Source organism: Lysobacter tyrosinilyticus, assembly GCF_054779815.1.
Genome location: NZ_BAAGXN010000003.1, coordinates 634,387 through 690,806, shown reverse-complemented (window position 1 = coordinate 690,806; position 56,420 = coordinate 634,387). Strand labels below are relative to the sequence as shown.

Genomic DNA, 56,420 nt, shown 5'->3' with positions numbered 1-56,420 from the left:
GAAGCTGTTCCTCACCGGACACGCCGTCGCCAGTTTCGAAGGCCTGGAGCAGTTCGGGCTGCTCGATGCGCTGTTCCCCGAATCCGCCATCGCGCTGCGCTCCAACCGCAGCGGCGCGTTGCGCCGGATGCTGATCGCCGGTCTGCGCGGCACCGATGCGCGCGTGGCGAACGACGAGCCAGTGTCGCCCGCGTTCCTGTTCGCGCTGCTGTTGTGGCCGGCTTACTGCCGTGCGCTGGCGCAGTTGCAGCACGGTGGCATGCACGCGGCGGAAGCCGAGCGTCGCGCCGCGGACCGCGTCACCGTGCACCAGCTCAACACGATTGCCTTGCCGCGCCGGTTCTCGCTGCCGATGCAGGAAATCTGGCTGCTGCAGTCGCGGTTCTCGCTGCGTCAGCGCAAGCGCGTGTTCCGCCTGCTGGCGCATCCGCGTTTCCGTGCCGCGTTCGACTTCCTCAATCTGCGTTTGGCGGCGTCGAACGAGCATGCCGACGATGTGACGTTCTGGCGCGAGGCGCAACAGCAGCCAGGCGACGCACTCGCTGCACAGCTGGACGCGCATCCGCCCGAAGGTGAGGCCGGTCCGCCGCCACGCCGCCGCCGCCGCCGCCGTCGCGGTGGATCCACCGCTTCCGCCGAGTGAATACCAAGACCATCGCCCTGGTCGGCCTGGGCGGCAACCTTGGTGATGCCGCCGCGACGCTGCGCGACGCGTTCAAGGAACTGGACGCGCTGCCGCGCACGCGGCTGCTCCGTGCTTCGAAGCTGTATCGCAGCCGCGCCTGGGGACGGACCGACCAGCCCGATTTCATCAATGCGGTGGCGATGCTCGAAACCGGGCTCGATGCGCGCGAGCTCCTCGACGCGATGCTCGAGATCGAGCACCACGCCGGGCGCGAGCGTCATGCCGACGAACGCTGGGGCCCGCGCACACTCGACCTGGATCTGCTGCTGTTCGGCGACGCCGTGATCGTGGAGCCCGGTCTGCACGTACCGCATCCACACCTGCACGAACGCAGTTTTGCGCTGGTGCCACTGGTGGAAATCGCGCCGGACGCCATGATTCCCGGCATCGGGTCCGCGCGCGCCGCGCTGGCCGCGATGGAACCTTCCGACATTGAAGCGTTAGGCTAGGCAGGCCCTACATGTATACGTCCAAGTCGCAGGAAAAGACCGTTCAGGACAAGCCCTGGACCGTGCCGATGCTGGCCGACGCCAAGCGCGACGGTCGCAAGCTGGTGATGCTTACCGCCTACGACGCGAGCTTCGCGCGCACGCTCGACGGCGCGGGCACCGACCTGATCCTCGTCGGCGATTCGCTGGGCATGGTGGTGCAGGGGCACAACAGCACGCTGCCGGTGACGGTCGCTGACACCGTCTATCACGTCGCCTGTGTCGCGCGCGGCCTGTCGAAGGCGCTGCTGATCGCCGACCTGCCGTTCCAGTCCGATGCCACACCCGAGCGCGCGCTCGACGCCGCCACGAAGCTACTTCAGGCCGGCGCCGCGATGGTCAAGCTCGAAGGCGCGGGCCATAAGCTCGACGTCATTCGTTTCCTGGTCGAACGCGAGATTCCGGTGTGTGCACACCTGGGGCTCACGCCGCAGTCCGTGCTGCGCCTGGGTGGTTACCGTGTTCAGGGGCGCGACGATGCCACCGCCGAGAAGCTGCGCGCCGATGCGCGTGCGGTCGCCGAGGCGGGCGCGGCACTCCTGGTTCTCGAATGCGTGCCGACAGGTCTTGCCCAAGCGATCTCTTCGGAGCTGGCGATCCCCACGATCGGCATCGGCGCCGGCCCGCATTGCGACGGTCAGGTGCTGGTGCTCCATGACCTGCTGGGCGTGAACAGCGGCCATCGCCGGCCGAAGTTCGTGAAGGATTTTCTGGCCGAGGCCGGCACGATCGCCGCGGCTGTCGAGGCTTACGCTACTGCCGTGCGCGAGGGTCGGTTTCCCGACGCCGCGCACTCCTACGACTGATCTCAACCATGATCGACGTCATCGCCGAGCTCGCGTCCCTGCGCGCGCGCGTCACCGAGTGGAAGCGGGCTGGGCTCCGGGTCGCCTTCGTGCCGACGATGGGTAACCTGCATGCCGGGCACTTCTCGCTGGTCGAAATTGCCCGTCGCCATGCGGATCGGGTGGTCGCCAGCGTTTTCGTCAATCCGACCCAGTTCGGCCCGAACGAGGACTTCAACCGCTATCCCCGCACACCCGAGGCCGATGCGGCGGGGCTGGAGGCCGCCGGTTGCGATGCACTGTGGCTGCCGTCGGTGGAAGCGATGTACCCCTATGGCGTCGAGGCGACGGTACGGGTCGGCGTGCCGGGTGTCACCGAAACGCTGGAAGGTGCGCATCGTCCGGGCCACTTCGATGGGGTCGCCACCGTGGTCGCGCGGCTGTTCAACCAGGTGCAGCCGGACGTGGCGGTGTTCGGGCGCAAGGACTATCAGCAGCTGGCAGTGATCCGTTACATGGTCCGGGACCTGGCGTTCCCGATTGAGATCATTGCTGCCGAGACCTGCCGGGAGGCCGACGGTCTGGCAATGAGCTCGCGCAACCAGTACCTCTCGGCAGAAGAGCGGCCGGTGGCGACTGAAATCAGCCGTACCCTGCAGGGCATGCGCGAAGCCATCCGTTCCGGCACGCCGCGCGAGCAGGTCGAAGCCGCCGCGGTCGAGCGTCTTGGGCAGGCGGGGTTCGCGGTCGACTACGCGGTTGTGCGCGGTCCCGACCTCGACGTCCCGGTGGACGCAAACGGCCCGCGCGTGGCACTGATCGCCGCCCGGCTGGGGCGGACGCGCTTGATCGATAACCTCGAATTCGAGGCATAGGGGCGGGGGTTACCGAGCCCCTGTGCGCTGAGGCGTGCGGGATCGGTCGCACCAGGCCGGTAAATCGCCGGTAACAGGACGTCACGTTCCATGTTGCACCGCGCCATGCGCTGGTAAACTCGTGCTTTCTCGCCGCCAAGCCCGGCGGCCGGAGACCCGAAAAATGCAACTGAACGTCCTCAAGGCCAAGATCCACCGCGCCAGCGTTACCCACGCCGAGTTGCACTACGAAGGCTCGTGCGCGATCGACGGCCGACTGCTCGACATCTCGGGTATCCGCGAGTACGAGCAGATCCACATCTACAACGTCAACAACGGCGCCCGCTTCGTCACCTACGCCATCCGCGGCGAAGAAGGCAGTGGCGTGATCTCGGTGAACGGCGCCGCCGCGCACTGCGCGCAGCCCGGCGACCTGGTCATCATCTGCGCCTATGGCGTCTGCGATGAGGCCGAAGCGGCCAAGTACAAGCCGACCTGCGTCTACGTCGATCGGCAGAACCAGCTGACCCACACCAACCACTCCATGCCGCAGCAGGCAGCGGCGGCCTAACCAGGAACCACATGCAGGCGAAGCATCGGTTTGAGCAGTTGGAAGCCCAGGCCGATCGCCTGGTAGCAGTGAACCTGGTATCGATGCTGCGGGCCGATCCGGCCCGCGCAACCGACTTCGCCCTGCGGGTCGGCCCGCTGTACGCAAACTTCTCGCGTCAGGGCTACGACCGGGCGGCACTGGATGTCCTGTTCGATCAGCTGGCGGCGGTGGACGCTCCCGGCCGCGTGCGCGCGTTGTTCGAAGGCGAGCAGGTCAACCCGACCGAGGCCCGGCCGGCACTGCATACCGCGCTACGCGGGAACCTGACGCAAGCCCGTGTTGCCGGCGACGCCCACGCCGAAGCCCGCGTCGCACGAGCGCGCATGCGCGAGGTGATCGAGCGGCTTGCGGCGGCAGGGGTCACCGACATCGTCAGTGTTGGCATCGGCGGCTCCGACCTGGGCCCGCGGCTAGCCGTGGACGCGCTTTCCAACTCCGCCGAAGGGCGCTTCCGCGTCCATTTCCTCTCCAACGTCGACGGCGCCGCCATGCAGCGCATGCTGGCAGGGCTGGATCCGGCGCGCACCGCCGCGTTGCTGATCTCCAAGAGCTTCGGTACGCAGGAGACCCTGCTCAACGGCGCGATGCTGCGGCAGTGGCTGGGCGACGACTCGCGCCTGTATGCCATCAGTGCCAATGTCGAACGTGCCGCGTCGGCGTTCAACATTCCTGCCGAACGCATCCTGCCGATGTGGAATTGGGTTGGCGGTCGCTACTCGTTGTGGTCGGCGGTGGGTCTGCCGATCGCACTGGCGATCGGCGACGAAGGGTTCGATCAATTGCTGGCAGGTGCGGAGGAGATGGATGCCCACGTTCTCAACGCCGGCCCGCGTCAGAACCTGGCAGCCTGGCACGCGCTGACCGCGATCTGGAACATCGATGCCCGCGGGCTCGCCACCCAGCTGGTGATGCCCTACGACGAACGCCTGAAGTTGTTGCCTGACTACCTGCAGCAGCTCGTGATGGAAAGCCTGGGCAAGTCGGTCAAGCTCGATGGTTCTCCGGTCGATGCGCAGACGGTGCCGGTGTGGTGGGGTGGAGTCGGCACGGACTCGCAGCACAGCTTCTTCCAGGCGTTGCACCAGGGCACGCAGATCGTGCCGATAGATTTCATTGGTGTGGCACGTGGTGACGATCCGTATTCGGACAACCACGCCGCGCTGCTATCGAATCTGCTGGGTCAGGCCGAGGCGCTTGCGAACGGCCAGGCCAGTAGCGATCCGCATCGCGTCTACGCCGGCAATCGACCGAGCACGATGATCCTGCTCGATTCGCTGACGCCGCGCTCGCTTGGTGCGCTGTTGGCGCTGTACGAACACAGCGTCTACCTGCAAGCGGTGATGTGGGACATCAATCCCTTCGATCAGTTCGGTGTCGAGCTGGGCAAGCAGGTCGCCAATCGCCTGCTGCCGGCGGTGCGCGGTGAGGTCGCTGCGGATGATGCGGTGACCCGCACGTTGCTGGCCGAATTGTTGAAATAGTTTTCTGTAGAGCGGAGCTTGCTCCGCTGCTTTTCGAGCTGCCACGGCGACGGCCGGTGCGTTCTTCCAGGCAAGCGCAAGACAGCGGAGCCAGCTCCGCTCTACAAAGCGTGGTGCCGTGCCAGCGCCCATTCCACGTGTTCGCGCACGACAGGACTGTCGATGTCGCGGCGTGAGTTCAATGCCGCGATGACTTCCGGAGTCGACGGCGCATTGCCCAGCGCGATGGCGATGTTGCGCAGCCAACGTTCGAAGCCGCTGCGTCGGATCGCGGTGCCTTCGGTGCGCTGGAGGAATTCTTCCTCGTCCCACGCGAATAGCTCGGCGAGCGAGGCCTCGTCGAGGTTGTTGCGCGCGCGGAAGTCGGGTTCGTCGGTTCGCTTGGCGAACTTGTTCCACGGGCACACCAGCTGGCAATCATCGCAGCCGAAGATGCGGTTGCCGATCAGTGGGCGCAGTTCCTCGTCGATCGAACCTTCGTGCTCGATGGTGAGGTAGGCGATGCAGCGCCGCGCATCCAGTCGATGTGGGGCGACGATTGCGCGGGTAGGGCAGATGTCGATGCAGCGCACGCAGGTCCCGCAGTGCGCGGTAGCGGGGACGTCCACCGGTAGCGGCAGATCGACGTAGATTTCACCGAGGAAGAACCACGAGCCGCCATCCTTGTCGATCAGGCACGTGTGCTTGCCGATCCAGCCCAGGCCCGCGTTGCGCGCCAACGCGCGTTCCAGCACAGGCGCCGAATCGACGAACACGCGATGGCCGAACGGGCCCACCTCTTCCGCGATGCGATCGGCGAGCTTCTGCAGGCGTTGGCGCATCAGCTTGTGATAGTCGCGGCCCAAGGCGTAGCGCGCGACGTAGGCGCGTTCGCCGTCGCCCAATGTTTCCCAGGCTTCCTGGTCGTCGCGGCGCCCATAGTCGAGACCGACCGAGATCACGCGCAGCGTGCCCGGGACCAGATCGTCCGGGCGCGAGCGCTTGTCGCCGTGCCGGGCCATCCATTCCATGGAGCCGTACAGGCCCTGCGCGAGCCAGTCGCGCAGATAGGCCTCGTCGTCGCCAAGCTCGATGCCGGCGATGCCGCAGCGCTGGAATCCGAACTCGCGTGCCAGCTCACGCACGCGCAGAGCCAGCGCGGCGTAGTCCGGTGCGCTGGCATGTTCGGCGTGGGGGGCGGTGGAGCTCATGGGTGCAAGTATAAAATCGTGCGATGAACGGCATTTCGCCCCTGTTGGATGCGGCAGCCCTGCGCGGCATCGAGACGCGCGCGGCGGCGGCTCTGGGCGATGCCTACGAACTAATGCGGCGTGCCGGGCAGGTGGCCTGGCGGGAGTTGCTGGAGCACTGGCCGCAGGCGCAGCGCATTCTGGTGGTCTGCGGTCCCGGTAACAATGGCGGCGACGGCTATGTGCTGGCATTGCATGCACAACTGGCCGGCCGGCGGGTCGAAGTGGTGCGCTTGCCGGATCACCTGCCGCGCAGCGATCTCGCCGCACGCGCCTGCCGCGATTTCGAAGCTGCGCACGGAAGCGTGCAGGCCTACTCGGGCCAGCTTCCCGAAGCGGATATCGTGGTCGACGCGCTGTTCGGTATCGGCCTCTCGCGGGCGCCGGATGCCAATGCTGGCGCGCTGATCGCAGTCATCAATGCCCAGACCGCACCGGTGTTCGCATTGGATGTTCCCAGTGGCGTGGACGGCGATAGCGGCAGCGTTCCCGGCGTCGCGGTGATCGCCACGCGCACGCTGGAATTCATCGCGCGCAAGCAGGGACTTCGCACGGGGGCGGCGCAGGATCACGTCGGAATGTTGGCTCTGGCCAGCCTCGAGTTGCCTCCCGCATTGCTCGGCGACGCCGTCACTGCGGAACTGCTGAGTCCGCCGGCTTTGTCGATTTGGCTGCTTCCGCGCCGGCGCGATTCGCATAAGGGCAGCAACGGTCGAGTGCTGTGCGTAGGTGGCGACTTCGGCGGCGGCGGGGCGATCCTGTTGTGCACCGAAGCCGCATTGCGTTGTGGCGCCGGCCTGGTCGACGTGGCGACGCGTGCGGCGCACGTATCCGCATTGCTCGCGCGCACGCCCGAAGCCCTCGCGCACGCGCAGGAAAGCAACGCCGGCTTCGATCCTCTGCTCACGAGAGCCGATGTGATTGCCGTTGGCCCCGGCATGGGGCAGGGCGAATGGGGCGCCGCGCTGCACGAGGCAGCGCTGGCGAGCGGGAAGCCTCTGGTAATCGATGCGGATGCGCTCAATCTGGTCTCGGGCGTGAGGGCAGCGCTGCCGCGGGACGCGGTCATCACACCGCATCCAGGCGAAGCGGCGCGCCTACTCGATTGCACCACCGCGGATATCCAGCGCGATCGCTTCGCGGCGGCGCGCGAATTGAGTACGCGCTATCGGTGCGCCGTGGTCCTCAAAGGCGCCGGCAGCATCGTCGCGTCGCCAGATCACGTGCCGCGTGTGATCGGAGCGGGCAATCCAGGCATGGCGGTAGGCGGAATGGGCGATGTACTGACCGGCACGATCGCGGCACTGCGGGCGCAGGGCTTGTCCGCCTTCGATTCGGCCTGCGCGGGCGCGTTGCTGCATGCTGCCGCGGGCGACGCTGCTGCGGATAATGGCCAGCGCGGCCTGCTGCCTTCCGACCTGATGCCGTGGCTGCGCCGACTCGCGAATCCGGGAATGACGAAGTGATGCCGATGCTGCTTGAGAATGCCGACGCTACTGATGCGCTGGGAGCTGCATTCGCGCGGACGCGCCCGGCGCGCGGTGTGCTGTACCTGCACGGCGATCTTGGTGCAGGCAAGTCGACGCTCGCACGTGCGTTGCTGCGCGCGCTGGGTGTGACCGGTGCAATCCGCAGCCCAACCTACACGCTGGTCGAGCGCTACCCGCTGGCCTCCGGCGGTGAAGCCTGGCATCTGGATCTTTACCGGATCGGCGACGGTGCGGAACTGGAATACCTAGGCCTGGACAGCGACGAAGCCGTGCTCTGGCTGGTCGAGTGGCCCGAGCGCGGCGGCAGTCAACTTCCCGCCGCGGATGTCCGGATCGATCTCGAAGTGGCTGGTCATGGACGACAGGCAAGCGTGACGGCGCTCACGGAAGTCGGCCGGTCCTGGTTGGCGCGGTTGGCGAGTGCAAATGCCGTGGAACTTGCGGCCGACTCCTGAACAATTGCGAAGGAAGGTTCGCCAGGTGCCGGATTCATAAGGGAAAAATGCTTGACAGTCGGCGCCGGCCGGTGCTTGACTAGCGCCCATGCGTGTATCGGGGGCTACCGTTCAAAAGATGCTGCTGGGCATGGCGCTGCTGTCGGCGCTGGCCTGGAACCTCGCGCACGCCAGTGAAATCAATGGCTTGCGATTGAGCACCGGCGCTACGGGGACCCGCGCGGAGATCGCGCTGGACAAGTCCGCGGAATACAAGCTCATTCGTCTCTCGACTCCCGAGCGCCTGGTCGTGGACATGCCGGGATCCCGCATCCGTCAGGGCGTCGTCATGCCGACCGGAACGGGCGTAGTCAAATCGGTGCGTACCGGTCAGCCCGAGCCGGGGAAGGCACGGGTCGTTTTCGACCTCAATCAGCCGATTGCCGTACTCAAGCCGCGTATCGAACAAAGCGCCGACGGCGCACGCCTGGTACTGGAGTGGCCAGGCGATGGCGATGCCGGATCGATGGCGGTTGCCCCGCAAACCACGCCGGTGCAGTCGGTGATGCCGGCCGAAACCGCATCGCGTCCGACTGGCGCGCCTTCAGCACAGCCCACGGCCGGCGACGTCGCCGCCGCCAATGCCGCCACCTCACGCCTGATCTCGGAGCTGGCGTCGCGCGGCGACGTCAAGACGTTCGACAACACGAAGCCGGGCGCAACCGGGGCGAAGCCGCCGGCCGCCAACGCCACGACAGCCGCCGGGAATGCGATAGCGACAACGACCGGCCCGGCCCCTAATCCGGCCACGAACAACGCCGTTCGAGGCGCGGCAGCCGTGCCGACGCCGACGAATGCCGCAACGGCTGGCACCGAAGCCACGACTCCCGATCCGTTGCCGCAAGCCGATACCGTCAAGACCATGCGCGACCTCGCGCGCAGCCGTGGCATGCGTCCGCTGATGATCGCGATCGACGCCGGCCACGGTGGCCAGGACCCTGGCGCCCATGGCCCCACTGGCAAGCGCGAAAAAGACGTCACCCTCGCCATCGCCCGGGAGCTGGCGCGCCAGATCAATGCGACCCCGGGCCTCAAGGCGTACCTCACCCGCGACACCGACGTATTCATTCCGCTCAACAACCGCGCGCAACTGGCGCGTCGGGCCGGCGCGGACATGTTCGTGTCGATCCACGCCGATGCCGCGGAAAACCGCGGCGCGAGCGGATCTTCGGTCTACGTGCTCTCGCTGCGAGGCGCGTCGTCGCAGCGTGCGCGCTGGCTGGCAGACAAGGAAAACGCCTCGGACCTCGTCGGCGGCGTGCGTCTGGAAAAGACCAGCGGAACGCTCGCCTCGGTCCTGATCGACCTCACCCAGAGCGGGCAGATGAAGGCGTCCGAGGACGCTGCCACGCACGTGCTCGACGGGCTGAGTCGCATCGGCCGCAACCACAAGCCGCACATCGAGCGGGCCAACTTCGCCGTGCTGCGTACGTCGGACATGCCGGCGATGCTGGTCGAAACCGCCTTCATCTCGAATCCGGAAGAAGAACGCCGCCTCTCCGATCCCGCCTACCAGCGGCAGTTGGCGCGGGCGGTGTTGGACGGCGTGAACACCTATTTCCTGCGCCAACCGCCGCCGGGAACGCTGTACGCCGCCCAATCATCGGCTGCGGAAATGCCGATCGCCGGCGGCGCAGGCGGCGGCAGCAAGTAATCCGGCAGCCAGCGGGCGCGCCAAAGGCGCTCGCGCCGCATATCATCCTTGGCCAGTACTTTCGACGGCGCGCCTGCCGTTCTTGCCGTGCCGATACGACAGCTACCCGACACCCTCATCAATCAGATCGCCGCTGGCGAAGTCGTCGAACGACCGGCCTCCGTCGTCAAGGAGCTGGTCGAAAACGCCTTGGACGCTGGCGCACGGCGCATCGACATCGACCTGGAAGAAGGCGGCGTCCGCCTGATCCGCATCCGCGACGATGGCGGCGGCATTCCCGCCGACGACCTGCCGCTGGCGGTATCGCGCCATGCCACGAGCAAGATTGCTTCGCTCGATGACCTGGAAGGCGTCGCGACACTGGGCTTTCGCGGTGAGGCACTGCCGTCGATCGCATCGGTAAGTCGCTTCGCATTGATCTCGCGCCACAACGCGTCCTCGCACGGTGCCGCGCTGGAGATCGACGGTGGCCGTCTCGGCGAGGTAACGCCGAAGCCGCACCCACAGGGCACCACGGTCGAAGTTCGCGATCTGTTTTTCAACGTGCCCGCACGCCGCAAGTTCCTCAAGGCCGAGCGCACCGAGCTGGGCCACATCGAGGAGTGGTTGCGACAACTGGCGCTGGCGCGACCCGACGTGGAGTTGCGTGTCTCGCACAACGGCAAGCCGTCGCGTCGCTGGAAAGGCGAGGGCGACCTCCTTTCGGAAGTGCGCCTACACGAGGCACTGGGCGAAGAATTCGCCAACCACGTGCTGCGCATCGACCACAGTGCGGCTGGTCTGCGCCTGCACGGCTGGATCGCACAACCGGTGTACAACCGCGCCAGTGCCGACCAGCAGTACCTGTACGTCAACGGTCGCGCGGTGCGCGATCGCAGCGTGGCGCATGCGGTGAAGCAGGCGTACGCGGATGTGTTGTTCCATGGCCGCCAGCCGGCGTATGTGCTGTTCCTCGAGCTCGATCCGCGTCGCGTCGACGTCAACGTGCATCCGGCCAAGCACGAGGTGCGATTCCGCGATGCGCGGCTGATCCACGACTTCGTCTATCGCACGCTCAACGATGCGCTGGCGGAAACGCGTGCGGGCGGTGCGGTTTCAATGGGTATGCCGACCGCGCAGCCGGAGTTGGCAGGCGCGCCCAGCGCTTATCGCTGGAACGCCGCCGCGCCGCAGTCGCCATTGGGGCTCCAACAGGTCGCAGAGGTTCGCGCCGGTTATGCCGCGTTGTATGGCGGCAGCGCCCCGCAGTCGATGCCATCTTCCGTCACTGCTGCGGCACCATTGCCGACCAGCGACGATGCGACGCTGCCACCGCTGGGTTACGCCATCGCGCAACTGCATGGCATCTACATCCTTGCCGAGAACGCGGATGGCCTGATCGTGGTCGACATGCACGCGGCGCATGAGCGTATCGGCTACGAGAAGCTCAAGTGCGCACACGATGGCGAAGGCTTGCGCACACAACCATTGCTGGTGCCGATGACCGTGGCGGTGTCCGAACGCGAAGCCGATGTCGCCGAGCGTGAAGCGGACACCCTGGCTGCGCTTGGTTTCGAACTCACTCGCAGCGGCCCGCAGTCACTGGTGCTGCGTTCGGTGCCGGCGTTGCTGGCCCACGGCGATGTCGAGGCGTTGCTGCGGGACGTGCTGGCCGACCTGCGCGAACACGGCGATACATCCTCTTTGGGAGCGGGGCGCGTCACCGCCGCCCGCGACGAATTGCTGGCCACCATGGCCTGCCATGGTGCGGTGCGGGCGAACCGACGTCTCACTTTGCCCGAGATGAATGCGCTGTTGCGGGAAATGGAAGTGACCGAGCGCTCCGGGCAGTGCAATCATGGCCGCCCGACCTGGGCGCGTTTTTCCCTGGCGGATATCGACCGCTGGTTCTTGCGAGGACGTTGAACGATGCCACTGATGAGCAAGCGAGCTGTCGCAGCACTGTCCATGGTGATGGTGTTGGGGCTCACCGCTACCGCCTGCAAGAACGAAGAGGCTGAACGCAAGGCCGCCGAAGCCAAGGTGCAGGCCTTCGCGAGTACCCAGCAGGTATGGCGCGACGAGCGCCGTGCGAAGCTGACCCAGCCGGACGGCTGGACCAGCCTCGTCGGCTTGCACTGGATCGAACCGGGCGAGCACTACTTCGGCAGCGATGCCGATAACGGGATCCGCCTCGCCGTGGGTCCGGCCCATGTCGGCATGCTTTCGCGCAAGGATGACCACGTTCGCTTCGTTCCCGAGAAGGGCGCCGTGCTGACGCTCAACGGCGAGCCGCTCAAGAGCGCCGTCACGCTGCTCAGCGATGCCGACCCCCAAGGCCCGAGCGTGATCGGCTTCGACGAAGGCAAAGGTTTGATCACCGTGATCAAGCGTGCCGACCGCTATGCATTGCGCGTCAAGCATGCCGACGCGCCGACGCGCACCGGCTTCAAGGGCATCGAATACTGGCCCGGCGGCAACGACTGGATCATCAAGGCCAAGTTCGTGCCGAATGCGGCCGGCAAGGCGATCCCGATCGCTAACATCATCGGTACCACCGAAAACGTCCCGAATCCCGGCGCGGTGGAATTCCAGCGCGCCGGCAAGACGATCCGGATCGAGGCACTGGACGAAGGCGACGGCGGCTTGGCGTTGATCTTCGCCGACCGCACGAGCGGTCACGGCAGTTATCCGGCGGGTCGCTTCCTCGACGTTGCGAAGCCCGACGCGGCCGGCAATGTCGTGATCGACTTCAACAAGAGTTACAACCCGCCATGCGCCTTCACGGCCTTCGCGACCTGTCCGCTGCCGCCGCCGGAAAACCGCATCGATCTGGAAGTCGTCGCGGGCGAAAAGGCCTATCACTTCAAGGAACCAAAGCAATCATGAGTTCCAAGCTGCTCCGTCGCGGTAAGGCGACCGCACTCTCACTGCTTGCCTGCGCTCTGGTGGCGCCGGCGGTTTACGCCTGGGCACCGGATGCGCCGCGCGCCGCTGCTGCTCCTGTCGCTGTACCGGCGAAGGCGCCGCCGAAGCCGCTGCTGTGGAAGGTGTCCGACAAGGACAATTCCCTGTACCTGCTCGGTTCGTTCCATCTGCTCAAGTCCGACGACTATCCGTTGTCGAGCGACATCGATCAGGTGTTCAACGATGCGCAGAAGGTCGTGTTCGAAGTACCGCCGGCCGAGCTCACCGATCCCGCGCTGGGATTGAAGATGCAGCAGATGGCCGGCTTCTCCGACGGGCGCACGCTGAGCCAGGTGCTCCCGACAGATGTTCGCGATCGCATGAGCCAGGTGCTGGGCGCCGAACATCTGGCGCAGATGGACGCCATGGAGCCGTGGTTCATCAATCTCGGTCTGCTCATCGGTATCTCGCAGCAGCTCGGCTACCAGCCGGATCAGGGGCTGGACCTGCACCTCGCTCGCCAGGCGGAAGCGGCGAAGAAGCCGGTGTCCGGTCTGGAGACGGCTAATCAGCAGTTGGAGGTCCTGGACGGTTCGCCGATGGAGGAACAGATCGCCGGCTTGCGCGACTTCTTCAGCAAGCCCGGTGAAGTGCCGAAGCTGCTGCAGGAAACCCATGCGGCCTGGCGCAACGGCGACGTCGAGCGTCTGAATGCATTGGTGATCGACCAGGTCCGCAAGGAAACGCCGGTGACCTATCGCATCGTCAACATCCAGCGCAACGACGCCTGGGTGCCCCAGCTGCAGCAGATGCTGGACGGTTCGAAGCAGGGCAACGTGCTCGTCGTCGTCGGTGCGATGCACCTGTTGGGCGAGGACGGCGTGGTCGAGAAACTGCGCGCCAAGGGCTATCAGGTGGAGCGGATCTGCTCGGCCTGCGGAAAGCAGAAATAACCGGAAACAAAAAAGGGCGCACTCCGGTGCGCCCTTCTTGTATCGATGGTCAGGCTGCAACCAGCTCGATGCAGTCGACCGGGCAAGCCGGCACGCACAGTTCGCAACCGGTGCACAAGGGTTCGATCACCGTGTGCATATGCTTGGATCCGCCGATGATTGCATCGACCGGACAGGCCTGGATGCACTTCGTGCAGCCGATGCAATCGGCTTCGACAATCAACGCGACCTGCAGCGGCTTGTGTTCGCCGCGCGAACGGTCGAATGGCTTCGGTGCAACGCCCAACACCTTCGCCAATGCACGCGCGCCGGCATCGCCGCCGGGCGGGCAATGGTCGACACCGGCTTCGCCGCACGCCATGGCTTCCGCATAAGGGCGGCAACCCGCATAGCCGCACTGGCCGCATTGGGTCTGCGGCAGGATGCGGTCGAGGCGTTCGATCAAGTCAGACATGGCTTTGCATTATCCCTTCTCCCGTTGGGAGAAGGTGGCGCGTAGCGCCGGATGAGGGTACGGCGGAGTGAGGATCCAGGCTCGTCGCTGAAAAACCCAAGCCGATTGTTTTGTAGGGCGTCCAAGGAGTAGGACTTCGCCGAACCCTCACCCCAACCCCTCTCCCGGTGGGAGAGGGGCTTTGGGCATCAGCGAACCGGCATGCCCGGCTGCACGCCGCTGTCCGCGTCGAGCAGGTGCAGCGAGCCACCATCGAACCCGGCCGACAGGATCATGCCTTCGCTGATGCCGAAGCGCATCTTGCGCGGCGCGAGGTTGGCGATGAACACGACGCTGCGGCCCACCAGTTTTTGCGGCTCGCCGTAGGAACCGCGGATGCCGGAGAAGATCTGGCGCTTGCCCAGCTCGCCTGCATCCAGCTCGAAGCGCAGCAGCTTGTCCGAGCCGTCGACGAATTCGCAAGCCAGCACCTTGCCTACGCGCAGGTCGAGCTTGGCGAAGTCGTCGATGCCCACAGTGGCAATCGTGGCAACGGTTGCCGGCTCACTCGCCGCCGGCTTGGCAGCCGGCGCAGGCGTGGCCGTGGCGGCGGGCGCGGCCGATGCGGTGGACTGCAGGTTTTCCTTGGAAGCTTCAATCATGGTTTCGATCTGTTTCGGATCAATGCGGGTGAACAGGGGCGTATAGCCGGCAATGCGGTGCGAAAGCAGCGGCGCCTGCAGGGCGTTCCAGTTCGCCACCGGCGCATTGAGGAACGCTTCCGCCTGCTCCGCAACGCGCGGCAGCACCGGTTTGAGTGCAGTGGCGAGCGCGCGGAAGAGATTGAGGCCCTGCGTGCACACGGCGTGCAGTTCGGCTTCGGCGCCTTCCTGCTTGGCCAGCACCCACGGCTTGTGCTCGTCGATGTACTTGTTGGCGTCGTCGGCCAGTGCCATCGCCAGCCGCAGCGCGGTGGCGGCTTCATTGCGGTTGTAGGCTTCGGCGATTGGGGCCAGTTGTTCGGCGAAGCGCTCGTACATCGCCGCATCGGGCAGCTGCGCGGCGAGCATGCCGTCGAAGCGTTTGTCGATGAAGCCGGCGCAGCGGCTGGCGAGGTTCACGAACTTGCCGACCAGGTCCGAGTTCACGCGAGCGGTGAAGTCGGTGAAGTTGAGGTCGACGTCGTCCACGCCGCCGGAGGTCTTGGTCGCGAAGTAGTAGCGCAACGCTTCCGGATCCAGGCCGTTGTCGAGATACGTGCGGGCCATGATGAACGTGCCGCGCGACTTCGACATCTTCTCGCCGTTGACCATCAGGTAGCCGTTGACGTGCAGCTTGGTCGGCGCGCGGAAACCCGCGCCGTGCAGCACCGCCGGCCAGAACAGGCCATGGAAGTTGACGATGTCCTTGCCGATGAAGTGGTGCATCTCGGTCGACGTGCCCGGCGTCAGATAACGATCGAAGTCGATGCCTTCGCGCTCGCTCAGGGCCTTGAAGCTGGCGAGATAGCCGATCGGCGCGTCCAGCCACACGTACAGGTACTTGCCCGGATGTCCCGGAATTTCGAAACCGAAGTAGGGCGCGTCGCGTGAGATGTCCCACGCGCGCAGGCCGCCTTCCGCGTCCAGCCATTCCAGCAGCTTGGCCTTCACGCCCGGCATGGCGACGTCGCCCGCCAGCCACTCGCGCAGGAAGTTGCTGAAGTCGCCGACTTCGAAGAAGAAGTGTTCGGACTCGCGGATCTCCGGCGTCGCACCGCTGAGCACCGAGCGCGGCTCCTTCAGCTCGCTGGGCGAGTAGGTCGCGCCGCAGTTCTCACAGTTGTCGCCGTACTGGTCCGGCGTGCCGCAGTTGGGGCAGATGCCCTTCACGTAACGGTCCGGCAGGAACATGCCCTTGATCGGGTCGTACAGCTGCGCGACCGCGCGGCGCTTGATGTGACCGTTGGCTTCGAGCTTCAGGTAGAAGCTTTCGGTCAGGCGCCGGTTGTGTTCGGAGTTGGTCGAGTCGTAATGGTCGACGCGCACGTCGAAGGCCTGCAGGTCGCGCTCGTGCGAATCCTTCATGCCGGCGATGAAGTTTTCCGGCGTTACCCCGGCTTTTTCGGCCGCCAGCATGATCGGCGTGCCATGGGTATCGTCGGCGCTGACGAAGCGGACCGTGTCGCCCGACATGCGCCGCGCGCGCACCCAGATGTCGGCTTGGATATAGCCGACCAGGTGACCCAGGTGCAGCGCACCGTTGGCGTAGGGCAGGGCAAAGGTGACGAGCAGGTCGCGGGACATGGTTACGACGTGGACAAAGGGGGCGCGATTATCGCACGTGCAGCAAAAAGCCCCGGACATGCCGGGGCTTGTTTTGGCGGCTCGAGACCTCGGTTATTGCCGGATCCAGACCTGCTGCCGGCAGATGAAGGCGATACAGCCCGACATTCCCAGCTTCCGGGAGTTCTCCAGCAGCTCGATCTTCGATTTGTAGGTCCTGCCGTTTTCCGGATCCAGGACGGTGCCGCCTGCCCATTTGTCGGGACCAGCGGGTTTGAGGCCCCACAGGATGACCATGCCCTTGATGGGTTTGTTGCGATTGCTGCCACGGCATTTGTCGCACAGCGGATCAGCGCCGTGGCGAGTGTCCAGAATCTCCACCACCTTGCCGGCGTAGTGGCCATCCACGGTGCGATAGATCTCGACGACCGACTTCGCCTTGCCCGTATCGTCATCGATGGTTTGCCAGCGCCCCGTGGGCACCGACTGTGCGAAGGCGACCGCTGGCAAGAGCAGGGCACAAATCAACAGGAGACGGCGAAGCATGGCGACCTTCTCGATAGACGGATTGCGATGAAGAAACGGCCCGCGATGCGGGCCGTTTTCTACCACCCCGAAGGATTATTCGCGGGTCCAGGTCTGGTGCTTGCAGATGAAGCTGACGCAGCCATACACCTCGAGCTTCCTGCCGCCTTCCACGAGCTTGGCCTTGGACTTGTAGGTCTTGCCGTTGGAAAGCTTCAGCACGGTGCCACCGGAGAATTCATCACCATCGGGCTTCAGGCCCCAGAAGATGACCATGTCCTTGATCGGCTTGTTCTTGGCGGCGCCCGAGCAGGCGGTGCACAGGGCGTTGGGCGTGAACAGGGTATCGACGACCTTCGCTGCGATGGTGCCGCCCTTGGCTTCGTAGACGTCGACGATCAGACGCGGCTTGCCGGTGTCCTCGTCATAGGTCTTCCAGCGGCCGACGGGTGAAGACGCCGACTGTGCGCCCGCCATCGTGGCAGCCGCCAGCAGCGGCAGGGCAAGCAGCGAGAACAACAACTTGGATGTATTGCGCATCGATCAGTCCCCCTCCGGACTAGGTTGATTCTTCCGCACCAGCAGCGCGGCACGCGGCCTTTATACCGCATCCGGAAGCGTACGGATGCCCGGCCGCAACGTCGTTCAGCAGGCAAAAAGAAGCCCGGCTTGCGCCGGGCTTCGACATCCACGGGCAGACGGCTTACAGGCCGCTGCCGCCACAACCCTTGAGCAGATAGTCTTCGATAAGCTGCAGTTGGTCACCCATGATCTTGCGACTCCACGCAGGGCCGTGCGCGTAATCCTCGATCCGGTGGTACTCGACGTGCTGTGTCGAAGCCTTCGCTTTCGAAGCGAACCATTCAGACTGCTCGATCGGAACGGTCTGATCGCGATCGCCGTGGTAGATCATGATCGGGATCTGGATCTTGTCCGCCTGATCCAGCGGATTCAGACCGTCCACGGTGGGGGCCTGCGCCTGGCGGAAGAACGGGTTGGTGTAGAACCTCGACCAGATCCGGTGGATGTCGGACACGCCCGCACCCGCGATCGCGCACTTGTAGAGTCCATTCGGCCGCACCGACGCGGCGAAGGCCGCATAGCCACCGTACGAGAAGCCGAACATCGCGACGCGGCCAGGTTGCGCGATCTTCTGCTCGATCAGCCACTTCACGCCATCGTCCTTGTCGTCCTGCATCTTCTGACCCCATTCCGCGTCGCCAGCCATCCAGAGCTTGCGTCCCCAGCCCTGGGAGCCGCGGTACTGCGGACGTAGCACGGCGAAGCAGCGAGAAGCCATCAAAGGGGTCCACATGGAAGCATCGAACTCCATGGAGTCGCGTGCCCAGGGGCCGCCATGCGGATGTACCACGGTCGCCCAGGGCCCTGCACCGCACAGTTCGGTATTCGGAGTGGTCAGGAAGGCGGGGATATCCAGGCCATCGCGCGCCTTGTAGTAAACCAGCTTGGTGGTCCCCAACGATTGCTGGTCGATCTCGGGATAGGTTTTTGCAAGCAGCGACAGCTTGCCATCCTTGAGCAGGAAATACTCCGGCGGGTGCGAAGCGCCGTCGACCGAAACCACGAACGATTTCATGTCCGGCGTGTAGTCCACGATGGTGTAGCCCAGCTCGGAATCGTACGCCGTGGTTGCGCTTGCGCCGGTTGCCGGATCGATGAACTTCGTCGGCATGGAGCTGACACCCAGTGCGCCGCGCAGGGCCTTGTCCAGCGCCTGGAACTGTGGCGCCGTCCACTGCACATCCTGTTCGCGCGGTCCCGCGTAGACGAGGCCGAGTACTTGCCCCGGACGTGCGCCGGGCGAGGCTTTGTAGCGATTGATCAGGACGTTGCTTGCATCGAAGAAGCGGTGCTCGAACAACACCTCCTTCTTCTTGCGTGCGGTCACGTCGTACTCGTAGATCGCCGCCTTGTCCTTGCCCTCGTTGGAAACGACGAATGCGATATTCGGATCTTCCGAGAAGCCGATTACCTGCACGCCATCACGTTGTTTGACGTGCGAGCGGAAGTGTTCTTCCCAGGCGCCCGATTCATTGCGGAACTCGGCGGCGACGTAGGCGCCTTCACTGTCGATGTCCGCACGGCTGCGGGCGCGCAGCTTACCGTCCAGATCCACGACGTAGCCGGCGACGTTCTCTTCGCTGCGCTGGATGCGGTCGGCCTTGAAGGTCCTGATGTCGACCTTGTAGACGTCGCCTGCATTGGCGCCGACATTGTTCACGACCAGAATGTGGTCCGGGTCGTTCGGAAGCGCGCTCAGTACCGAAGGGCTGGTACGTGCCTGGGCGAACTGCTCATCCCGGCTCATCGCACGCGGCATCGGCATGGGCTCGTGCCATTCCTTGCCTGCAAGGTCGGTGATGAAGAGCTTACTGATGAAAGTCTTTGTGACCTGGTCTCCGCGAAGGTCATAGGGCTGCCACAGGGACACAGCCAACAGGTCATTCTTGATGAACGACACTGCCTGGAACTTCATTTTGGTCGTGCCGATGATCGTGGGCGCTTCGCCCAGCGCATCGGTCTTCCATACCAGGATGACGCGCTCTTCGCCGCGCGCTTCGAGCGCCGCCATGTGCTTCCCGTCGGGGGAAAGCGAGAAGCTCGTCATCTTCGGATATGCGGCCAGCTGCGCGATTGTTGGCGGCGCTGGCTTGGCATGAGAGGGCGCGGCCACGAGCGCGGCGAGCGCGATCAACAAGGAACGGATCAACATCGATTGAAGCTCCATCTGTTTTGAATGGGACGGCCCAGATCCCACATAAAAAAACCCGCCGCCTGTGACAGGCGGCGGGCCGGTTTACAGCTTCATCTACATCAGAACGACTTGGCGACGTTCAGGAAGTACGTACGACCGACATAGTCGTAGCCGCTGTACAGCGGAGCATTGCCGACGCGGTTGTACACGCCCGACGAGATGCTCGGCGGGATCGCGTTGGTGAAGTTGCGAACGCCAGCGGTGAACGACCACGTGTCGAAGGTGTACTGACCCGACAGGTTGTGCGTGAAGTAATCCTTCACGTACAGCTTGCGCGCGTCGGTTTCACCGTTGAGGCCGAAGTAGTCGTAGCTCTGCATCGAGCCGACCCATTCGGTGCCGTAACGGAGCTTCCAGTTCTTCATGCCGTAGGAGACGTCGAACGAACCCGCGTACTCGGGGTTGTTGATCGTGCCGTTGACGTCGTCGATCGGATCATCCGCGAACAGCTTGCTCGACTGCTCGTTGTACTTCGTGATCTCGGTCGTGGCGCGCAGCGTGCCCGGGCCGATGTCGCGCGTATAACGCAGGGTGAAGTCGAAGCCGCGGACGTGGTCGGTCGCCAGGTTGACGTAGCTGTCGTGCACGGTCAGGGCATTGCTGCCCGCGGTGCGCGGATCGACCAGACGGCAGAAGCCGCCACCGGTGCGGAACTGCGGATCGTCGTAGCACAGCTGCAGGATGTTGCTCGCACCAGCGCGCGACACGCCGTTGTCGACCTGGATGTCGAAGTAGTCGACCGCGAAGTTGATGTCGCCGATCGCGTCCGACAGTTCGGGCTGCAGGATCAGGCCGATGGTCTTGGCCTTCGAGGTTTCAGCCTTCAGACCGGCTTCGGCGCCACCGGCGGTCAGCACCTGCACCGAGCTGGTCGCCTGGAAGTTCGGAGCGAGGCCTTCGCTGGCGCAGTTGGCAGCACGGATCGAACCCGGGTCAGCACCGTAGTTGTTGCAGGGGTCGTTCTGGTTGCTGAGGAAGCCGCTGGTTGCGCCCAGGAACTGTTCGAACAGCGCCGGCGCGCGATACGACGTGCCGTACGAAGCGCGCAGCGAGATCCAGTTGAACGGGGTCCACAGGCCACCCAGCTTGTAGGTGGTGTCCGAGCCGTACGACTTGTAGTCGGTGACACGGGCCGAGGCGTTCATGGTCAGCTCTTCCGCCCACGGCAGGCCCGACAGCAGCGGGAACTCGAGTTCGCCGTAGGCTTCCCACACCGAGTCGGTACCGCGGGTGATGGCGGCCGAGGTCAGGTTGTACAGGTTGCCGTTCTGCGAATCGATCGGCGGGGTGTCGTCGATCTCACCCTTGCGGTATTCGACGCCGAACGCGCCGCGCACTTCGCCGTAGGGCATCGAGAACAGCGGACCGTTCACGCCGAAGGTCGCCGAGCTTTCCTTGTACATCGTGTTGCCGGTGACCGGAACGAACGTCCAGTTCTTCCAGGCTTCCGGCAGCACGCCGCCGATGACGGCCGAGGTCAGAGCCGGAGCAGCGACGCAGCCGTTGGCCGGATTGCGGCAGACGAACGTGCCGTTCGGGCCGGCCACAACGTCGAGGCTCTGCTTGACGCGATCGGTCAGCCAGGACTGGAAGGTGTAGTCGGAATCCGAGCGCGCGTGGCTCAGGGTGAAGTCATAGTTCCAGTCGGTGAAGAGGAAGTCGCCCCTGATGCCGGCCAGACCCTTCCAGTAGTTGAGTTCCTGGCTGCCGTGGTCGTTGCCGTAGCCGATGAAGGCACGGACGCCGACCGGACCATTGGTGATCGCGGTAGGAGCGTTCTGGAACGTGCTGCCCTGCAGGTTCGTCGGGATCAGCGGGCTGCCCTTCCAGTAGTCGAGGGTCAGCTGGCGGAAACCGGTCTGTTCGGACTTGCGCTGGTTGCCGAGCAGTTCGAAGTAAATCTCGGCGCCGCCCAGGGCGTCGATGTCGAAGCTGCCCTGCAGGTAACCGGTGCGGATCTTGGCGGGCGAGATCAGCGAGCGGTTCAACATGCGCGGGTCGAACGTGTCGCGGATGTTGGTGTTGGTGGTCTGACCACCGCCCACGCCTTCAAAACCGACCAGGCCGGTGGTGACGGCGGAGTTCGGACGCCAGCGGTTGAACGTGGTGCCCGTCGCGCCACGGGCGCCAACGCCGGTGAGGGTGTTGGTGCCGATGGTGTTGATGGTCACACCGTTGGAGCCGGTGCCGGTGATCGGGTAGCACTTCGGCTTGCCGGTCAGCGGGTCGATGGTGTCGCCGCTGCCCCAGAAGTCGCCGTTGGCGAGATTGCGGCGGTAGTCGGTGTTGCAACGGGTCCAGTCGCGATCGCCGAGCGTCAGCTCGTTGCGATCGTAGGCTTCGAACGAAGCCGACAGGTCATAACGGTCGCCACCCTGGCCCCACACGATCGAATAACGGGTCTGGTCGCCACCGCCGTCTTCGGTCACGTTGTACTGACCTTCCACGGTGATGCCGTCGACCTTCTTGCGGGTGATGATGTTCACCACGCCGGCGACCGCGTCAGAACCATAGATCGACGAAGCGCCGTCCTTCAGGACTTCGATGTGGTCGATCATGGCGTTCGGCAGGACGTTCAGGTCGGCCGAACCGACCGAGCCGCGCGAACCGGCCGGCGAAACGCGGCGGCCGTTGAGCAGGATCAGGGTGCGGGACGCGCCCAGGCCGCGCAGCGAGAGCGTGTTGACGCCCGGGCCGCCGTCGACAACGAATCCACCGAAGGCGTTGTTGATCTGCGCGGTGCCGCCGGTTACGGCCGTGCCCTGCAGAATGCCTGCGGTCGAGGTGAAGCCGGCGAGGGTGGTTTCCTCGCGGGTGATCACCTGCACCGGAGAAACCGAATTGAAGGTGTCACGGGCGATGCGCGAGCCGGTGACGACGACAGCGCCCAGTTCGGTCGTGTCTTCCTTCTTTTCAGCTTCGGCCTTGGTGGCCTGAGCATCTGCAGTCGCCTCGGCCTCCTGGGCCATCGCGACATTGGCGCTGAACAGCAGCGCGCTCATGAGGGCCACGGACAGCGTATTGCGCTGCAGGCGGCCGGTATTGCTGGCTGACATCTAAATCCCCTTTGAAATCGTGATGTGTTTCGGTATTCGCCGGATCCCCAGGCGGCTGGCCAGTGACCAACGTCCCAAACTTAACATGCTGTTAACAGGGAAGTGATGGTTTTTGAACAAGATGGCCGTCTGATTAAGCAAATCCCGTTGATACCGGGCCTGTTAGGGCATTGGTCTTTCCCTTGAGGCGCCTAAAATGCTGCAGAGCGGCATGACTCGCCGCGTCAGGTCATTTCCGTGAACGATCTTCTCCAGCGGCTTTCCGGGTTGACGCTGCCCGGCACTGAACTCACCCTCGCCCAGGCGGGCGCCCGTATCCGCGGGGCCGAGGCGAATGGCGCCTGGGCGGTGGAAATCACCACGGGATTCCCGTCGTTGTGGCTCGATGACTGGCTGCGCGACAACGCGGCAGGCATGGCTCGGGAAGCGGGCAGCACCTTGTCGAGCCTTTCGATCAACAGTCGCATCGCCGCCCACGCCGTGCAGGAAAAGCTCTCCCCGCTCCCCAACGTCAAGAACATCATCGCCGTCGGTTCCGGCAAGGGCGGGGTGGGCAAGTCGACCGTCGCGGTCAACCTGGCCCTGGCCCTGGCCGCCGACGGTGCCAAGGTGGGCGTGCTGGACGCGGATATTTACGGACCCAGCGTGCCTCTGATGCTGGGGCTGACCGGTCGCCCGGACAGTCCGGATGGGAAAACCATCGAGCCCATGCGCGCTCACGGCGTCGAGGCGATGTCGATCGGGCTGCTGGTCGATCAGGACACGCCGATGATCTGGCGCGGTCCGATGGCGACGTCAGCGCTGACCCAGTTGCTCACAGAGACGCGCTGGGGCGACCTTGATTACCTGATCCTCGATCTGCCGCCAGGCACCGGCGACATCCAGCTCACGATGGCGCAGAAGATTCCGGTGGCTGGAGCCGTCGTGGTCACTACGCCGCAGGACGTTGCCACCCTGGACGCGCGCAAGGCGCTGAAGATGTTCGAGAAGGTCGAAGTGCCCGTGCTCGGCCTGGTCGAAAACATGGCCGTACACGTTTGCTCGAACTGCGGTCACGCCGAACACATCTTCGGCGAGGGTGGTGGTCAGCGGATGGCGGCGCAGTACGGGGTGGCCCTGCTTGGGAGCCTGCCGCTGGAAGCGCGGGTGCGCGAGCAGGGTGACACGGGCACGCCGATCGTGATCGCGGAACCGGAATCGGCCGCTGCCCGTCACCTCCAAAGCACCGCCCGCCGCGTTGCAGTGGAGCTTGCCATGCGCCCGCAGGTGGCCAGGCCACTGGCTGTGTCGCTCCTGGGTTGATTTCGTGCTCGGAACGCGACTGGAAAGCCTGGGGTTTCTCGGGCTTTCGTCTTTTCGGGGGACCGCCGGGCCAGGCAGCGGCTAGAATCCCCGTTCCTTCCGTTCCGAACCGCGCACCGCATGAGCATCAAGTCCGACCGCTGGATCCGTCGCATGGCCGAGCAACACGGCATGATCGAGCCATTCGAACCCGGTCAGGTCAAGACCGATGCCAAGGGCGAACGCATCGTCAGTTTCGGCACGTCCAGTTACGGCTACGACGTGCGCTGCTCGCGCGAGTTCAAGATCTTCACCAACATCAACTCGACGATCGTCGACCCGAAGCATTTCGACAGCGGCAGCTTCGTCGACGTCGAAGGCGACTACTGCGTCATCCCGCCCAACTCCTTCGCATTGGCGCGCACCGTCGAATACTTCCGCATCCCGCGCGACACCCTGGTCGTCTGCCTGGGTAAGAGCACCTACGCGCGCTGCGGCATCATCGTCAACGTCACGCCGCTGGAGCCGGAATGGGAAGGCCACGTGACCCTGGAATTCAGCAACACCACGCCGCTGCCGGCGCGCATCTACGCCAACGAAGGCGTGGCGCAGATGCTGTTCTTCCAGTCCGATGAAGTGTGCGAGACCTCGTACAGGGACCGCGGCGGCAAGTACCAGGGACAGGTCGGCGTTACCCTGCCGCGCACCTGATTCACGGCCGAGCGTGCAGCAGCACGCTCAGTCGTCTCGCTGATATCAGGGCTTCTGGTAGGTAACGAAGAAGCCCTGCAGGTCGCCATTCTCGATGTACGGCTCGACGCTGACGACCTTGTAGCCCTGTGCGGCAAACGCCGAATGCGCCTTGGTCAGGTTGTTGGCCGCGCCCTGGTTGCGGAAGCCCCAGCTGGCATCGACCCAAACAGTTACCGCGGGCAGATTGCTGGCGGCGGCTTCCTGCGCGGAAATCTCCGGCTTCTTTCCAAACAGCGAGGCCTGGGCGGGCGAGGCCAGCGCGGCGAGCGCGATGGCAAGAGCAAGCAGGGAAGTGCGCATGCGGAATTCCTCGTGAGTCAGTGTTCGGCGCCCGCGGCAAGCCTGCGATCGGTCCCGGTTTCGAGTGCGACCCGCAGCGCGATGCGCAGGCCCTCGCAAACGGTTTCGATCGGCAGAGCGGGCGCGCCGGGATGGTGCGCCGCCTGCTCGGGCGAGTAAGGGATGTGCACGAAGCCGCCACGCACCTTCTGCCGGCGTAACGCGTGCATCAACCCATAGAAGACATGGTTGCAGACGTAGGTGCCCGCAGTCTGTGACACCTCTGCGGGAATGCCCGCCTCGCGCAGCGCGGCGAGCATGGCCTTGATCGGCAAGTCGGTGAAATAGGCGGCCGGGCCGTCGTCGACGATCGCGGCATCGATCGGCTGCGCGCCGGCATTGTCGGGGATCCGGGCGTCGTCGACATTGATCGCCACGCGTTCCAGCGAGATTGCCGGACGGCCGCCGGCCTGGCCCACGCAAAGCACGAGCGAGGGTTTGGTCTCGCGGATCGCGGCGCGCAATTCCTTCAGCGAGGTCCCGAACTCCACGGACAGACATCGCGTCACGATCCGATGTCCGGCGATGCGGCGACCTTGCAGCTGACGCACCGCTTCCCAGCTCGGATTCGTGGTTTCGCCGCCGAAAGGGGCGAAACCGGTCAACAGCACCACTGGCGATGTCGAGCGATTCATCGGAAAACCAGCCAGTACATCAGCACCAGATTTACCGACATCAATACCACTGCCGTCGGGAACTGCGCGCGAATCACCGCGTTGGGATCGTCGAGTTCGAGCAGCGCCGCTGGCACCAGGTTGAAGTTGGCCGCCATTGGCGTCATCAACGTGCCGCAGTATCCGGTGACCATGCCGATCGCGCCCAGGGCCGCGGGATCGGCACCGTGCCGTTGGATCAGCAGGGGCAGGCCGATGCCCGCCATCATCACCGGAAATGCGGCGAACGCATTGCCCATGATCACGGTGAACAGCACCATGCCCAGTCCGAACGCGAGCATGCAGGCGACACGGCTGTCGGCGGGAATCACGGCCGTCACCAGTGACGACACGGCTTCGCCCACGCCGCTGGCGGCGAACACGCCACCGAGCGTCGCAAGCACGAGTGGTAGCAGCGCGGCCCAGCCCATGGTGTCGAGCAGGCGCCGGCCTTCGATCGCCGCCTGGATCGGCCGTTCACGCGTGGTCGTGATCGCAGCGATGGTCGCGAGGATGCTCGCGAGCGCCAGCGCGGGCAGGGTGATGTTGCCTTCCGCGAACAACGGTGTGGTGCCCAGGTGCAGTTTCGGGCCAAGCAGCACGATCACGACGGTTACCAGCGGGATCAGCAGCGCGGGCACGAAGAGCTTGTGTCCAAGTCGCGTTGCGGAAGCCAGCCTTTCTGCTTCGGGCGCTTCGGCAATGTGTTCACGGCGCATGCGTGTGGCCAGCAGCGCGAGTGCGATCACGGCGGCGCCAGCGAACTGCGCGGGTTGCTTGTCGCCGGCCTTGGCTGCGATCAGCACCTGTTCGCCGCTGGCGAACAGCAGGGCGAGCAAGGCCCAGAACGCCGCATGGGCGAAACGTCGTTCGCGCACGTTGCGCCAGCCGGCGAACAGCAGGAATGACGCCAGCACCCAGTAGAAGTGTTCAATCCGCAGCACGGGCGTCTCCCATGGCGACGGTTTCGCGCGCCAGCCGGCGCTGGAACACGACGATGCGGATTGCATGGATGAAGAACGCGGCGATCGCGGTCGGCAACGCCCAGATTGCGATCTGCAGCGGCTGCAGGGCGATGCCGTGCTCGTTGAAGAAGCCCTGGATCAGCAGCACCGCGCCGAACGCGAGGAAAACATCCTCGCCGAAGAATCGGCCCACATTGTCGGTAGCCGCGGACAGGGCGTGGACCCGTTGGGCCTGGGCGCGATCGAGCGTTCCATGGTCTTTTTCCGCGGCCGATTCCGCCATCGGTGCCAGTAGCGGGCGCACCGTTTGCGCGTGGCCGGCGATATCGATCAGCCCGACCATGCTGAGCAGCTGGCGCACGCCGAGATAGGTCATGAGCAGGCGCGCCAGCGTTACGCCGCGCAGTCGCGCGATCCAGGTCAGCGCATGTTCGCGCAGCCCTGCGCGCTCTAGCAGGCCAATGGTGGGCAGGGTGAAGGCGAACAGCAGCAGTGCACGGTTGGAGACGAAGCTCTCACCCAGCAATGTGAGCAGGTCCGGAAACGACAATCCGGCCGTCAATCCGCTGATGATGCCGGCGCTCACCACCACGATGACCGGGTTGAGCCGCAGCACGAAACCGAGCACCACCACGGCCACACCCAATAGCGGCCAGTAATTCATGCGCTTGCTCCCGAGGAAACGATGTGGACGCCGTCGGCTTCCAGCGCGGCCCGGATGGCGAGGGCGAAGTCGGCCGCATCGGCGCGATCGCCGTGCAGGCACAGCGTGTCGGCGCGCAGTGATAGCGATTCGCCAGTGCGCGCGATCACCCGGCCGTCGCGTACGAAGCCGCGCACTTGGGCGATGGATTCGTCGAGGTCATGGATCACCGCGTCGACGCGGCTGCGTGGCGTGAGTGTGCCGTCGAATTCGTAGCGCCGTTCGGCGAAGACTTCGTGCGCCACGCGCAAACCCGCGGCCTCGCCCGCGGCGGTGAGCTGCGAGCCCGACAGCCCGAACAGGATGAGTTGCGAATCGAAACGGACTACCGCACGCGCAATCGCATCGGCGACAGCGCGGTCGCGCGCGGCGACGTTGTAAAGCGCGCCGTGCGGTTTGACGTGGGCGAGGTGGATGCCTTCGGCCGCTGCGATCGTTGCCAGCGTGGCGACCTGTGCCTCGACGAGCGCTTCGATCTGCTCAGATGCAAGCGCCATTTCCAGTCGCCCGAAATTCGCCCGGTCCGGATAGCTGGGGTGTGCGCCTGCCGCGACGCCGTGGTCGCGGCACAGACGCAGAGTGGAGCGCATCGTCGTTTCATCGCCCGCATGGCCGCCGCAGGCGATGCTGGCGGAAGTGATCAGCGGAATGATCGCGGCATCGTCGCCGCAGCCTTCACCCAGATCGCAGTTGAAGTCGATGCGCACGAAGCCGTCGTGCTACTTGCGGTTGAAGAGCAGTCCGAGGCCGACCACGATCAGGATCGCCGGCCACCAGGTCGAGATCAGGTGGCCGAGGCCCGGAACTTGGAAGCCGAGGTTCTTCAGCAGAAACAGCGTGCCGACGATGATCAGCACGAGCGCTGCGATGATGTTGCCCTTCATTCGCGAATTTCCCCTGGGTTATTGATCGATGAGCTTCTGGTCTAGGAGCATCGCGATTCTGGCGATCCGTGCACGCGCGACGCAAGCGAGGTGCGTCGCGGTTTTTGGGTCGCAGGACTGGAATCGCACGAAATCCCCCGGACGCAGCTGCGCGAGACGGGGCAGATCCGCGCCGATGATGTGACCCAGGCGCGGATAGCCCCCTACCGTCTGCGCATCGGCAAGCAGCACTATCGGCTGGCCATCCGGGGGAAGCTGGATGGTGCCGGGTGCAACCGGCGCCGAGATTTCCTCGGGGCGAGCGTTATCCAGGGTGGGTCCTTCGAGACGCATCCCCTGGCGATTGCTCCGGTTGCCGACCTTCCATGCGCGAGCGTCGAGCAATGCGCCGCCAGCGTGCGGGGAAGGTACGTAGCGGACCGGTACGCCGCGTTCGTCGAAATGGGGATCGACCCACCATTTCGGCGATCGAGGCTTCATGCATGCGAGTTCATGCCGGATACGCAGACCCAGTTCGTCGCCTGCGCGCAGGGCGCGCCCCTCGTGTCCGCCGAAGCCGCCACGCAGATCGGTGCTGCGGCTGCCCAGCATTTGCGGAACGCCGATTCCACCTGCGAAGGCAAGCCACGCACGGGCGCCGTTTCGCAGCGCACCGATGCGCAGCATGCCGGCAGGCAAGGTCGCTGGTCGACCGGCTTCGATCACGCAGCGTTCGCCATCGATGGATTCGAAACGCGCCAGCACGTGTGCGCCGCAGATCGCCAGCCGGACCGGTTGATCGAGCTGCAGCGCAGGCCCCTGCAGCGTGAGCTCGAGTACGGCCTCGCCTGGATCATTGCCGACGAGGCGATTGGCGAGCGCCGCTGCAGATGGATCGAGCGCGCCGCATTGCGCCACGCCCAGATGCCGCCAACCGGTTCGTCCCTGATCCTGGACAGTGGTCAGAGAGCCAGGTGAGATCACCTGGAGCCGTGTCACGGCGACGCGCCCGTAGCGACGAAACGTACGCGATCACCCGGGGCGAGCAATGTGGGCGGCTCACGGGACGGATCGAACAACGTCAGTGGCGTGCGCCCGAGCAGGCGCCAGCCGCCTGGACTCTCGCGCGGATAGATGCCGGTCTGCGCGCCGCCGATGCCCACACTGCCGGCGGGAACACTGGTCCGCGGCGTCGCCAGGCGCGGCAGCGCAAGGGCCGGATCCAGACCCTGCAGATAGGGGAAGCCAGGCGCGAAGCCGATCATCGCGACCACGTATTCGCCGGCGGCGTGACGCTGCGCCAGTTGTTGCGGGGTGAGTCCAAGTTCCGCGGCGGCACTGTCGAGATCGGGGCCGGCTTCGCCGCCGTAGCTCACCGGAATTTCCACCGTGCGCGGAGTGGCATTCGTCTGTCGATCGGACGGCAACGAGTTCAGCTGCGAATGCAGCCATTCCGTCACGTCTTCCATTTCGATCCGTAGAGGATCGAAGAACACGCCGATGCTCGCATATGCCGGCACCAGGTCCCGCAACCAGATTGGCCGTTGTGCACGAATGCGTGCGCACAGCGCGTGCACGCGCGCATTGATGCCCGGATCGATGCGATCGCCGATGCGCAGCAGCAGCGCATCGTCCGCGATGGCTTCGAACTGCGGATCGTTGTGCCGGCTCACGCCAGCGCCGCGCGCAGGCGTTCGATGCGGCGCACGAGTTCTTCGGGCGAATACGGCTGTGCGGTCGCCATGCCCCAAACCGGGCGCGGCCAGGCGATGTCTTCGCGGAAACGCGCGATCACGTGCACGTGCAGCTGCGGCACCATGTTGCCGAGCGCAGCGACGTTGAGTTTGTGCGGCTGGAAGACGGCCTGCAGCACGCGGCAAGCTCGATTGATTTCGCGGGTCAGTTCGGCCTGTTGTGCTTCATCGAGATCGCTCCATTCCACGGCATTTTCCACTCGCGGCACCAGGATCAGCCAGGGATGGTTCGCGTCATCCATCAGCTGCAGATCGCACAACGCGAAGTGCGCGACCGGATGCGTGTCGTCGGCGAGCTGTGGGTGCAGGTGCCAGCCGACGAGTGGGGGCATGCGATTCATCGCAGGTTCTCCGCGAGGAAATCCAGGGTGCGTTGCCAGGCCAACTTCGCACTGGGTTCGTGGTAATGCGCGTTGTCCACGTCGCGGTTGAAGGCATGGTCGGCGTCTTCGTACACGAAGATGCGCGCGTGGGGCTGCTTGTTGCGATGCAGTTCGATATCGCCCGGAGGAATGCTCTTGTCGCGCGCGCCGAAATGGAACATCAGCGGTGCGCGTGCCGCTTCGTCGAGGAAAGGCACGCTGCGCGCGCCGTAGTAGCTCACCGCGGGCAGGCCCAGGCGCGTGTTGGCGAGGAAGCTCACGCTGCCGCCCCAGCAGAAGCCGATCACGCCGGTGCGCAGGCCTTCGTCCTGCAGCAAGTCGGTGGCGGCTTCGACCACGTCGACCGCGCGATCGAAACCCACGCGAGTACGAAGGTCGACGCCGCGTTGGGTTTCGGCCTCGCTGTAACCCAGCTCGACGCCCGGTTCGACCGGGTCGAACAGGCAGGGCGCCAGCGCCACGAAGCCTTCGGTGGCCAGCCTCTCGATGACGCTGCGGATGTGCGGATTGACCCCGAAGATCTCCTGCAGCACGACGACCGCTCCGCGCGAGGGGCCTATGGGGTCGGCGCGCCAGGCCCGGACCGGTCCGTGGGGCGTATTCAGGTCGATCCAGCGGCTCATCGGAGGCTTTGGCGGGGGGACGGCGCTAATTAACCCCCTCGGAGCCTCGCCCTGCAAGCTGTCCAACCCGGGACGCGCGAACGGGTACAATTGCCTGTTTTTTCTGGAATTTGTGGTCCATGTCCGTTGCCAATCCCAAAGTCGGTTTCGTCAGCCTTGGCTGCCCCAAGGCGCTGGTCGATTCCGAACGCATCCTTACCCAGCTCAAAGTCGAGGGTTACGACCTGGTGCCGACCTATGACGATGCCGATGTCGTCGTGGTCAACACCTGCGGCTTCATCGACTCGGCGGTGACCGAATCGCTGGATGCAATCGGCGAGGCGATGGCGGAAAACGGCAAGGTCATCGTTACCGGTTGCCTCGGCAAGCGCGAGGAAGTGATTCGCGAGGCGCACCCGGGCGTGCTGTCGATCAGCGGCCCGCAGGACTACCAGAGCGTGATGGAAGCCGTGCATAAGGCGCTGCCGCCGAAGCACGATCCTTTCATCAACCTGGTGCCCGACATGGGTATCAAGCTGACGCCCAAGCACTACGCCTATCTCAAGATTTCCGAAGGCTGCAATCACCGCTGCAGCTTCTGCATCATCCCGTCGATGCGCGGCGACCTGGTGTCGCGCCCGGTCGACCAGGTGCTGCGCGAAGCCGAAAAGCTCGCGATGGGCGGCGTCAAGGAACTGCTGGTGATCTCGCAGGACACCTCCGCGTACGGCGTCGACGTGAAGTACGCCGAGCGCGAGTGGCGCGGCAAGGCTTACCAGACGCGCATGAAGGCGCTGTGCGAGGGTCTGTCCGAACTCGGCATGTGGACCCGCCTGCACTACGTCTATCCGTATCCGCACGTCGACGAGATCATTCCGCTGATGGCGGAGACCGGTGCGAATGGCATGCGCAAGCTGCTGCCGTATCTCGACATCCCGTTCCAGCACGCCAGCCCGCGCGTGCTCAAGCTGATGAAGCGACCGGGCGCGGTCGACAAGGTGCTTGAGCGCATCCACAAATGGCGCGAGATCTGCCCGGACATCACCCTGCGCTCCACCTTCATCGTGGGTTTCCCCGGCGAGACCGAAGCCGAGTTCGAGGAGTTGCTGGATTTCCTCGATGAAGCCCAGCTCGATCGCGTCGGCGCTTTCGCCTATTCCCCGGTCGAGGGCGCGGCGGCCAATGCGCTGCCGGATCCGGTCCCGGAAGAAGTGAAGCAGGAGCGCCTGGCCCGATTCATGGAGCGCCAGGCGGACATCTCCGCGGCCAAGCTCGAAGCCAAGATCGGCACGGTCCAGCGCTGCCTGGTCGACACGATCGATGGCGACCTCGCCATCGCCCGCTCGATGGCCGACGCGCCGGAAATCGACGGTCTGGTGCAGATCCAGAACGGCTTCGAGGCCGGCCTGACGCCGGGCGAATTCGTCGACGTCGAGATCATGGGCAGTGACGAGCACGACCTGTACGGCGAGGTTCCGTTCGACGCCTGAGCCCAAACCGGGTCTGGTGGGTATTCAATAAGCTGAATACGAGCGGGCAAGGCCCGCTCCGGCTCCACGGCGCCGTTACAAATGGTGTGGTTTAGTTTCGTCTGTGCGGCGTCAATGCCGGCAGATCCAGGCCGCAGTGGTCCGTCGCACCAAGCGAAGGAGGACCTTATGCCTGCCACCGTTGCTCCTCACCATCATCATTTCACCGTCCCGGGGTCCCACGTCTCGGGCAAGGCCGTGGTCTTTGCCGGGTTCGCCGCGGGCGCCGTCTTTCTGGTGCTCGAGCTGCTGGCGACGCGATTCGTCCTGGGTGCGAACCCGGGGGTGCTGATCCGGATGATCGCCGCGATCACTCAGGGCAGCGCGGTGTTGCCGCCACCGGTCTCGGCAGACTTTTCCGTGACCATGGCTGCCGTGATCCTGCACTTCGTGATGTCGCTGGCATACGCCCTGGTTTTCGCATTTCTCGCCAAGGGTCGTTCGGTGATGTCCGCGACGCTGCTCGGTGCGGGCTATGGCCTGGTGCTGTACGTGGTGAACTTCTACGGCTTCACGATGCTGTTTCCGTGGTTCGCCCAGGCGCGTGATTGGGCCATGATCGCGTCGCATCTGATTTTCGGAGCCGTGCTGGGTGCCATGTATGCCCACTGGGCTCCGCACGAAATGCATCACGAGATGCACCACACAGCCTGAGGCGCAGCGTCTCCAGGTGTGAGGGGGCGAAATGTTGGAGCCGGCAACCGCGTCGTGAGACGCGGCTGACGGTCCATCGCACCTTACTTGCCAGCCTCCACCAGTGCGGCCGCCGTGGTCGGCCCGCGAGCGTACGTGTCGGTGTGCGACGCGATCATCGTGCGGAACTCGAGCGCGCCCTTGTAACCGGTGGTCAGGTTCTTGCGCTTGAGAACGGCGTCGACCTTGTCGTCCTGCGCATCGGTGGTCGCCGGAGCGATGCTGACGTAGTCCCAACTGTCGCCGTCGACATGGGCGTACCACTGGGTGGCGGCGATTCCGGCTTCTGCTGCTGCGGCGTCACGTGCGGCCTGCCAGCGCAGGAAATCAAGATGCTTGCCAGGGGCGACGTGATAGATCGATACGACGACGCGGCCCGAATCCTGGGCGCACGCAATCGAAGGAATCCAGGCCGCGAAGGCGAGCACCACAGGGGCGATCAGTAGGGCGGGGCGTTTGCTGCGGAGCATACGAACTCCTCTGCGGGCGGGGCCCGCGCTGCCGGTGCGATGGCCTGCGGGACTGCCGGCAGGATCCCGCTTGGGCACGGAAGTGCGGGGGCGCTTCCGCAGCGGGTTAAACGCGCAGGACCAGGAGATTCGGCCAATGGCGGTCCTGTCGAGGCGCACACTGGGCCCTATGCATACTGCAGCCACTTCCCGGGCGTGCGAGGTGCTCCATGCGTGTGTTCACTCATCTGGCGAAGCGGGCCTCTCGCTTCACCGGTCGTCCGTCGTGTTTCATGCTTGCCTTGCTGACGGTAGCGGTGTGGGCAATCACCGGTCCATTGTTCGGCTTCAGCAATACCTGGCAGCTGGTGATCAACACCGGCACGACCATCATCACCTTCCTGATGGTCTTCCTGATCCAGAACACGCAGAACCGCGACACCGAAGCGATGCAGCTCAAACTCGACGAGCTGATCCGGGCAACGCGCGGTGCGCACAACCGGCTGATGGATCTCGAGGAACGCGAGGAGAGCGAGCTCGATCAATTACGCGATCAGTACGAGGACATCGCGAAGCGCTCGCGCCACCGGGAGTCGGGCGAGGGTGATTCGGGCCGCTAGACGGCGTAATCGACTTCCACGATCACGAAACGTTGCATGCCGCCGGGGAGCTGGGCTTCGAATTCGTCGTCGAGCCGCTTCTTCAGCATCGCCCGGGCCAGCGGCGAGTCGATGCTGATGTGGCCGAGTTTCGCGTCGGTTTCATCGGGGCCGACGATGCGGTAGCGATGGGTGTCGCCGGTGATGGTGTTTTCCACCTCCACCATGGCACCGAAGAACACGGCCTCGCGATCGGTTGGCGCTTCGCCGACCACGCGCAGAACTTCCAGTCGTTTCGACAGATAGCGCACGCGGCGATCGATCTCGCCGAGCTGCTTCTTGCGATACGTGTATTCGGCGTTCTCGGAGCGATCGCCTTCAGCGGCAGCGGCCGCCAGCGCCTTCACGACTTCCGGACGCTTCACGCGCCACAGCTCATCCAGCTCCGCCTTCAGCCGTTCGTGGCCTTCGCGCGTGATCAGCGCGGTGCTCTTTTCGGCGGGTGGACGCCAGCGACCCATCGTTGCTCCAAAAGAAGAAGGCGGCCCATTCTGCGGGCCGCCTCCGTGTTGCGCAAAAACTTTGTTAGATGACGTGGTTACATCGCGCCTTCGCGCTTCAGCGCGTGCGGATTGGTCGTCGCGATCGCCTTGCCTTCCGCGTCGAGGGTTTCGATTTCGTCCTTCGACTTCACGCCGAACAGGCGGTCGTTCTCGCTCTTGGAGTTGGGATCCAGGCGGAGGCGCTGGCCGTTCTCTTCAGCCGTCCAGGTGCCGTCGCCGTCGACGCTGTTCTTCTTGCCCTGATAGGCCTCGTGCAGCGTGTAGGTGCCATCGGGCTTGAGGGTGATCTTGGTGTCGATGCCGGGGCAGTCCGCGCAGGGCAGGGTGCCGCTGAAGGTGCCGGCGAAGCCCTTGATGTCGAACGGCACTTCCGCCGGCGTGGTGGCGGGAGCGGATTCCACCGCGACCGGAGCCGGCTCGGCGGGTGTGGTATCTGCGGCCGGTTCCGCCGGCGCCTGCGGCTTGCATGCGGCGATGGTGAGGGTGGACAGCGCGGCGGCAAGAAGCAGCAACTTGCGATTCATCTAAGAAACTCCTGGATTGAAGTGAAAGGCCGGCCCAAATAAAGCGCGCATTCGAAGGTAACGCCTGCCCAGCGTCAACCTGCGGTGCAGCAATTGCGGTGTGAGATCAACGGCGCCCGCCGAAAATGCTGCCCAGCACCCCGCGCAGGATCTGCCGGCCGATCTGGCTGCCGACGGTGCGTGCGGTCTGCTTGGCCATGGTTTCGACCATGCCCTGGCGGCGCTTGGTGCCGAAGACCGCATCTTTCACGGCCTGGCCGAAGCCGCTGTCCTCGTTGTCGTCCTGCTCGCGGGTCTTCGCCGCGGGCGCCTGCGCGTTCGTTGTCGCGACTTCGGCCTTCTTCGCGAGCAGTTCGGCGGCGGATTCACGATCGATGGCCTTGTCGTACTTCATTCCAACCGGACTGCCGGCGCGCACCTGCGCACGTTCGGCCTCGGTGATCGCGCCCATGCGGCAGCGCGGTGGCGCGATCAGCGTGCGCTCGACCGGCATCGGGATGCCCTTGTCCTGCAGCGTCGACACGAGGGCCTCGCCGGTGCCCAGCTTGGAAATGGCTTCGGCCACGTCGAGCTTGGGATTGGCGACGAACGTCTCCGCGGCCGTCTTCACCGCCTTCTGGTCGCGCGGCGTGAACGCGCGCAGCGCGTGCTGCACGCGGTTGCCCAGCTGGCCGAGGATCTCGTCGGGCACGTCGTCCGGGAACTGCGAGCAGAAGTACACGCCCACGCCCTTGGAGCGGATGATGCGCACGACCTGCTCGACCCGCTGCTGCAATGCGGCCGGCGCGTCGTCGAACAGCAGATGCGCCTCGTCGAATACGAACACCAGCTTGGGCTTGTCCAGGTCGCCCACTTCCGGCAACTGCTCGAACAGTTCCGACAGCAGCCACAGCAGGAACGAGGAATACAGCCGTGGCTTCATGATCAGCTGCTCGGCCGCCAGCACGTTGACCATGCCGCGACCGTTGCTGGTCGTGCGCATCAGGTCGGCCAGCTCCAGCGCAGGCTCGCCGAAGAACATCTCGCCGCCTTCCTGTTCCAGGCGCAGCAGCGCGCGCTGGATCGCACCGATCGACTGGGTGCTGACCAGGCCGTAGGACGTGGAGATGTCCTTGCGTTCCTCGGCGACCAGACCGAGCAGGGCGCGCAGGTCCTCCAGGTCGAGCAGCAGCAGGCCGCGGTCGTCGGCCAACTTGAAGACGATGTCGAGCACACCGCTCTGCGTGTCGTTCAGCTCGAGAATGCGAGAGAGCAGCGTCGGCCCCATCTCGCTCACCGTGGTGCGGACCGGATGTCCGTTTTTGCCAAACAGGTCCCAGAACACCACGGGGCTGGCTTCGTTCGCGTAGTCGGCGATGCCGATGTCCTGGACGCGGGCCTGCAGCTTCTCGTTCAGCGCGCCCGGGACCGCGAGGCCGGCGACATCGCCCTTCACATCGGCGAGAAACACCGGAACACCCATGCGCGAGAAGCCTTCCGCGATCGTCATCAGCGTGACGGTCTTGCCGGTGCCCGTGGCGCCTGCGACCAGGCCGTGGCGGTTGCCAAGGCGACCCTGCAGGAATACCTGACCGTGGGTTTCGGGCAGCGAATCCGGGGTCGTGACCGCTTTACCGAGAAGGATCGCGTTGTCTGCCATGGGTGGGTCCGGATGAAGAGTGGGAGGATTCTATGCCAGCGCCGAACTTTCTCCGTCCGTGGCGCACCAACTCCAGTGGACTGCAGTCCGGCGCGGGAGTTCCACCACGTTGGGCAAGCATCGTCGTCACATTGGCGCGATTTTCGAAAGCGCGGCTGTCAAAAGCGCTGACTTCGCCATTGCCGCGATCACGGTTGCGGGTCTACCCTCCCGGTTCCCTCATGTGTCGGTTTCCCATGCTGCAGAAGTCAGGCCCCGTTCTCGTTCTTGCCGTGTTGGCGGCGTTCTCCGGAAATGCCTCCGCGCTGTCGCGCCGCGATCAGGCCAATCTCGATGCGCTCAATCAGCGCATGCAGGCGGCCGAGGCCAAATATCGCGATGCCATGGTGATGATCGGCAACGCCGATCCCGAAGGGCAGAAGCAGAGCGATGCGGCACTGGAAGACATGGAGGACGTGGTCACGGAGTGCATGAAGCAGCGTGGCTGCTCGATACCGACCATGCTTACGGCCTACAAGCGTCTGCTGAAGCTCAACGCGGATGCCGAAGCGGACGCTTCAGACGAAGAAGTCGATGAGGAGCACGGCAATCCGCTCGCTGCCAACGTGCCCGAGGCCGCGCGTGCGGCGCACTTGCTGTCGGACGATCACCGCTTCGACAAGATGGTGCAGTTCAATCCCGCCGTGCAGGCCGGCATCCGGCGCTGGCTGACCGACATGCGCGGCCCGCTCATGAGCAGCTATGAGAATTACCAGTACATGCGCTACCTGATGTGGCCGCAGTACGAGCGCGCCGGTCTGCCGGAAGCCCTGCTGTTCGGCATCATGGCGAAGGAATCCAACGGAAAGGTGCATTCCACCTCGCGCGCGGGCGCCGCCGGACCGATGCAGTTCATGTACGGCACCGGTCGCCGTTTCGGTCTGGGTGACGACGGGACCGGCTTCGATACGCGTTACGACCCGCGTGCTGCTGCAGAAGCCAGTGCGGCCTATCTCAACGAGCGCATGGGCCAGCTCAACCGCAGCATCGAGCTGGCGTTGGCCGCATACAACGGTGGCGAAGGCCGCGCATTGCGCGTCTTCCAGGGCAGCGGCGGACGCAATTTCTGGGACGCCGATGTCTACAGCCAGTTCCCGTCGGAAACGCAGGATTACGTGCCGATGGTGATCGCCGCGGCGTGGTTGTACCTGCATCCGCGCGAATACGGCCTGAGCTTCCCCAGGGTCGATGCGAAGCCGGCGCCGTTGCGGCTCGCGCAGCCCAGTTCGATTTATCAGCTCACCATCTGCCTGGGTAATCGCGGCGAGCGTGACGGCTACATGCGCGCGTTGCGCAATCTCAATCCGCGCTATCAGGCTGAAAGCTGGCTGCCGGCGGGCACCACGCTCAACGCGACCACCAGGATCGTGGGGCTTTACAACCGCTGGTGCGTAGCGGGCCCGCGCGCCGACTTGGCGCGCACCCTGGTGTTGAGCAACCCCAGCAACGCGATCGTGCGCATGGGACCGATGACGACCGTGGGCATCAACGGCGTCGCGGAGACGAACGATGACGCGGATGCGATGCCGGCGACCCCTGCGAAGCCTGTGCGGGCCGAGAAGCCGAAGGAAGCCAAGTCAAAACGTCCTCGCAACTACAAGGTGCAGCGCGGTGAGACGCTCACGGCCATCGCGCAGAAGTTCCAGTGCGATACTGGCGACCTGGCCAAGGCCAACAAGATCAAGGGGCCGCGCTTTGCCATCAAGCCGGGGCAGCGGTTGAAACTCGAAGGTTGCCGCGAGTGAGCGGGGAGGCAAGGGAGTGCAAATGACCGAATCGATGATCGCTGCACGCGGAGGCGTGCAGCGTTGGATAGGCGCGATCACCGTGGTCGCGTTGCTGGCGATCATGGGGGCCGTCGATCGCGATCTACTGTGGCTGCATTACCTGTGCAAGCCACTGGCCACGTTGTTGGTGATGGCGATGGTGATCGCCACGGGTGGGAGCCATAGCCGCTATGGCCGCGCGGTATTGATCGGCTTGCTGCTATCCACGCTCGGCGATGTATTCCTGATGCTGCCGCAGGCATCAGGTGGCCCGGACTGGTTTACGTTCGGTCTCGCCAGTTTCCTGTTCGCGCATATCGCCTATCTGGTCGCGTTTTGCGGGCGCGCGAAGTTGTTCGCGGTGAAGCTGCCGTTTGTCTTCTACGCCCTGCTGGGCGGCTCAGTGTTGGCCGTGCTGTGGCCGCATCTGCCCGAGCCGTTGCGTGTTCCGGTGGTGGCCTATGTCCTGGTGTTGGCGACGATGGCCGCACAGGCGGGCGCGGTCTGGCGGCGGATCCGTGATCGGTCGACCGCACTGGCGGCATTGGGCGGCGCCTTCTTCGTGGCCTCCGATGCGACGTTGGCGATCGATCGTTTCGTCGCGCCATTCCCGACCGCAGTGATCGTAGTGCTGGCCACCTACTGGAGTGCGCAGACGCTGATCGGGCTTTCGTGCGCAGAGCGTCGATAGCCGACGGTTGCCGCCAGCGGTCCAAACAAAAAAGCGGCCTTTCGGCCGCTTTTTTTTAACACGATGGAACGTCGGTAGCGGTCTACAGTCAACCGCGCAGTGCCAATTGCTCGCCAAGCGTGACCGGAGCCTGTGCGCGCAGCGCAGGATTCAATTCCGCAACACCCTTGGGCAGCAGCACGATAACCGTGGAGCCATAGTTGAAGCGTGCCATTTCGGCGAAGCGCTCCAGCACGATGCCGTGGCCGCGATAGTCCTTCACCGTAATCGGACCGCCGTAGGCCGGAATTTCCACGCCGCTCCAAACGGTTTCGACGCCGGAAACGAGCAGCGCCCCGACCATCACGCATGCCATCGGCCCGAAATCGGTATCGAAATGGCACACCAGACGCTCGTTGCGCGCGAACAGCTTCGACACCGAGCCCACAGCATCCGGACCCACGCTGAAGAGGCGTCCCGGCACGTGCACGGTTTCGCGCAACGTGCCGGTCCAGGGCATGTGCACGCGGTGATAGTCCTTGGGCGACAGATAGACCGTCGCGTAAACACCACCGTCGAACGCGCGCGCGGCTTCTTCATCGCCGAGCAGTTCGGCCGTGGTGAAGCCATGGCCCTTGGCCTGGAAGATGTGGCCGGCTTCCTCGTGCAGCACGCCTTCATCGGTGCGGCCGATGTGGCCGCATTCGCTGATCTTGCCGTCGGCGGGCATCAGCAATGCGCGCGGGTCGGGATCGGCGATGCGCGCGCCCGGCTTCAGCGCGCGGGTGAAGAATGCATTGAACGTGGCATAGCTGGTGGGGTCGGAATTGGCGGCTTCGGATAGATTCACGCCAAATTTGCGCGTGACCGTATCGATCAGCCATTGCTTGACCGCGCGATTGCGCGAATACGCGAGCCGGCGCGCGAGCGATGACAGCAGGCGATGCGGGAGAACGTAGGTGAGGGCGGTGATCGGGCTCACTTGGAGGCCTCGCTCAGGGCAGTCATGTCGGCAGCAATGTCCTTGGGTACGAAAGGCGGGGTAATGAAGCCGGACAACCGGCCCTGCGGATCCAGCACGGCGATCGACGCGCTGTGATCCATCGAATATTGGTCCGCCGGTGCGCCCTCGGGCGCGGGGACCTTGGCGAAAACCATGCTCAGCGATCGGGCGAACGTTTCCAATGCGGGAACGTCAGCGGTCGCGGCGAGCGTGTCGCGGTGGAAGCCGTGCGCGTATTCGCCGATCGCATCGGGCGTGTCGCGTTCGGGGTCGACCGACACGAACAGCACGCGCGGCCGCGTGGCTTCCGGCAACGTCGCCCACTGCTTCTGCGCACCGGCCAGCAGGGCCAGTGTGGTGGGGCAGACATCCGGGCAATGGGTGAAGCCGAGGAACACCAGCGTCCAATGGCCCTTCAGTTCGCCCGGAATCAGCGGCGTGCCGTCGGACTGACGCAGCGAGAAGGCGGGCAGATCGCGCGGCGGATTGAACAGGCGGACCGCGGTCAACGCAGGTGCCGGCTTCGACAGCTCGAATCCGAACCAGCGCCAGGCGGCGACCAGGCCGAGGATCGCGGCCAGCACGGGCAGCAGGATGTAGAGAGTGCGGGTGCGCATCGCGGATTCCTTCAAAAACGGCCGCCATGATACCGATCGCCGTGAGGCCGGCTGCCGCCCAGGTGGCCCGGTCCAGGCGGCGATCTTCATGGATCTGTCACTGGATGATGCCCCCGGCGTCATCTGCGAGGCCCAGATTTCGACGCTTTTCAACCACAAGGAGGGGTTCATGCGTCTTTACGCTCGTGTTCTGTTGTCCCTGGTGCTGTTGCTGTCGCCGCTGGTTGCGGCGGCCGCGCGGCCCGATTTCACCGTGATGAGCTACAACACCATGCAGTTGCCGGTCCAGGATTGGGATCAGGCCAATCGTCGCCAGCGCCTGCCGGCCGCCATCCGCGCCTTGCCGCAGCTGCCGGACGTGATCGTGTTCGAGGAGGTCTTTACCGATGCCGCCTATAGCCAGCTGGTGTCGTTGAAGGACCTCTATCCGTATCGCACGCCCGTCGTCGGCCAAGTCTGCAGCGGCGGCGGCTGGACCTCGATCAGCGGAAACTGTTCCAACGGGTTCACCGTCATCCGCGGTGGCGTCACCGTGCTGAGCCGCTGGCCGATCATCGAGCAGCACGCGCTGATCTATCGCAACAGCCGGCCAGGCACCTGGGATTACCAGTCCAACAAGGGCGTGGCCTACGTGCGCGTGCGCAAGAACGGCTACGACTTCCACGTGGCCGGCACGCACATGCAGGCCAGCGATACCGAGATCACCGGTTCCAGCGGCGATGACCGCGCCGATCATGCGGTACGCATGGCGCAATTGGGAGAGATGCGCGGCTGGCTCGACGGTTTCCGCATTCCGGCGACCGATCCGATCATCATTACCGGTGACTTCAACGTCGAATATTCGAAGGGCAACGACGTCATCGCGATGCTCGATGCCAGCGGTACCGATCTCGAGTATCCGGCCAACGACGGCTACTTCAGCTTCTCGGCGAAGACCAACTGGCTGACCCGCGCCAACGCGTACTACGGCGAATTCAGCCTCGACTACGACGACACGCTCGACTACGTGGTCTGGCGCACCGACCACCTGCAGCCGGTCGTCCCCGCGGAGCAGAAGGTGGTGAAGCTCAAGTCCAGCGACAGCTGGTACTGGTACTACCTGAAGGGCTGGTGGAACCTGTCGACGGGGCCGTACTACCACAACGGCTACTACAGCGACCTGTCCGACCACTACCCGGTGGTGGCGACGTTCCGCTACTGATTTGGCAGCAAAGGGCCCGCCGATCATGGCGGGTCCGTTGCCTGGAGGCCGCGAAACCGGCGCCGGGGAAGGGCGGCCCGTATAATTGCCGGCCCCCTTTATTGCGAATCGTGCCGTGGCCGCTGAATCCCCCGCCTTCGAACAGGTCTCCATCATCGACCTGATCCGCTACGGCGGCAGCCGCTTCAACGAGGCCGGGCTGACCTTCGGTCACAGCTACGACAACGCGCTGGACGAAGCGACCCAGCTGGTCCTGCATGCGCTGCATCTGCCGCACGACCTGAGCCCGGTCTACGGTGCCTCGCGCGTGACCGCCGCGGAAAAGGCGAAGGTGCTGGCGCTGTTCGAACGCCGCGTGAGCGAGCGTGTTCCGGCCGCGTACCTGACCGGCGAGGCGTGGTTCGCTGGCCTGAGCTTCAAGAGTGACCGCCGCGCCTTGGTGCCGCGTTCGCCGATTGCCGAGCTGATCACCACCGGTTTCGAGCCCTGGCTGGGCGGCCGCGACGTGGAGCGGGTGCTCGACCTGTGCACGGGCTCGGGCTGCATCGCCATCGCCACCGGGCACTACCACCCGAACTGGGAAGTCGACGGCGTCGATATCAACGACGAGGCGCTGTCGCTGGCCGCCGAGAACAAGGAACGTCTGCAGGCGAGCAACGTCACGCTGCGCAAGTCGGACCTCTTCAACGACCTGAAGGGACAGGTGTACGACCTGATCGTCACCAATCCGCCTTACGTCACCAACGCCGAGACCGACGCGCTGCCGAAGGAATATTCCTACGAGCCCGACCTGGGCCTGCGTGCCGGCGACGACGGCCTCGACCTGGCGCTGAAGATCCTGCGCGATGCGCCCGAGCACCTGACGGAGAACGGCTTGTTGATCTGCGAAGTCGGTGAAGCAGAGAACGCACTGGCGGCGCTGTTGCCGGAGCTGCCGATGGCCTGGGTGGAGTTCAAGGTCGGGCAGATGGGCATCTTCGTGGTCGAGCGTCATGACCTCGTCGAGCACCACGCCCGGATCAAGCAGCTGGCCGACGCGCGCGGTTGATCGAAGCCTTGTAGAGCGGAGCTTGCTCCGCTGCTTTTGGCTTGAAGGGGCCGGCTCATGAACAGCAGCAGAGCAGCGGAGCAAGCTCCGCTCTACAAAGCTCGGCATGTCGAGAGTTCATAAGGGCAAGCCAATCGGTTCCAGCCGTAACCGTCTTTTTCCCGTATATTTCAGGGCCTTACCCCCGCAACCTCATTCCGCGCGCCAGCGGCGCGCCTGGAAATTCCGTGGCCAGCAACACCTTCGGCAAGCTGTTCGCAGTGACGACCTTTGGCGAAAGCCACGGCCCGGCGATCGGTTGCGTGATCGACGGCTGCCCCCCGGGCATTGCGATCGCGCCGGAAGAATTCCGCCAGGACCTTGAGCGCCGCGCCACGGGCAAGACCCGGCACACCTCGGCGCGACGCGAGACGGATGAGGTCGAGATCCTCAGCGGCGTGTACGAAGGCGTCACCACCGGCACGCCGATCGCGCTGCTGATCCGCAACACCGACGCGCGCAGCAAGGACTACGCGAACATCGCCGCGCAGTTCCGCCCGGGTCACGCCGATTACACCTACTGGCAGAAGTACGGCATCCGCGATCCGCGTGGCGGCGGCCGTTCCAGCGCGCGCGAAACCACGATGCGCGTCGCCGCCGCGGTGATCGCCAAGAAGTGGTTGGCCGAAAGATACGGTGTCCAGGTGCGTGGCTATCTGTCGCAGATCGGCGATGTCACGCCGCGCGCCTTCGATGCGGAAAACATCGACTGGGCAGTAGTGGAAGCCAATCCGTTCTTCTGGCCCCACGCGGCACAGGTCGATGAGCTGGAAAGCTACATGGACGCATTGCGCAAGTCCGGCGACTCGGTGGGCGCACGTGTGGATGTCGTGGCTGAAGGCCTGCCGCCGGGTTGGGGCGAGCCGATCTACGGCAAGCTTGATGGCGAACTGGCCGCGGCATTGATGTCGATCAATGCGGTGAAGGGCGTCGAAATCGGCGCCGGCTTCGCTTCGGTCGCCCAGAAGGGCAGCGAACACCGCGACGAAATGAGCGCGGACGGCTTCATGAGCAACCATGCCGGCGGCATCCTCGGCGGCATCAGCACCGGTCAGGCGATCCGCGTTTCCACTGCCTTCAAGCCGACTTCCAGCCTGCGCCTGCCAGTGCAGAGCCTGGACACGGCCGGCAACGTGGTCGAAGTGATCACTACCGGACGCCACGATCCTTGCGTGGGCATCCGCGCTACGCCGATCTGCGAGGCCATGGTCGCGCTGGTGCTGATGGACCAGGCGTTGCGCCATCGCGCGCAGTGCGGCGACGTGGGCGAGATCACTCCGCGCGTGCCTGCGCAGGCGAGCGGTAAAAAACCGGACGTCGAAAAACGATAGCGGCCGGTTGCTTGCAGCTTCCCTGAAGCGGGTTTGGGAAGCCCCTGTTGCAGCCGCGCCGCGCGAACGTTTCGCCCGAGCCCCCAATTCCACGATCGATATGGCGCACAATCTTCAGCGCCGCGGTCGCTAATCAAAGGAAGATCTGAACAATGAGCAAGACGTACACCGTTGCCGTAGTCGGCGCCACCGGCGCGGTCGGCGAAACCATGCTGAAGGTCCTGGCCGAGCGCCAGTTCCCGATCGGCAAGCTGCATGTGCTGGCGAGCGAACGCTCGGCCGGCAACAAGGTCGAATTCGGCGCGCGCCAGCTCGTCGTCGAAGACCTGGCGAAGTTCGACCCGACCGGCGTCGACATCGCCCTGTTCTCGGCCGGCGGCTCCGTGTCGAAGGAATACGCGCCGAAGTTCGCGGCCGCGGGAGCGGTGGTCATCGACAACTCCTCCAGCTTCCGCGGCGATGCCGACGTGCCGCTGGTTGTCTCGGAAGTGAACCCGGAAGCCGCGAAGAACCGTCCGCGCGGCATCATCGCCAACCCGAACTGCTCGACCATGCAGCTGATGGTCGCGCTGGCGCCGATCCATCGCGCCGTGGGCATCGAGCGCATCAACATCGCCACCTACCAGTCGGTGTCCGGCACCGGCGTCAAGGCGATGGAAGAGCTGGGGCGGCAGACCGCCGCGCTGCTCAACTTCCAGGACGCGGAGCCCAAGGTCTATCCGGTGCAGATCGCCTTCAACGTGATCCCGCACGGCGGCGACTTCCTCGACAACGGCTACACCACCGAGGAGTGGAAGCTGGTCACCGAGACCCGCAAGATCCTCGGCGACGACACCATCCAGGTGAACGCCACCGTCGTGCGCGTGCCGGTGTTTTACGGCCACTCCGAAGCCGTGCACATCGAGACCCGCGAGAAGATCAGCGTCGACAAGGCCCGCGAACTGCTCGCCGCACAGCCGGGCCTGGTCGTGGTCGATGAACGCAAGGCTGGCGGCTATCCGACCCCGGTCACCCACGCCTCGGGCACCGATCCGGTCTACGTCGGTCGTCTGCGCGAGGACGTCTCGCATCCGCGCGGTCTCGACATGTGGGTCGTCGCCGACAACATCCGCAAGGGTGCGGCGACCAACGCCGTGCAGCTGGCGGAGCTGGTGATCGCCGGAGGCTAAGCCACGGCATGCCCGGATCGCGGCTTCGCGCCGCGATCCGGGTTTGGCTCGCCGGAAATCTGAACCCGCTCAATCATTTGCGGCAGCTTCATTGCAAATCGCCTGCACTGAGGGCTAGAGTCGCGCCGGGGAGTGGCTTGAGGCCTGTCGTGAAAAAAATCGCGGGAACCGTATTGGCGCTGTTGGCGGCCTCCGCCAGCTTCAGCGCGTCCGCGCTGGGTCTCGGCCAGATCGAGGTGAAGTCGAAGATCGGGCAGCCCCTCGTGGCTGAAATCCCGATCGTCACCAGCGATCCCTCCGAACTCGAGCAACTCCAGGCGAGCCTGGCCTCACCCGAGACCTTCTCGCGCATCGGCCTGCGGCCGCCGATCGGCATCATTGCCGACCTGCAGTTCACCCAGGCGCTGGATGCGCGCGGCAACCCGATCATCCGGGTCACCAGCACCCAGCCGGTGAGCGAACCCCTGCTGACCTTCCTGGTTGAAGTCGACTGGGGCCAGGGCCGCCTGGTGCGCGAGTACTCGGCGCTGGTCGATACGCCGCGCACCGTGTCGGCGCCGCTGCAGCCGGAAGTCGTCGCCCCGACGGTCGAAGCGCCGGCGGTCATCGAACGCCCGGCAGAGACGGCCGCGACCGAGACCAAGCCCGAACCGACCGGGACGGTCGCGAGCGAGACCAAGCCCGAGCCGGCTCCGACCGCGCAAGCCGAGCCGGCGAAGGAGCCCGCACCGCAGGACACCCAGGCGATCGCTCCGACTCCGGTCGCACCGCAACCGCAGGTCGCGGCAACCCCGATTTCGCGTCCGGCTCCGGACGGCTCCGACTTCGAAGTGCAGCGCGGCGACACCCTGTCGTCGATCGCCGCACGCGTCGGCGGTGCCGGCACGCTCGACCAGACGATGATCGCGCTGCTGCGTGCGAATCCCGATGCCTTCATCGACGGGAATATCAATCGCCTCAAGGCCGGCGCCGTGCTGCGCATGCCCGGCGGCGATGCGATGACGGAACTTGACGCGCAGCAGGCCAGCGCGATCGTCCATAGCCAGATCCAGGAGTGGCGCGCTTCGCGTCGTGCAGCGCCGCAGCCTGCGGATGCCGGCGATACGGCATCGGCGGCGACGCCGGTGCAGGGGCGGACGCGTTCCGCGACAACTTCCACTTCCAAGGGCCAGCGCGTCGCCGACGCACGTCTGGAAATCGTTCCGCCTGGCGCCAGCGACGCGACCAAGGCGGGTACACAGTCCGGCATCAACGCCGGTGGCGAGGGCGCGATGCTGCAGCAGGAACTCACCCAAACCAAGGAAACCCTCGCCGCGCGCGAGGCTGAAACCGAAGAACTCAAGAGCCGTGTCGCCGAGCTCGAAAAGCTCCAGCAGCAGCAACAGCAACTGATCTCGATGAAGGACAGCGAGCTGGCTGCCGCGCAGCAGCGCCTTTCGCAGTCGCAGAAACAGCAGCCACAGGACTCGGTGATGCCGTGGGCATTCGGCATCGGCGGTGCGCTGGTGCTGGGGGCGTTGATCGGCTGGTTCGTGCGCCGTCGCGACAAGGCGACTCCGGATTTCCGCGCGGCCAAGACCGCGTCGCCTTCCATTGCCGATGCTTTCGCGCCGCGTTCCGACGCTGCGCGCGAAGTCGAGGAGGCAGAGGAAGTCGAACTGGAAGTCGTGGCAGAGCCCGTGGCCGTTGCCGCCGCCGCGCCGTCGTTCGTGCCGGAGTCGCCGGCACGCGCCGTGCCAGCCTGGCACACGGGTGCCGCTGCGCAGCGCGACCTGCTTGATCCTGCCGCGCAGGCTGCGCACGAGCGCCTCGAACTGGCCCGCGCCTATCTCGACCTCGGCGACCTGGCGGGCGCGCGACAACTGCTTGGCGAAGTCGTGATCAACGGCGATCACACGGCCCGCCAACAGGCCTCACGCATGTTGCGCGAACTCGAATAGCGCTCCCGCTTTGTAGAGCGGAGCTTGCTCCGCTGCCTAGGCATTCGCTTCTGTAGATCCGAGCCTGCTCGGATCGCCTTTCGTCCAGCGATTCCGCCGAACCTGCAAAATGCCAAAGCAGCGGAGCAAGCTCCGCTCTACAAGACCGTTTCATCCTCATTCCTGCCGGGTCAGCCCGCATCGTCATGTCGCCAGCCCCGTCCGAATCGCCCGAAGCCAGCGCGCCTGCGATGCAGCGCTACGCCATGGGCATCGAGTACGACGGCAGCGAATTCAGTGGCTGGCAGCGCCTGAGCAAGCACGGCGAAAGCGATCCCGAGGGCTATCTCACGCTGCAGTCGGTGGTCGAAGACGCGCTCTCGTTCGTGGCCGGCACGCCGATCGAGACTATCTGCGCCGGGCGTACCGATGCCGGCGTACATGCGGCGGGGCAGGTGGTCCATTTCGACAGCCCGGTGCGGCGTGATCCGCGCGGCTGGGTGTTGGGAACCACGAGCAAACTGCCCCCGGCGATCGGTGCGCTTTGGTGCGTGCCGGTCGGCGATGAATTTCACGCCCGCTTCTCGGCCCGCGCGCGGCGCTATCGGTACTCGATCCTCAATCGCGTGATCCGGCCGGCGCTCAATCGCCATGTGCTGACCTGGGAGCGCCGGCCCCTCGATACCGCGGCCATGCACCGCGCCGCGCAGGCGCTGCTGGGTGAAAACGACTTCTCCGCGTTCCGCACCGTGCACTGCCAGGCGCCGCATGCGCGGCGTGAGCTTCAGGAGATCACCGTGGCCCGTCAGGGCGACGTGGTGACGGTCGAAGTACAGGCCAACGCCTTTCTTCACCACATGGTGCGCAACATTGTCGGAAGCTTGCTGGTGGTGGGGCGCGGGGATGCCCCCGAGGCCTGGATTGCCGAGTTGTTGGCGGGCCAGGACCGCACCCTGGCCGGACCCACGGCACCATCGAGCGGGCTGGTGTTCCTGGGGCCGCGCTATCCCGCCGATGTCGTGGCGCGTTTCGGACTGCCTGACCAGATTCGTCTATGAGCGAAATGCTGAAGCCCAACTTCTTCCGTACCCGGGTCAAGTTCTGCGGCATCACCCGCGCCGGTGATGTGCGTCTGGCCAGTGAGCTTGGCGTGGACGCGGTTGGTTTCGTGTTCGCCCGCCAGAGCAAGCGCCGTGTCGAACCCGAGGAGGCGCGTGCCATGCGCACGGCGCTAGCTCCCTTCGTCGATTCGGTCGCCTTGTTCATGGATAACTCGCAGGACGAGGTGCGGGAAATCGTGCGGCACGTGCGCCCGAGCCTGTTGCAGTTCCACGGCGACGAGGACGATGCGTTCTGTCGCGGCTTCGGCGTGCCTTATCTGAAGGCGGTGGCGATGGGCGGCGGAAACGGCGCTGCCGCCGCGACACCATTGCGTGCGCGCTATCCCGGTGCGGCCGGCTTCCTGTTCGACAGCCACGCCCCCGGAGGCGAGGGCGGTAGCGGCAAGATTTTCGACTGGTCGCGCATTCCTTCCGATCCCGGCAAGCCATGGCTGCTCGCGGGCGGACTGACCGCGGACAACGTCTTCGATGCGATCTGCGCAACCCGACCGTGGGGTGTGGACGTCTCCAGTGGCATCGAGTTGTCGCCCGGCATCAAGGACGGGGACCGCATGCGGCATTTCGTCGAGGAAGTGCGCCGGGCCGATTGCCACGGCTAGTCGTGTGTCCAACGAAGAGGCTTCGATGCAGCGTCGAAGCTAGTCGCTTTGGCGCTATACCTGTCGAGTAATTCCCCGCTGGATGCGGGGCGCCTACGCTTCGCTCCGTCTCGTCCACGATGGAGCCTTCATGTCATTTCTGACCATTGCGCTATGGGTTTTGTCCGCTGCCGGTGTTGGCATGGAAGCGCCACCGCTGGACCAGTTGCAAGGCACCTGGATCGGCGAAAGTCGTGTGTATCGAGGCAAGCTTGAAGGCAGCAACGAGTTGAAGGACCTGAAGCTGGTCATCGAAGGCCAGCGCTTTACCTATCACGGTACAGATGGAACGCAGTTGAAGGGTTTGCTGGCCTTTCCTGGGCCGCCTGGCGAAGTCGATACGATCGTCATTGCCGACGATGGCCAGCGGAAGATAGTGCCGTCCCTTTATCGACTGGACGGCGATGTGCTCAAGGTTGCGCGACCACAAGGAGATGCACCCGCACGGCCGTTCGACTTCACCAGCTCGACAGGTTCGAACGTCCGCGTGACGGTGTATCGGCGTGGACGTTGACGGGACTTGGCAGGCTCGGATCGCATCAGGAAGGCTGCGCCAGTTCGTCGCGCAGCCAGCCGGCCAGCCGAGCGACCCGCCGATCCTCCTGGCGTCGCGGTGCGCACAGCACCCATTGCGCCTGCGTGGCGACGAAGCCCCACGGCGCAAGCAATCGCCCGGCCGCGATGTCCCCGGCAACCAGCGGTTCGGGAGCGATCGCCACTCCCAAGCCTGCAGAAGTGGCTTCCAATAGGTAGTAGAGATGTTCGAAGCCGGTGCCCATGCGCAATGAACTTGGATCCACGCCGGCGCGGGTGGCCCATTCGCCCCAGGCCTGCGGCCGCGAGGCGGTATGCAGCAATGCGAATTCGCTGAGGACTTCGGGCGCAGCATTTCGCAGGCGTTCGATGCCGATGTAGCGCGGACTGACCACCGGGCCGATGCGTTCCGGAGCCAGTTCGTGAACTTGCCAGTCTGCCGGCCAGGGCGCCTGTGCGATCAACAGCGCGGCATCGAGGCCGGACAGGCGCGCGTCGGGGGGGGATTCGTTCGCCGACAGGTGCAGCTTCAGTTCCGGTCGCTCCTTCGCCAGCCGCTCCAGCCGCGGAATCATCCAGCGCGCCAGCACGCTCCCCGGGCAGCCAAGCACCAGCGGTGCGGCACTTTGGCGCCGATGCAGCTCCGCCCAGGTCGCGCGTAGTGGATCGAAGGCGGCTTCGGCGGCTTCGCGCAGGCGCTGGCCGGCGGGAGTCAACACCAGGCCGCGGCCCTGACGCACGAACAACGCCGTGCCCAGCGCGTCTTCCAGTACCCGCAACTGCCGGCTTACTGCACCGTGGGTGACATGCAGTTCGGTCGCGGCCCGGCTGACGCTGTCCAGGCGGGCAACGGCTTCGAAGGCGCGCAGGGCATTGAGTGGGGGCAGGTCGCGGCTCATATCTGTGATTTTTTCTGACAGATTGAGCCAATCTTATGCGTTTTCCACTGGTGCGACCCGGCGATAAAGTAAACCCATGAGCACCCTGATCGAAGATTTCCATGCCTATCCCGATGCCGCCGGCCACTTCGGCCGTTTCGGCGGTCGTTTCGTCGCCGAAACCCTGATCGGACCGCTGGAACAGCTGGCGAAAGCCTATGACGAAGCGAGGGTCGACCCGGCCTTCATTGCGGCCTTCGACAACGACCTGGCGCATTACGTCGGTCGCCCCAGCCCGATCTATTTCGCCGAGCGTCTCAGCCGCGAGGTCGGTGGCGCGCGCATCCTGCTCAAGCGCGAGGACCTGAACCACACCGGCGCGCACAAGATCAACAACACCATCGGCCAGGCGCTGCTCGCCAGCCGCATGGGCAAGACCCGGATCATTGCCGAGACAGGCGCGGGCCAGCACGGCGTGGCTTCGGCGACCGTTGCCGCGCGCCTGGGGCTGGAATGCGTCGTGTACATGGGCGCTACCGACATCGAGCGCCAGAAGATCAACGTCTATCGCATGAAGCTGCTGGGCGCGACCGTGGTGCCGGTGACCAGCGGTTCGGCGACACTCAAGGACGCGCTCAACGAAGCGATGCGCGACTGGGTGACCAACGTGCACGACACGTTCTACATCATCGGCACCGTCGCCGGCCCTGATCCGTATCCGCGCATGGTTCGTGACTTCAACGCCGTGGTCGGTCGCGAGGCGCGCGCGCAGATGCTGGCCGAATACGGGCGCCTGCCCGATGCCGTGACCGCATGTGTCGGCGGCGGCAGCAATGCGATCGGCGTGTTTCATGCCTTCCTCAACGATCGCGGCGTGCGCCTGGTCGGCGCGGAAGCGGCGGGCGAGGGCATCGCGACGGGACATCACGCGGCGTCGTTGGCGGCGGGGCGTCCGGGTGTGCTGCATGGCAATCGCACGTACGTGCTCTGCGACGACGATGGCCAGATCATCGAAACGCATTCGGTATCCGCGGGCCTGGATTATCCGGGCGTCGGGCCCGAGCACGCCTTTCTCAAGGACACCGGTCGCGCCGACTACGTGGGTGTTACCGATGACGAAGCCTTGGCTGCTTTTCACCAGCTGGCGCGTACCGAAGGCATCCTCCCGGCGCTCGAATCCAGCCATGCGATCGCGCAGGCGACGAAGCTCGCGCGTGAGCTGCCCAAGGACGCCATCGTGCTGTGCAACCTCTCGGGACGCGGCGACAAGGATGTGCACACCATCGCTGGTCGCGAAGGCATTACGTTCTAACTAGCTCTATTCCTTCTCCCTCTGGGAGAAGGTGCCCGAAGGGCGGATGAGGGTTCGGCGAAGTGTTCGCTAGCCATTGGCTGGAACAGTGATCAGCTGATTCTTGCAATCGGATCCTTGATGTATTCCGCTTCGCCTAACCCTCTCCCCAGCCCTCTCCCGGAGGGAGAGGGAGCCAAAGCCGAGCCACATGAACCGCATCGACACCCGTTTCGCCGCACTCAAGATCGCCGGTCGCAAGGCGCTGGTCCCCTTCATCACCGCCGGTGATCCCTCGCTCGAGGCGACCGTGCCGGTGATGCATGCGCTCGCCGAAGCCGGTGCGGACGTGATCGAACTGGGCGTCCCGTTCTCCGATCCGATGGCGGACGGACCGACCATCCAGCGCAGCTCCGAGCGCGCGTTGGCGCGCGGTGCCGGTTTGTCCTACGTGTTCGATTGCGTGCGTCTGTTCCGGCAGCACGACCAGAAGACGCCCGTCGTGTTGATGGGCTACCTCAATCCGGTCGAAATCCGCGGTGCCGACCGCTTCGCTGGCGAAGCCGTGGCAGCGGGTGTCGATGGCGTGCTCCTGGTGGATTTGCCTCCGGAAGAAGCGGGCGAATTCCGCCCGGCCTTCGCCGCGCACGGCCTCGCCCTGATCCTGCTCGCATCACCGACCACCAGCGACGAACGGCTGGCACTGCTGTGCGACCAGGCAGCCGGGTACCTCTATTACGTCAGCTTCGCCGGCGTGACCGGGGCGGATCGCCTGGATACCACCGCGGCCACGGCACGCCTGCATACCATCCGGACGCGCAGCCGGGTGCCGGTGGCGGTCGGCTTCGGCATCAAGGACGCCGCTTCGGCTGCTGCGATGGCGCGTGAAGCCGATGGAGTGGTAGTGGGCAGCGCACTTGTGGCCGCCTTGGACGGTGCGGACGACCCGGCAGGTCGGGCGCGAGCCTTCCTCTCGCCCCTGCGACAGGCCCTGGACGACTGATCCGGCGCCAGCGAGCCCGCCCCCTGTCAGGTGTGACAGACCGCATTACGCGACGTTAGCCGCAAAAACGACGAACATGGCATCGGCTGCCCCCCGGTGCCGTTCGTCGTGCGGGTGCTTCGCGCTAAACTGAGGGTTCGCTCTAACTCTGCATCCGTGCCAACAGGGGAACACGCACCGCATGTCCTGGCTGAAGAAACTCATGCCTTCCGGCATCCGCACCGAGACCGGCGCGGCGAAACGTCGCAGCGTTCCCGAGGGACTCTGGGAGAAGTGCGACCGCTGCGGCGTCGTGCTGTACCGCCCGGAGCTCGAGGAAAACCTCGAGGTCTGCCCGAAGTGCAACTTCCACATGCCCATCCGCGCCCGCGCGCGGCTGGCTTCGCTGTTCGATCCGGACAGCACCAGCGAGATCGGCGCCGAACTCGGCCCGACCGACGTCCTGAAGTTCAAGGACCAGAAGAAGTATTCCGATCGCATCAAGGCCGCGCAGAAGTCGACCGGCGAGCGCGACGCCCTGATTGCCATGCAGGGCAAGCTCAAGGGTCGCGACCTGGTCGCCGCTTCCTTCGACTTCGCCTACATGGGTGGCTCGATGGGTTCGGTGGTGGGTGAGCGTTTCACCCGCGCGGCCGAACGCGCTGCCGACATCGGCTGCCCCTTCGTGTGCTTCTCCGCCAGCGGCGGCGCGCGCATGCAGGAAAGCCTGTTCTCGCTGATGCAGATGGCCAAGACTTCGGCCGCACTCGCGCGCCTGCGCGCGAAGGGCCTGCCGTACATTTCGGTGATGACGCATCCGACTACTGGTGGCGTGTCCGCATCGTTCGCGATGCTCGGTGACATCAACATGGCTGAGCCAGAAGCGTTGATCGGCTTCGCCGGTCCGCGCGTGATCGAGCAGACCGTGCGCGAGAAGCTGCCTGAAGGCTTCCAGCGTTCCGAATTTCTCGTCGATCACGGCGCGGTCGACCAGATCTGCGATCGCCGCGAAATCCGCGATCGCCTGTCGCATCTGCTCGCGCTGATGATGAAGCAGCCGATGCCGCAGGACGACAACGAGGTCGCCGCTTGAGCCGTCGTTACTTCGGTACTGACGGCATCCGCGGACGGGTCGGCGAAGGCCCGATCTCGGCCGACTTCGTCCTGCGCCTGGGCAATGCCTACGGACATGCGCTCGTGCAGGCCTTCCAGGGCCGCGTTTGGCGCAAGCCGCAGGTCATCATCGGCAAGGACACGCGCATTTCGAACTACATGTTCGAAGCCGCGCTCGAAGCGGGCCTGGTTGCAGCCGGCGTGGACGTGCAGCTGATGGGGCCGATGCCGACCCCGGCGGTCGCGCACCTCACGCGCTCGATGCGCGCCGATGGCGGCATCGTGATCTCCGCGTCGCACAATCCGCATTACGACAACGGCATCAAGTTCTTCTCGGCCGAAGGCGAGAAGCTCGACGACGCCACCGAACTGGCCATCGAAGCCGCGCTGGACCAGCCGTTCAGTACTGTGCCTTCAGAGCAGCTTGGCAAGGCCGTGCGCACGCGTGATGCACTGGGTCGCTACATCGAGCATTGCAAGGACTCGGTGTCGAAGAGCTTCGACCTCGATGGCATGCGCATCGTCGTGGACTGCGCCAATGGCGCGACCTATCAACTTGGTCCGCTCGTCTTGCGCGAACTCGGCGCGCTGGTAGACGCGATTGGTGTGGAGCCTACTGGCCTCAACATCAATGACGGTGTGGGGTCCACGCACCCGGAAACGCTGGCCGCGCGCGTGCGCGAAACCGGTGCCGACCTGGGCATTGCCTTCGACGGCGACGGCGACCGCGTGCTGTTCGTGGATGGTGATGGTGTCGTGCGGGATGGCGACGATCTGTTGTACGTGCTCGCGCGTGACTGGAAGCAAACCGGTCGCCTCAGAGGCCCGGTCGTCGGCACGCTGATGACCAACTACGGTCTGGAGCGCGCGCTGGAGCGCGAAAGCATCGGTTTCATCCGCGCCAAGGTTGGCGACCGTTACGTGCACCAGCAGCTGGTGGCGAACGGTGGCGTGCTGGGCGGTGAGGCATCGGGGCACATGCTGTGTCTGGACCGCAGTGGCACCGGCGACGGCATCGTCAGTGCGCTGCAGGTACTGGAAGTGCTGCGTCGCCGCGGTATCTCGCTGCGCGAGGCGCTGCAAGGGCTGGAGCGGGTTCCACAGAAGACCGTTAACGTGCGGTATGCCGTGGGCGCGGCAAAGCCCGCCGAAGCTGCATCGGTCAAGGAAGCGCTGGCCGCAGCGCAGGCCGCGGTGGCCGGCCGTGGCCGTGCCTTCCTGCGTCCTTCGGGTACCGAACCGGTGGTCCGCGTCACCGTGGAAGCCGACGATGCGGCGTTGATGCAGAACACGCTCGATGCGCTGGCTGCGGCCGTGCGCGCCGCAGCGCAGTAATCCGAATGAACCATCACTGGGAACACGCCATGGCGTCGCAGATTCCGACCCTAGACATTCGCCGCTTCGAGACAGATCGCGAGGCATTCGTTGCCGAGTTGGGCGCGGCCTATCGCGAATGGGGATTCGCAGGCATCCGCAATCACGGCATTCCGCAGGCGCTGATCGACGCTTCCTACGACGTGTTCAAGCGCTTCTTCGCGCTACCGGACGAGGTCAAGCGCAAGTATCACGTCGCAGGCGGCGGTGGCGCGCGCGGCTACACGCCGTTCGGCATCGAGACGGCGAAAGACTCCAAGTACTTCGACCTCAAGGAGTTCTGGCACGTCGGCCGCGAGATTCCGCGCGATTCCAAGTACGTCGACGTGATGTCGCCGAACCTGTGGCCGACCGAGATTCCGGAGTTCCGCGAAACGGCCTACGGCCTGTACCAGGCGCTCGACCAGCTCGGCTCGCGCGTGCTGAGCGCCTTAGCGCTGCACATCGGCCTGCCGGAGAGCTATTTCGTCGACAAGACTGACTTCGGTAATTCGATCCTGCGTCCGATCCATTATCCGCCGATCACCACCGACGACATCCCCAACGTCCGGGCTGGCGCGCACGAAGACATCAACCTGATCACGCTGCTGGTCGGCGCGAGTTCGGAAGGTCTCGAAGTGAAGTCGCACAAGGGCGAGTGGGTGCCGTTCACGGCCGACGCCGACACCATCGTGGTCAACATCGGCGACATGCTGCAGCGGCTGACCAATCACGTGTATCCGTCGACCA

General features: G+C 65.1%; 56 protein-coding genes (2 of these 56 only partly in view). 32 read left to right on the top strand and 24 right to left on the bottom strand.

What is annotated here, in order from left to right; translation table 11 throughout:
- From pcnB to pgi, 6 genes are all read left to right on the top strand, one after another.
- A protein-coding gene (gene pcnB / locus ACYVGK_RS09800; protein ID WP_460733174.1) for a polynucleotide adenylyltransferase PcnB crosses the window boundary here: on the top strand, positions 1–643 show its end. The gene continues 689 nt to the left of window position 1, outside the view; 643 of the gene's 1,332 nt are visible here — the last part of the coding sequence; its start codon lies off the left edge, out of view; its stop codon occupies positions 641–643.
- On the top strand, positions 640–1,134 hold the full coding sequence (gene folK, locus ACYVGK_RS09795) for a 2-amino-4-hydroxy-6-hydroxymethyldihydropteridine diphosphokinase (protein ID WP_460733173.1): 495 nt from the start codon (positions 640–642) through the stop codon (positions 1,132–1,134). Before pcnB ends, folK begins: the two co-directional genes overlap by 4 nt.
- An 11-nt stretch (positions 1,135–1,145) precedes the next feature.
- On the top strand, positions 1,146–1,979 hold the full coding sequence (panB, locus tag ACYVGK_RS09790) for a 3-methyl-2-oxobutanoate hydroxymethyltransferase (protein ID WP_460733172.1): 834 nt from the start codon (positions 1,146–1,148) through the stop codon (positions 1,977–1,979).
- Positions 1,980–1,987: 8 nt separating this feature from the next.
- On the top strand, positions 1,988–2,833 hold the full coding sequence (panC, locus tag ACYVGK_RS09785; protein WP_460733171.1) for a pantoate--beta-alanine ligase: 846 nt from the start codon (positions 1,988–1,990) through the stop codon (positions 2,831–2,833).
- 163 nt (positions 2,834–2,996) lie between these two features.
- A complete protein-coding gene (panD, locus tag ACYVGK_RS09780; RefSeq protein WP_460733170.1) occupies positions 2,997–3,383 on the top strand; it encodes an aspartate 1-decarboxylase in 387 nt (128 codons plus the stop codon).
- 11 nt (positions 3,384–3,394) lie between these two features.
- On the top strand, positions 3,395–4,906 hold the full coding sequence (gene pgi, locus ACYVGK_RS09775; protein ID WP_460733169.1) for a glucose-6-phosphate isomerase: 1,512 nt from the start codon (positions 3,395–3,397) through the stop codon (positions 4,904–4,906).
- A 101-nt stretch (positions 4,907–5,007) separates the two neighbouring features.
- On the opposite strand, the gene queG is transcribed toward pgi, so the two are convergent.
- A complete protein-coding gene (queG, locus tag ACYVGK_RS09770) occupies positions 5,008–6,096 on the bottom strand; it encodes a tRNA epoxyqueuosine(34) reductase QueG (RefSeq protein ID WP_460733168.1) in 1,089 nt (362 codons plus the stop codon).
- Between the two features lie 23 nt (positions 6,097–6,119).
- Between queG and ACYVGK_RS09765 the strand changes: the two genes are divergently transcribed.
- The 6 genes from ACYVGK_RS09765 (at position 6,120) to ACYVGK_RS09740 (ending at position 13,612) form a co-directional block, all read left to right on the top strand.
- On the top strand, positions 6,120–7,601 hold the full coding sequence (locus tag ACYVGK_RS09765; protein WP_460733167.1) for an NAD(P)H-hydrate dehydratase: 1,482 nt from the start codon (positions 6,120–6,122) through the stop codon (positions 7,599–7,601).
- Positions 7,601–8,080 carry a tRNA (adenosine(37)-N6)-threonylcarbamoyltransferase complex ATPase subunit type 1 TsaE gene (gene tsaE / locus ACYVGK_RS09760; protein WP_460733166.1) on the top strand — a complete coding sequence of 160 codons (480 nt, stop codon included), beginning with the start codon at positions 7,601–7,603 and terminating at the stop codon, positions 8,078–8,080. Before ACYVGK_RS09765 ends, tsaE begins: the two co-directional genes overlap by 1 nt.
- 88 nt (positions 8,081–8,168) lie before the next feature.
- Positions 8,169–9,773, top strand: a complete 1,605-nt coding sequence (locus ACYVGK_RS09755; protein WP_460733165.1) for an N-acetylmuramoyl-L-alanine amidase — start codon at positions 8,169–8,171, stop codon at positions 9,771–9,773.
- An 87-nt stretch (positions 9,774–9,860) separates the two neighbouring features.
- On the top strand, positions 9,861–11,678 hold the full coding sequence (gene mutL / locus ACYVGK_RS09750; protein WP_460733471.1) for a DNA mismatch repair endonuclease MutL: 1,818 nt from the start codon (positions 9,861–9,863) through the stop codon (positions 11,676–11,678).
- A gap of 48 nt (positions 11,679–11,726) precedes the next feature.
- Positions 11,727–12,641: a DUF1684 domain-containing protein gene (locus ACYVGK_RS09745; protein ID WP_460733469.1), complete on the top strand. Its 915-nt coding sequence runs from the start codon at positions 11,727–11,729 to the stop codon at positions 12,639–12,641.
- On the top strand, positions 12,638–13,612 hold the full coding sequence (locus ACYVGK_RS09740) for a TraB/GumN family protein (protein ID WP_460733164.1): 975 nt from the start codon (positions 12,638–12,640) through the stop codon (positions 13,610–13,612). Before ACYVGK_RS09745 ends, ACYVGK_RS09740 begins: the two co-directional genes overlap by 4 nt.
- A 49-nt stretch (positions 13,613–13,661) precedes the next feature.
- On the opposite strand, the gene rnfB is transcribed toward ACYVGK_RS09740, so the two are convergent.
- The 6 genes from rnfB to ACYVGK_RS09710 all read right to left on the bottom strand — a co-directional run bounded on the left by rnfB (position 13,662) and on the right by ACYVGK_RS09710 (position 22,666).
- Positions 13,662–14,066 carry an Rnf electron transport complex subunit RnfB gene (gene rnfB / locus ACYVGK_RS09735; RefSeq protein WP_460733163.1) on the bottom strand — a complete coding sequence of 135 codons (405 nt, stop codon included), beginning with the start codon at positions 14,064–14,066 and terminating at the stop codon, positions 13,662–13,664.
- 188 nt (positions 14,067–14,254) lie between these two features.
- Positions 14,255–16,330 (bottom strand): methionine--tRNA ligase, encoded by a 2,076-nt coding sequence (metG, locus tag ACYVGK_RS09730; protein ID WP_460733162.1) that lies wholly within the window; start codon positions 16,328–16,330, stop codon positions 14,255–14,257.
- Positions 16,331–16,423: 93 nt separating this feature from the next.
- Positions 16,424–16,855, bottom strand: coding sequence for a DUF2147 domain-containing protein (locus tag ACYVGK_RS09725; RefSeq protein ID WP_460733161.1), 432 nt, complete (start codon positions 16,853–16,855; stop codon positions 16,424–16,426).
- 75 nt (positions 16,856–16,930) lie between these two features.
- Positions 16,931–17,374 carry a DUF2147 domain-containing protein gene (locus ACYVGK_RS09720; RefSeq protein WP_460733160.1) on the bottom strand — a complete coding sequence of 148 codons (444 nt, stop codon included), beginning with the start codon at positions 17,372–17,374 and terminating at the stop codon, positions 16,931–16,933.
- 163 nt (positions 17,375–17,537) lie between these two features.
- The gene (locus ACYVGK_RS09715; RefSeq protein WP_460733159.1) at positions 17,538–19,568 is read right to left on the bottom strand and encodes an alpha/beta hydrolase family protein; all 2,031 of its coding nucleotides are present in this window, start codon (positions 19,566–19,568) and stop codon (positions 17,538–17,540) included.
- A gap of 101 nt (positions 19,569–19,669) precedes the next feature.
- Positions 19,670–22,666, bottom strand: a complete 2,997-nt coding sequence (locus ACYVGK_RS09710) for a TonB-dependent receptor plug domain-containing protein (RefSeq protein ID WP_460733158.1) — start codon at positions 22,664–22,666, stop codon at positions 19,670–19,672.
- Between the two features lie 237 nt (positions 22,667–22,903).
- On the opposite strand from ACYVGK_RS09710, the gene apbC reads away from it, so the two are divergent.
- Complete coding sequence (gene apbC / locus ACYVGK_RS09705; RefSeq protein ID WP_460733157.1) at positions 22,904–23,968, top strand: iron-sulfur cluster carrier protein ApbC; 1,065 nt, start codon at positions 22,904–22,906, stop codon at positions 23,966–23,968.
- Positions 23,969–24,088: 120 nt separating this feature from the next.
- A complete protein-coding gene (gene dcd / locus ACYVGK_RS09700) occupies positions 24,089–24,658 on the top strand; it encodes a dCTP deaminase (protein WP_460733156.1) in 570 nt (189 codons plus the stop codon).
- A 45-nt stretch (positions 24,659–24,703) separates the two neighbouring features.
- On the opposite strand, the gene ACYVGK_RS09695 is transcribed toward dcd, so the two are convergent.
- Genes ACYVGK_RS09695 through ACYVGK_RS09650 form a run of 10 tightly spaced genes read right to left on the bottom strand, consistent with a single transcriptional unit; the run spans position 24,704 to position 30,983 of the window.
- Positions 24,704–25,000 carry a hypothetical protein gene (locus ACYVGK_RS09695; protein ID WP_460733155.1) on the bottom strand — a complete coding sequence of 99 codons (297 nt, stop codon included), beginning with the start codon at positions 24,998–25,000 and terminating at the stop codon, positions 24,704–24,706.
- A 17-nt stretch (positions 25,001–25,017) separates the two neighbouring features.
- On the bottom strand, positions 25,018–25,674 hold the full coding sequence (gene pcp, locus ACYVGK_RS09690; protein ID WP_460733154.1) for a pyroglutamyl-peptidase I: 657 nt from the start codon (positions 25,672–25,674) through the stop codon (positions 25,018–25,020).
- A complete protein-coding gene (locus ACYVGK_RS09685) occupies positions 25,671–26,636 on the bottom strand; it encodes a DUF979 domain-containing protein (RefSeq protein ID WP_460733153.1) in 966 nt (321 codons plus the stop codon). Before ACYVGK_RS09685 ends, pcp begins: the two co-directional genes overlap by 4 nt.
- Positions 26,623–27,321 carry a DUF969 domain-containing protein gene (locus ACYVGK_RS09680; protein WP_460733152.1) on the bottom strand — a complete coding sequence of 233 codons (699 nt, stop codon included), beginning with the start codon at positions 27,319–27,321 and terminating at the stop codon, positions 26,623–26,625. The genes ACYVGK_RS09685 and ACYVGK_RS09680 overlap by 14 nt, the downstream gene beginning before the upstream one ends.
- A complete protein-coding gene (locus tag ACYVGK_RS09675) occupies positions 27,318–28,067 on the bottom strand; it encodes a LamB/YcsF family protein (RefSeq protein WP_460733151.1) in 750 nt (249 codons plus the stop codon). The genes ACYVGK_RS09680 and ACYVGK_RS09675 overlap by 4 nt, the downstream gene beginning before the upstream one ends.
- A gap of 12 nt (positions 28,068–28,079) precedes the next feature.
- Complete coding sequence (locus ACYVGK_RS09670) at positions 28,080–28,244, bottom strand: LiaI-LiaF-like domain-containing protein (RefSeq protein WP_460733150.1); 165 nt, start codon at positions 28,242–28,244, stop codon at positions 28,080–28,082.
- A gap of 18 nt (positions 28,245–28,262) precedes the next feature.
- Positions 28,263–29,222 (bottom strand): 5-oxoprolinase subunit C family protein, encoded by a 960-nt coding sequence (locus ACYVGK_RS09665; protein WP_460733149.1) that lies wholly within the window; start codon positions 29,220–29,222, stop codon positions 28,263–28,265.
- Complete coding sequence (gene pxpB / locus ACYVGK_RS09660) at positions 29,219–29,896, bottom strand: 5-oxoprolinase subunit PxpB (RefSeq protein WP_460733148.1); 678 nt, start codon at positions 29,894–29,896, stop codon at positions 29,219–29,221. Before pxpB ends, ACYVGK_RS09665 begins: the two co-directional genes overlap by 4 nt.
- Entirely contained in the window at positions 29,893–30,318 is a 426-nt protein-coding gene (locus tag ACYVGK_RS09655; protein ID WP_460733147.1) for an HIT family protein, read from the bottom strand. The genes pxpB and ACYVGK_RS09655 overlap by 4 nt, the downstream gene beginning before the upstream one ends.
- Positions 30,315–30,983 carry a dienelactone hydrolase family protein gene (locus ACYVGK_RS09650; protein WP_460733146.1) on the bottom strand — a complete coding sequence of 223 codons (669 nt, stop codon included), beginning with the start codon at positions 30,981–30,983 and terminating at the stop codon, positions 30,315–30,317. The genes ACYVGK_RS09655 and ACYVGK_RS09650 overlap by 4 nt, the downstream gene beginning before the upstream one ends.
- 119 nt (positions 30,984–31,102) lie before the next feature.
- Here ACYVGK_RS09650 and rimO point away from each other — a divergent pair, with 119 nt between their 5' ends.
- Positions 31,103–32,452: a 30S ribosomal protein S12 methylthiotransferase RimO gene (gene rimO, locus ACYVGK_RS09645; protein ID WP_460733145.1), complete on the top strand. Its 1,350-nt coding sequence runs from the start codon at positions 31,103–31,105 to the stop codon at positions 32,450–32,452.
- Between the two features lie 168 nt (positions 32,453–32,620).
- The gene (locus tag ACYVGK_RS09640) at positions 32,621–33,145 is read left to right on the top strand and encodes a hypothetical protein (protein ID WP_460733144.1); all 525 of its coding nucleotides are present in this window, start codon (positions 32,621–32,623) and stop codon (positions 33,143–33,145) included.
- Positions 33,146–33,228: 83 nt separating this feature from the next.
- Here ACYVGK_RS09640 and ACYVGK_RS09635 read toward each other — a convergent pair whose 3' ends face one another.
- Positions 33,229–33,654, bottom strand: coding sequence for a hypothetical protein (locus ACYVGK_RS09635; protein ID WP_460733143.1), 426 nt, complete (start codon positions 33,652–33,654; stop codon positions 33,229–33,231).
- A 209-nt stretch (positions 33,655–33,863) separates the two neighbouring features.
- On the opposite strand from ACYVGK_RS09635, the gene ACYVGK_RS09630 reads away from it, so the two are divergent.
- A complete protein-coding gene (locus tag ACYVGK_RS09630; protein WP_460733142.1) occupies positions 33,864–34,253 on the top strand; it encodes a low affinity iron permease family protein in 390 nt (129 codons plus the stop codon).
- Here the strand turns inward: ACYVGK_RS09630 and greB are convergent.
- The 3 genes from greB to ACYVGK_RS09615 all read right to left on the bottom strand — a co-directional run bounded on the left by greB (position 34,250) and on the right by ACYVGK_RS09615 (position 36,958).
- A complete protein-coding gene (gene greB, locus ACYVGK_RS09625; protein WP_460733141.1) occupies positions 34,250–34,753 on the bottom strand; it encodes a transcription elongation factor GreB in 504 nt (167 codons plus the stop codon). The genes ACYVGK_RS09630 and greB overlap by 4 nt on opposite strands.
- A gap of 77 nt (positions 34,754–34,830) precedes the next feature.
- Positions 34,831–35,319, bottom strand: coding sequence for a copper resistance protein NlpE (locus tag ACYVGK_RS09620; RefSeq protein WP_460733140.1), 489 nt, complete (start codon positions 35,317–35,319; stop codon positions 34,831–34,833).
- A gap of 106 nt (positions 35,320–35,425) precedes the next feature.
- Positions 35,426–36,958: a helicase HerA-like domain-containing protein gene (locus ACYVGK_RS09615; protein ID WP_460733139.1), complete on the bottom strand. Its 1,533-nt coding sequence runs from the start codon at positions 36,956–36,958 to the stop codon at positions 35,426–35,428.
- Positions 36,959–37,194: 236 nt separating this feature from the next.
- On the opposite strand from ACYVGK_RS09615, the gene ACYVGK_RS09610 reads away from it, so the two are divergent.
- Positions 37,195–38,742, top strand: a complete 1,548-nt coding sequence (locus ACYVGK_RS09610) for a transglycosylase SLT domain-containing protein (protein WP_460733138.1) — start codon at positions 37,195–37,197, stop codon at positions 38,740–38,742.
- A 22-nt stretch (positions 38,743–38,764) separates the two neighbouring features.
- Entirely contained in the window at positions 38,765–39,454 is a 690-nt protein-coding gene (locus ACYVGK_RS09605; RefSeq protein WP_460733137.1) for a lysoplasmalogenase, read from the top strand.
- 88 nt (positions 39,455–39,542) lie between these two features.
- On the opposite strand, the gene asd is transcribed toward ACYVGK_RS09605, so the two are convergent.
- Both asd and ACYVGK_RS09595 read right to left on the bottom strand, forming a co-directional pair.
- Positions 39,543–40,415 (bottom strand): archaetidylserine decarboxylase, encoded by an 873-nt coding sequence (gene asd / locus ACYVGK_RS09600; protein ID WP_460733136.1) that lies wholly within the window; start codon positions 40,413–40,415, stop codon positions 39,543–39,545.
- Positions 40,412–41,053: an SCO family protein gene (locus ACYVGK_RS09595; RefSeq protein WP_460733135.1), complete on the bottom strand. Its 642-nt coding sequence runs from the start codon at positions 41,051–41,053 to the stop codon at positions 40,412–40,414. The genes asd and ACYVGK_RS09595 overlap by 4 nt, the downstream gene beginning before the upstream one ends.
- Positions 41,054–41,222: 169 nt before the next feature.
- Here ACYVGK_RS09595 and ACYVGK_RS09590 point away from each other — a divergent pair, with 169 nt between their 5' ends.
- The 8 genes from ACYVGK_RS09590 (at position 41,223) to ACYVGK_RS09555 (ending at position 50,033) form a co-directional block, all read left to right on the top strand.
- Entirely contained in the window at positions 41,223–42,254 is a 1,032-nt protein-coding gene (locus ACYVGK_RS09590) for a sphingomyelin phosphodiesterase (protein WP_460733134.1), read from the top strand.
- 115 nt (positions 42,255–42,369) lie between these two features.
- Positions 42,370–43,302 (top strand): 50S ribosomal protein L3 N(5)-glutamine methyltransferase, encoded by a 933-nt coding sequence (gene prmB, locus ACYVGK_RS09585; protein WP_460733133.1) that lies wholly within the window; start codon positions 42,370–42,372, stop codon positions 43,300–43,302.
- 227 nt (positions 43,303–43,529) lie between these two features.
- Positions 43,530–44,672: a chorismate synthase gene (gene aroC, locus ACYVGK_RS09580; RefSeq protein WP_460733132.1), complete on the top strand. Its 1,143-nt coding sequence runs from the start codon at positions 43,530–43,532 to the stop codon at positions 44,670–44,672.
- A gap of 152 nt (positions 44,673–44,824) precedes the next feature.
- Positions 44,825–45,841, top strand: a complete 1,017-nt coding sequence (locus tag ACYVGK_RS09575; protein WP_460733131.1) for an aspartate-semialdehyde dehydrogenase — start codon at positions 44,825–44,827, stop codon at positions 45,839–45,841.
- Positions 45,842–45,990: 149 nt separating this feature from the next.
- Positions 45,991–47,781 (top strand): FimV/HubP family polar landmark protein, encoded by a 1,791-nt coding sequence (locus ACYVGK_RS09570; protein WP_460733130.1) that lies wholly within the window; start codon positions 45,991–45,993, stop codon positions 47,779–47,781.
- 230 nt (positions 47,782–48,011) lie between these two features.
- A complete protein-coding gene (truA, locus tag ACYVGK_RS09565; RefSeq protein ID WP_460733129.1) occupies positions 48,012–48,818 on the top strand; it encodes a tRNA pseudouridine(38-40) synthase TruA in 807 nt (268 codons plus the stop codon).
- 5 nt (positions 48,819–48,823) lie between these two features.
- Positions 48,824–49,480: a phosphoribosylanthranilate isomerase gene (locus tag ACYVGK_RS09560; protein ID WP_460733467.1), complete on the top strand. Its 657-nt coding sequence runs from the start codon at positions 48,824–48,826 to the stop codon at positions 49,478–49,480.
- Positions 49,481–49,610: 130 nt separating this feature from the next.
- Complete coding sequence (locus tag ACYVGK_RS09555) at positions 49,611–50,033, top strand: hypothetical protein (RefSeq protein ID WP_460733128.1); 423 nt, start codon at positions 49,611–49,613, stop codon at positions 50,031–50,033.
- Between the two features lie 25 nt (positions 50,034–50,058).
- Here ACYVGK_RS09555 and ACYVGK_RS09550 read toward each other — a convergent pair whose 3' ends face one another.
- Positions 50,059–50,952 carry a LysR family transcriptional regulator gene (locus ACYVGK_RS09550; RefSeq protein WP_460733127.1) on the bottom strand — a complete coding sequence of 298 codons (894 nt, stop codon included), beginning with the start codon at positions 50,950–50,952 and terminating at the stop codon, positions 50,059–50,061.
- A 76-nt stretch (positions 50,953–51,028) separates the two neighbouring features.
- Between ACYVGK_RS09550 and trpB the strand changes: the two genes are divergently transcribed.
- The 5 genes from trpB to ACYVGK_RS09525 form a co-directional block, all read left to right on the top strand.
- Positions 51,029–52,243: a tryptophan synthase subunit beta gene (trpB, locus tag ACYVGK_RS09545; protein WP_460733126.1), complete on the top strand. Its 1,215-nt coding sequence runs from the start codon at positions 51,029–51,031 to the stop codon at positions 52,241–52,243.
- Positions 52,244–52,433: 190 nt separating this feature from the next.
- Positions 52,434–53,225, top strand: coding sequence for a tryptophan synthase subunit alpha (gene trpA, locus ACYVGK_RS09540; RefSeq protein ID WP_460733125.1), 792 nt, complete (start codon positions 52,434–52,436; stop codon positions 53,223–53,225).
- Positions 53,226–53,406: 181 nt separating this feature from the next.
- A complete protein-coding gene (gene accD, locus ACYVGK_RS09535) occupies positions 53,407–54,297 on the top strand; it encodes an acetyl-CoA carboxylase, carboxyltransferase subunit beta (protein ID WP_460733124.1) in 891 nt (296 codons plus the stop codon).
- Entirely contained in the window at positions 54,294–55,652 is a 1,359-nt protein-coding gene (gene glmM, locus ACYVGK_RS09530; protein WP_460733123.1) for a phosphoglucosamine mutase, read from the top strand. The genes accD and glmM overlap by 4 nt, the downstream gene beginning before the upstream one ends.
- A gap of 29 nt (positions 55,653–55,681) precedes the next feature.
- Positions 55,682–56,420, top strand: the 5' portion of a protein-coding gene (locus ACYVGK_RS09525; protein ID WP_460733465.1) for an isopenicillin N synthase family dioxygenase. The gene runs 200 nt beyond the window's last position; 739 of the gene's 939 nt are visible here — the first part of the coding sequence; the start codon lies at positions 55,682–55,684; the stop codon falls past the right edge of the window.

Coding starts and splice junctions, on each gene's coding strand:
- panB (WP_460733172.1), top strand. CDS start 1,146: ATGTATACGTCCAAGTCGCAGGAAAAGACCGTTCAGGACAAGCCCTGG.
- panC (WP_460733171.1), top strand. CDS start 1,988: ATGATCGACGTCATCGCCGAGCTCGCGTCCCTGCGCGCGCGCGTCACC.
- panD (WP_460733170.1), top strand. CDS start 2,997: ATGCAACTGAACGTCCTCAAGGCCAAGATCCACCGCGCCAGCGTTACC.
- pgi (WP_460733169.1), top strand. CDS start 3,395: ATGCAGGCGAAGCATCGGTTTGAGCAGTTGGAAGCCCAGGCCGATCGC.
- queG (WP_460733168.1), bottom strand. CDS start 6,096: ATGAGCTCCACCGCCCCCCACGCCGAACATGCCAGCGCACCGGACTAC.
- ACYVGK_RS09765 (WP_460733167.1), top strand. CDS start 6,120: ATGAACGGCATTTCGCCCCTGTTGGATGCGGCAGCCCTGCGCGGCATC.
- tsaE (WP_460733166.1), top strand. CDS start 7,601: ATGCCGATGCTGCTTGAGAATGCCGACGCTACTGATGCGCTGGGAGCT.
- ACYVGK_RS09755 (WP_460733165.1), top strand. CDS start 8,169: ATGCGTGTATCGGGGGCTACCGTTCAAAAGATGCTGCTGGGCATGGCG.
- ACYVGK_RS09745 (WP_460733469.1), top strand. CDS start 11,727: ATGGTGTTGGGGCTCACCGCTACCGCCTGCAAGAACGAAGAGGCTGAA.
- ACYVGK_RS09740 (WP_460733164.1), top strand. CDS start 12,638: ATGAGTTCCAAGCTGCTCCGTCGCGGTAAGGCGACCGCACTCTCACTG.
- rnfB (WP_460733163.1), bottom strand. CDS start 14,066: ATGTCTGACTTGATCGAACGCCTCGACCGCATCCTGCCGCAGACCCAA.
- metG (WP_460733162.1), bottom strand. CDS start 16,330: ATGTCCCGCGACCTGCTCGTCACCTTTGCCCTGCCCTACGCCAACGGT.
- ACYVGK_RS09725 (WP_460733161.1), bottom strand. CDS start 16,855: ATGCTTCGCCGTCTCCTGTTGATTTGTGCCCTGCTCTTGCCAGCGGTC.
- ACYVGK_RS09720 (WP_460733160.1), bottom strand. CDS start 17,374: ATGCGCAATACATCCAAGTTGTTGTTCTCGCTGCTTGCCCTGCCGCTG.
- ACYVGK_RS09715 (WP_460733159.1), bottom strand. CDS start 19,568: ATGTTGATCCGTTCCTTGTTGATCGCGCTCGCCGCGCTCGTGGCCGCG.
- ACYVGK_RS09710 (WP_460733158.1), bottom strand. CDS start 22,666: ATGTCAGCCAGCAATACCGGCCGCCTGCAGCGCAATACGCTGTCCGTG.
- dcd (WP_460733156.1), top strand. CDS start 24,089: ATGAGCATCAAGTCCGACCGCTGGATCCGTCGCATGGCCGAGCAACAC.
- ACYVGK_RS09695 (WP_460733155.1), bottom strand. CDS start 25,000: ATGCGCACTTCCCTGCTTGCTCTTGCCATCGCGCTCGCCGCGCTGGCC.
- pcp (WP_460733154.1), bottom strand. CDS start 25,674: ATGAATCGCTCGACATCGCCAGTGGTGCTGTTGACCGGTTTCGCCCCT.
- ACYVGK_RS09680 (WP_460733152.1), bottom strand. CDS start 27,321: ATGAATTACTGGCCGCTATTGGGTGTGGCCGTGGTGGTGCTCGGTTTC.
- ACYVGK_RS09670 (WP_460733150.1), bottom strand. CDS start 28,244: ATGAAGGGCAACATCATCGCAGCGCTCGTGCTGATCATCGTCGGCACG.
- ACYVGK_RS09655 (WP_460733147.1), bottom strand. CDS start 30,318: ATGAATCGCATGCCCCCACTCGTCGGCTGGCACCTGCACCCACAGCTC.
- ACYVGK_RS09650 (WP_460733146.1), bottom strand. CDS start 30,983: ATGAGCCGCTGGATCGACCTGAATACGCCCCACGGACCGGTCCGGGCC.
- rimO (WP_460733145.1), top strand. CDS start 31,103: ATGTCCGTTGCCAATCCCAAAGTCGGTTTCGTCAGCCTTGGCTGCCCC.
- ACYVGK_RS09640 (WP_460733144.1), top strand. CDS start 32,621: ATGCCTGCCACCGTTGCTCCTCACCATCATCATTTCACCGTCCCGGGG.
- ACYVGK_RS09635 (WP_460733143.1), bottom strand. CDS start 33,654: ATGCTCCGCAGCAAACGCCCCGCCCTACTGATCGCCCCTGTGGTGCTC.
- ACYVGK_RS09630 (WP_460733142.1), top strand. CDS start 33,864: ATGCGTGTGTTCACTCATCTGGCGAAGCGGGCCTCTCGCTTCACCGGT.
- greB (WP_460733141.1), bottom strand. CDS start 34,753: ATGGGTCGCTGGCGTCCACCCGCCGAAAAGAGCACCGCGCTGATCACG.
- ACYVGK_RS09620 (WP_460733140.1), bottom strand. CDS start 35,319: ATGAATCGCAAGTTGCTGCTTCTTGCCGCCGCGCTGTCCACCCTCACC.
- ACYVGK_RS09615 (WP_460733139.1), bottom strand. CDS start 36,958: ATGGCAGACAACGCGATCCTTCTCGGTAAAGCGGTCACGACCCCGGAT.
- ACYVGK_RS09610 (WP_460733138.1), top strand. CDS start 37,195: ATGCTGCAGAAGTCAGGCCCCGTTCTCGTTCTTGCCGTGTTGGCGGCG.
- ACYVGK_RS09605 (WP_460733137.1), top strand. CDS start 38,765: ATGACCGAATCGATGATCGCTGCACGCGGAGGCGTGCAGCGTTGGATA.
- ACYVGK_RS09595 (WP_460733135.1), bottom strand. CDS start 41,053: ATGCGCACCCGCACTCTCTACATCCTGCTGCCCGTGCTGGCCGCGATC.
- ACYVGK_RS09590 (WP_460733134.1), top strand. CDS start 41,223: ATGCGTCTTTACGCTCGTGTTCTGTTGTCCCTGGTGCTGTTGCTGTCG.
- ACYVGK_RS09575 (WP_460733131.1), top strand. CDS start 44,825: ATGAGCAAGACGTACACCGTTGCCGTAGTCGGCGCCACCGGCGCGGTC.
- truA (WP_460733129.1), top strand. CDS start 48,012: ATGCAGCGCTACGCCATGGGCATCGAGTACGACGGCAGCGAATTCAGT.
- ACYVGK_RS09560 (WP_460733467.1), top strand. CDS start 48,824: ATGCTGAAGCCCAACTTCTTCCGTACCCGGGTCAAGTTCTGCGGCATC.
- ACYVGK_RS09555 (WP_460733128.1), top strand. CDS start 49,611: ATGTCATTTCTGACCATTGCGCTATGGGTTTTGTCCGCTGCCGGTGTT.
- ACYVGK_RS09550 (WP_460733127.1), bottom strand. CDS start 50,952: ATGAGCCGCGACCTGCCCCCACTCAATGCCCTGCGCGCCTTCGAAGCC.
- trpB (WP_460733126.1), top strand. CDS start 51,029: ATGAGCACCCTGATCGAAGATTTCCATGCCTATCCCGATGCCGCCGGC.
- trpA (WP_460733125.1), top strand. CDS start 52,434: ATGAACCGCATCGACACCCGTTTCGCCGCACTCAAGATCGCCGGTCGC.
- accD (WP_460733124.1), top strand. CDS start 53,407: ATGTCCTGGCTGAAGAAACTCATGCCTTCCGGCATCCGCACCGAGACC.